General features: G+C 59.8%; 50 protein-coding genes, 1 tRNA gene and 2 pseudogenes (1 of these 53 cut by a window edge). 27 read left to right on the top strand and 26 right to left on the bottom strand.

The window, feature by feature from the left end:
* From AO240_RS16605 to AO240_RS16585, 5 genes and pseudogenes are all read right to left on the bottom strand, one after another.
* Positions 1 to 64 (bottom strand): annotated as a pseudogene (locus AO240_RS16605) (histone-like nucleoid-structuring protein, MvaT/MvaU family) (its annotated part extends 143 nt beyond the left edge of the window); the annotation flags it as partial.
* Between the two features lie 66 nt (positions 65 to 130).
* Positions 131 to 319, bottom strand: coding sequence for a hypothetical protein (locus AO240_RS16600; RefSeq protein WP_099237504.1), 189 nt, complete (start codon positions 317 to 319; stop codon positions 131 to 133).
* Positions 282 to 1,226 (bottom strand): chromosome segregation protein SMC, encoded by a 945-nt coding sequence (locus AO240_RS16595; protein WP_099237502.1) that lies wholly within the window; start codon positions 1,224 to 1,226, stop codon positions 282 to 284. The genes AO240_RS16600 and AO240_RS16595 overlap by 38 nt, the downstream gene beginning before the upstream one ends.
* A 91-nt stretch (positions 1,227 to 1,317) precedes the next feature.
* Positions 1,318 to 2,525, bottom strand: a pseudogene (locus AO240_RS16590) (DUF927 domain-containing protein); the annotation flags it as partial.
* Positions 2,526 to 2,679: 154 nt separating this feature from the next.
* Positions 2,680 to 2,756, bottom strand: a tRNA-Arg gene (locus AO240_RS16585).
* A gap of 371 nt (positions 2,757 to 3,127) precedes the next feature.
* Here AO240_RS16585 and gabD point away from each other — a divergent pair.
* Both gabD and gabT read left to right on the top strand, forming a co-directional pair.
* A complete protein-coding gene (gene gabD, locus AO240_RS16580; protein WP_099237500.1) occupies positions 3,128 to 4,570 on the top strand; it encodes an NADP-dependent succinate-semialdehyde dehydrogenase in 1,443 nt (480 codons plus the stop codon).
* A 182-nt stretch (positions 4,571 to 4,752) separates the two neighbouring features.
* Positions 4,753 to 6,030 (top strand): 4-aminobutyrate--2-oxoglutarate transaminase, encoded by a 1,278-nt coding sequence (gabT, locus tag AO240_RS16575; protein ID WP_099237498.1) that lies wholly within the window; start codon positions 4,753 to 4,755, stop codon positions 6,028 to 6,030.
* 238 nt (positions 6,031 to 6,268) lie between these two features.
* Here gabT and AO240_RS16570 read toward each other — a convergent pair whose 3' ends face one another.
* Entirely contained in the window at positions 6,269 to 7,267 is a 999-nt protein-coding gene (locus AO240_RS16570; protein WP_099237496.1) for a sensor domain-containing diguanylate cyclase, read from the bottom strand.
* Positions 7,268 to 7,593: 326 nt separating this feature from the next.
* Positions 7,594 to 8,778, bottom strand: a complete 1,185-nt coding sequence (desA, locus tag AO240_RS16565) for a delta-9 fatty acid desaturase DesA (protein ID WP_099237494.1) — start codon at positions 8,776 to 8,778, stop codon at positions 7,594 to 7,596.
* A gap of 166 nt (positions 8,779 to 8,944) precedes the next feature.
* Here desA and dibA point away from each other — a divergent pair, with 166 nt between their 5' ends.
* The 6 genes from dibA (at position 8,945) to AO240_RS16535 (ending at position 15,293) form a co-directional block, all read left to right on the top strand.
* Positions 8,945 to 10,855 (top strand): phosphodiesterase DibA, encoded by a 1,911-nt coding sequence (dibA, locus tag AO240_RS16560; RefSeq protein WP_099237492.1) that lies wholly within the window; start codon positions 8,945 to 8,947, stop codon positions 10,853 to 10,855.
* A 236-nt stretch (positions 10,856 to 11,091) separates the two neighbouring features.
* Complete coding sequence (gene oscA, locus AO240_RS16555) at positions 11,092 to 11,274, top strand: sulfur starvation response protein OscA (protein WP_010565387.1); 183 nt, start codon at positions 11,092 to 11,094, stop codon at positions 11,272 to 11,274.
* Between the two features lie 75 nt (positions 11,275 to 11,349).
* Entirely contained in the window at positions 11,350 to 12,360 is a 1,011-nt protein-coding gene (locus tag AO240_RS16550) for a sulfate ABC transporter substrate-binding protein (protein WP_058413034.1), read from the top strand.
* Positions 12,361 to 12,604: 244 nt separating this feature from the next.
* The gene (gene cysT, locus AO240_RS16545; protein ID WP_058413035.1) at positions 12,605 to 13,423 is read left to right on the top strand and encodes a sulfate ABC transporter permease subunit CysT; all 819 of its coding nucleotides are present in this window, start codon (positions 12,605 to 12,607) and stop codon (positions 13,421 to 13,423) included.
* Positions 13,424 to 13,436: 13 nt separating this feature from the next.
* Positions 13,437 to 14,309: a sulfate ABC transporter permease subunit CysW gene (gene cysW, locus AO240_RS16540; RefSeq protein WP_058413036.1), complete on the top strand. Its 873-nt coding sequence runs from the start codon at positions 13,437 to 13,439 to the stop codon at positions 14,307 to 14,309.
* Positions 14,310 to 14,312: 3 nt separating this feature from the next.
* Positions 14,313 to 15,293, top strand: a complete 981-nt coding sequence (locus AO240_RS16535; RefSeq protein WP_058413037.1) for a sulfate/molybdate ABC transporter ATP-binding protein — start codon at positions 14,313 to 14,315, stop codon at positions 15,291 to 15,293.
* A gap of 124 nt (positions 15,294 to 15,417) precedes the next feature.
* Here the strand turns inward: AO240_RS16535 and AO240_RS16530 are convergent, their stop codons facing one another.
* On the bottom strand, positions 15,418 to 15,945 hold the full coding sequence (locus tag AO240_RS16530) for a DUF962 domain-containing protein (protein WP_099237490.1): 528 nt from the start codon (positions 15,943 to 15,945) through the stop codon (positions 15,418 to 15,420).
* Between the two features lie 83 nt (positions 15,946 to 16,028).
* On the opposite strand from AO240_RS16530, the gene AO240_RS16525 reads away from it, so the two are divergent.
* Entirely contained in the window at positions 16,029 to 16,718 is a 690-nt protein-coding gene (locus AO240_RS16525) for a Crp/Fnr family transcriptional regulator (RefSeq protein WP_099237489.1), read from the top strand.
* A 1-nt stretch (position 16,719) separates the two neighbouring features.
* Here the strand turns inward: AO240_RS16525 and uraH are convergent, their stop codons facing one another.
* Together uraH and AO240_RS16515 are read right to left on the bottom strand one after the other, a co-directional pair.
* Positions 16,720 to 17,130, bottom strand: a complete 411-nt coding sequence (gene uraH, locus AO240_RS16520) for a hydroxyisourate hydrolase (RefSeq protein ID WP_058413040.1) — start codon at positions 17,128 to 17,130, stop codon at positions 16,720 to 16,722.
* Between the two features lie 24 nt (positions 17,131 to 17,154).
* Entirely contained in the window at positions 17,155 to 17,628 is a 474-nt protein-coding gene (locus AO240_RS16515) for a heme-binding protein (RefSeq protein ID WP_099237487.1), read from the bottom strand.
* 100 nt (positions 17,629 to 17,728) lie between these two features.
* Between AO240_RS16515 and AO240_RS16510 the strand changes: the two genes are divergently transcribed.
* Entirely contained in the window at positions 17,729 to 18,094 is a 366-nt protein-coding gene (locus tag AO240_RS16510; RefSeq protein WP_099237485.1) for a response regulator, read from the top strand.
* A 114-nt stretch (positions 18,095 to 18,208) separates the two neighbouring features.
* Here AO240_RS16510 and AO240_RS16505 read toward each other — a convergent pair whose 3' ends face one another.
* The gene (locus AO240_RS16505) at positions 18,209 to 19,213 is read right to left on the bottom strand and encodes an AraC family transcriptional regulator (RefSeq protein WP_099237483.1); all 1,005 of its coding nucleotides are present in this window, start codon (positions 19,211 to 19,213) and stop codon (positions 18,209 to 18,211) included.
* 101 nt (positions 19,214 to 19,314) lie between these two features.
* On the opposite strand from AO240_RS16505, the gene AO240_RS16500 reads away from it, so the two are divergent.
* Positions 19,315 to 20,352, top strand: a complete 1,038-nt coding sequence (locus AO240_RS16500; RefSeq protein WP_099237481.1) for a fatty acid desaturase — start codon at positions 19,315 to 19,317, stop codon at positions 20,350 to 20,352.
* A gap of 92 nt (positions 20,353 to 20,444) precedes the next feature.
* On the opposite strand, the gene AO240_RS16495 is transcribed toward AO240_RS16500, so the two are convergent.
* Both AO240_RS16495 and AO240_RS16490 read right to left on the bottom strand, forming a co-directional pair.
* Positions 20,445 to 21,362 (bottom strand): LysR family transcriptional regulator, encoded by a 918-nt coding sequence (locus tag AO240_RS16495; protein ID WP_099237479.1) that lies wholly within the window; start codon positions 21,360 to 21,362, stop codon positions 20,445 to 20,447.
* Between the two features lie 157 nt (positions 21,363 to 21,519).
* Positions 21,520 to 22,431: a hypothetical protein gene (locus tag AO240_RS16490; protein ID WP_099237477.1), complete on the bottom strand. Its 912-nt coding sequence runs from the start codon at positions 22,429 to 22,431 to the stop codon at positions 21,520 to 21,522.
* Between the two features lie 451 nt (positions 22,432 to 22,882).
* Between AO240_RS16490 and AO240_RS16485 the strand changes: the two genes are divergently transcribed.
* The 11 genes from AO240_RS16485 (at position 22,883) to AO240_RS16430 (ending at position 34,058) form a co-directional block, all read left to right on the top strand.
* A complete protein-coding gene (locus AO240_RS16485) occupies positions 22,883 to 23,695 on the top strand; it encodes an energy transducer TonB (RefSeq protein ID WP_099237475.1) in 813 nt (270 codons plus the stop codon).
* 51 nt (positions 23,696 to 23,746) lie between these two features.
* Complete coding sequence (locus AO240_RS16480) at positions 23,747 to 24,469, top strand: MotA/TolQ/ExbB proton channel family protein (RefSeq protein ID WP_099237530.1); 723 nt, start codon at positions 23,747 to 23,749, stop codon at positions 24,467 to 24,469.
* A 1-nt stretch (position 24,470) separates the two neighbouring features.
* Entirely contained in the window at positions 24,471 to 24,872 is a 402-nt protein-coding gene (locus tag AO240_RS16475) for a biopolymer transporter ExbD (protein ID WP_058413049.1), read from the top strand.
* 269 nt (positions 24,873 to 25,141) lie between these two features.
* Positions 25,142 to 28,090 (top strand): glycosyltransferase family 32 protein, encoded by a 2,949-nt coding sequence (locus tag AO240_RS16470; RefSeq protein ID WP_099237473.1) that lies wholly within the window; start codon positions 25,142 to 25,144, stop codon positions 28,088 to 28,090.
* 204 nt (positions 28,091 to 28,294) lie between these two features.
* Positions 28,295 to 28,876, top strand: a complete 582-nt coding sequence (locus tag AO240_RS16465) for an alpha/beta hydrolase (RefSeq protein ID WP_099237471.1) — start codon at positions 28,295 to 28,297, stop codon at positions 28,874 to 28,876.
* 47 nt (positions 28,877 to 28,923) lie between these two features.
* The gene (locus AO240_RS16460) at positions 28,924 to 29,847 is read left to right on the top strand and encodes a sigma 54-interacting transcriptional regulator (protein ID WP_099237469.1); all 924 of its coding nucleotides are present in this window, start codon (positions 28,924 to 28,926) and stop codon (positions 29,845 to 29,847) included.
* 125 nt (positions 29,848 to 29,972) lie between these two features.
* Complete coding sequence (locus tag AO240_RS16455; RefSeq protein ID WP_099237467.1) at positions 29,973 to 30,755, top strand: MetQ/NlpA family ABC transporter substrate-binding protein; 783 nt, start codon at positions 29,973 to 29,975, stop codon at positions 30,753 to 30,755.
* 376 nt (positions 30,756 to 31,131) lie between these two features.
* On the top strand, positions 31,132 to 31,797 hold the full coding sequence (locus tag AO240_RS16445; protein WP_099237465.1) for an amino acid ABC transporter permease: 666 nt from the start codon (positions 31,132 to 31,134) through the stop codon (positions 31,795 to 31,797).
* Entirely contained in the window at positions 31,778 to 32,437 is a 660-nt protein-coding gene (locus AO240_RS16440) for an amino acid ABC transporter permease (RefSeq protein WP_099237463.1), read from the top strand. Before AO240_RS16445 ends, AO240_RS16440 begins: the two co-directional genes overlap by 20 nt.
* The gene (locus AO240_RS16435) at positions 32,434 to 33,210 is read left to right on the top strand and encodes an amino acid ABC transporter ATP-binding protein (RefSeq protein WP_099237461.1); all 777 of its coding nucleotides are present in this window, start codon (positions 32,434 to 32,436) and stop codon (positions 33,208 to 33,210) included. Before AO240_RS16440 ends, AO240_RS16435 begins: the two co-directional genes overlap by 4 nt.
* Positions 33,207 to 34,058, top strand: coding sequence for a transporter substrate-binding domain-containing protein (locus AO240_RS16430; RefSeq protein ID WP_099237459.1), 852 nt, complete (start codon positions 33,207 to 33,209; stop codon positions 34,056 to 34,058). Before AO240_RS16435 ends, AO240_RS16430 begins: the two co-directional genes overlap by 4 nt.
* Positions 34,059 to 34,174: 116 nt before the next feature.
* On the opposite strand, the gene AO240_RS16425 is transcribed toward AO240_RS16430, so the two are convergent.
* Entirely contained in the window at positions 34,175 to 35,335 is a 1,161-nt protein-coding gene (locus AO240_RS16425) for an AAA family ATPase (RefSeq protein ID WP_099237457.1), read from the bottom strand.
* Positions 35,336 to 35,505: 170 nt separating this feature from the next.
* On the opposite strand from AO240_RS16425, the gene AO240_RS16420 reads away from it, so the two are divergent.
* Genes AO240_RS16420 through AO240_RS16410 form a run of 3 tightly spaced genes read left to right on the top strand, consistent with a single transcriptional unit; the run spans position 35,506 to position 40,738 of the window.
* Complete coding sequence (locus AO240_RS16420; RefSeq protein WP_099237455.1) at positions 35,506 to 36,609, top strand: efflux RND transporter periplasmic adaptor subunit; 1,104 nt, start codon at positions 35,506 to 35,508, stop codon at positions 36,607 to 36,609.
* A complete protein-coding gene (locus tag AO240_RS16415) occupies positions 36,606 to 37,676 on the top strand; it encodes an efflux RND transporter periplasmic adaptor subunit (RefSeq protein ID WP_099237453.1) in 1,071 nt (356 codons plus the stop codon). The genes AO240_RS16420 and AO240_RS16415 overlap by 4 nt, the downstream gene beginning before the upstream one ends.
* Positions 37,673 to 40,738, top strand: a complete 3,066-nt coding sequence (locus AO240_RS16410; protein ID WP_099237451.1) for an efflux RND transporter permease subunit — start codon at positions 37,673 to 37,675, stop codon at positions 40,736 to 40,738. Before AO240_RS16415 ends, AO240_RS16410 begins: the two co-directional genes overlap by 4 nt.
* Before the next feature lie 596 nt (positions 40,739 to 41,334).
* Here the strand turns inward: AO240_RS16410 and AO240_RS16400 are convergent.
* The gene (locus AO240_RS16400; protein ID WP_099237447.1) at positions 41,335 to 41,961 is read right to left on the bottom strand and encodes a bifunctional 2-polyprenyl-6-hydroxyphenol methylase/3-demethylubiquinol 3-O-methyltransferase UbiG; all 627 of its coding nucleotides are present in this window, start codon (positions 41,959 to 41,961) and stop codon (positions 41,335 to 41,337) included.
* 177 nt (positions 41,962 to 42,138) lie between these two features.
* Between AO240_RS16400 and AO240_RS16395 the strand changes: the two genes are divergently transcribed.
* Entirely contained in the window at positions 42,139 to 43,260 is a 1,122-nt protein-coding gene (locus AO240_RS16395; protein WP_256585969.1) for a hypothetical protein, read from the top strand.
* A 49-nt stretch (positions 43,261 to 43,309) separates the two neighbouring features.
* Here AO240_RS16395 and AO240_RS16390 read toward each other — a convergent pair whose 3' ends face one another.
* The 11 genes from AO240_RS16390 to AO240_RS16340 form a co-directional block, all read right to left on the bottom strand.
* Positions 43,310 to 43,954, bottom strand: coding sequence for a methionine ABC transporter permease (locus AO240_RS16390; RefSeq protein WP_071482532.1), 645 nt, complete (start codon positions 43,952 to 43,954; stop codon positions 43,310 to 43,312).
* The gene (locus AO240_RS16385) at positions 43,944 to 45,071 is read right to left on the bottom strand and encodes a methionine ABC transporter ATP-binding protein (protein WP_099237445.1); all 1,128 of its coding nucleotides are present in this window, start codon (positions 45,069 to 45,071) and stop codon (positions 43,944 to 43,946) included. The genes AO240_RS16390 and AO240_RS16385 overlap by 11 nt, the downstream gene beginning before the upstream one ends.
* Positions 45,068 to 45,883, bottom strand: coding sequence for a MetQ/NlpA family ABC transporter substrate-binding protein (locus AO240_RS16380; protein WP_099237443.1), 816 nt, complete (start codon positions 45,881 to 45,883; stop codon positions 45,068 to 45,070). Before AO240_RS16380 ends, AO240_RS16385 begins: the two co-directional genes overlap by 4 nt.
* Positions 45,884 to 45,961: 78 nt before the next feature.
* Positions 45,962 to 47,314, bottom strand: coding sequence for an LLM class flavin-dependent oxidoreductase (locus AO240_RS16375; RefSeq protein ID WP_099237441.1), 1,353 nt, complete (start codon positions 47,312 to 47,314; stop codon positions 45,962 to 45,964).
* Positions 47,315 to 48,508, bottom strand: a complete 1,194-nt coding sequence (locus AO240_RS16370) for an SfnB family sulfur acquisition oxidoreductase (protein ID WP_099237439.1) — start codon at positions 48,506 to 48,508, stop codon at positions 47,315 to 47,317. It abuts the gene before it with no gap.
* 24 nt (positions 48,509 to 48,532) lie between these two features.
* Entirely contained in the window at positions 48,533 to 49,774 is a 1,242-nt protein-coding gene (locus tag AO240_RS16365; protein ID WP_099237437.1) for an SfnB family sulfur acquisition oxidoreductase, read from the bottom strand.
* A 187-nt stretch (positions 49,775 to 49,961) separates the two neighbouring features.
* Positions 49,962 to 50,759: a hypothetical protein gene (locus AO240_RS16360; protein ID WP_099237435.1), complete on the bottom strand. Its 798-nt coding sequence runs from the start codon at positions 50,757 to 50,759 to the stop codon at positions 49,962 to 49,964.
* A gap of 430 nt (positions 50,760 to 51,189) precedes the next feature.
* A complete protein-coding gene (tcyN, locus tag AO240_RS16355; protein WP_099237433.1) occupies positions 51,190 to 51,936 on the bottom strand; it encodes an L-cystine ABC transporter ATP-binding protein TcyN in 747 nt (248 codons plus the stop codon).
* A gap of 3 nt (positions 51,937 to 51,939) precedes the next feature.
* On the bottom strand, positions 51,940 to 52,605 hold the full coding sequence (tcyL, locus tag AO240_RS16350) for a cystine ABC transporter permease (protein ID WP_099237431.1): 666 nt from the start codon (positions 52,603 to 52,605) through the stop codon (positions 51,940 to 51,942).
* On the bottom strand, positions 52,605 to 53,399 hold the full coding sequence (gene tcyJ / locus AO240_RS16345; RefSeq protein WP_058413072.1) for a cystine ABC transporter substrate-binding protein: 795 nt from the start codon (positions 53,397 to 53,399) through the stop codon (positions 52,605 to 52,607). The genes tcyL and tcyJ overlap by 1 nt, the downstream gene beginning before the upstream one ends.
* Positions 53,400 to 53,671: 272 nt before the next feature.
* Positions 53,672 to 54,667, bottom strand: a complete 996-nt coding sequence (locus tag AO240_RS16340; RefSeq protein ID WP_099237429.1) for a D-cysteine desulfhydrase — start codon at positions 54,665 to 54,667, stop codon at positions 53,672 to 53,674.
* Between the two features lie 245 nt (positions 54,668 to 54,912).
* On the opposite strand from AO240_RS16340, the gene epsC reads away from it, so the two are divergent.
* Positions 54,913 to 55,839: a serine O-acetyltransferase EpsC gene (gene epsC / locus AO240_RS16335; RefSeq protein WP_099237427.1), complete on the top strand. Its 927-nt coding sequence runs from the start codon at positions 54,913 to 54,915 to the stop codon at positions 55,837 to 55,839.
* The last annotated feature ends 685 nt before the right edge of the window (positions 55,840 to 56,524 follow it).

Genomic DNA, 56,524 nt, shown 5'->3' with positions numbered 1-56,524 from the left:
CTAATGCCTGAATTTGCTCTGCCAGATGTTTTTCTAGCTGACGATATTCTGCGAGTTTTGACATTTTTTTCCTTTGCTGTGCGAGGTCATGCGTGATTTTTAGAATAGTGTGCTGGTTACAAATTCAGCACTATTTTCGACGATTCAGTTGGCTTTCAATATGTGCCATTTCCGCTTTAATCGCTCTGATGGTTAGCGCTTGTATCTGACTGTTTTTGCCGAAGCGCGCACCGATGGTTTTCAGCAGGGCATTCAGGTGGCTTTGACGAGTTTTGAGCGTGTCAGGCCAGCTCGCGTTGTTCTGTACTGGCTTGGTCATTAAGGTCATCCTTGCGTTGGTCGTGGTTGCTCATGTCTTCAGGCTGTTGCAGTATCGGCAGATCGCCGAGCTGCACTAAGTCTCTCGCGCTATATTGATAAGAGCGGTCGATTAGTTCGTGCCATGTCCATTGCCCATGATTTTCGCCTTGCTCTGGTACAGCCAGTTTCATAAGCCCCACGTGGTCAAGCCCCAGCAGGTTGTAGTTTGCCCACAGCTTTCCGCCTACATCGAACAACGTTTTTGCGGCCTCGTTCCATTTCTCCTCCAGTACGGTCTGCGAGAGCCAGAGGGCGGTGCGTTCTATCCCTTTATGCTTTTCTTGGGCTTCGGCGATGTATTTATCTACGGTGACCAGCTCCTGTTGCAGGGCAGTCATCATCAGTGTTTGCCGACGGTTATGCTCGGCGGCCGCTGTAAGATTCTTCGCGGCCTTTTGTGCGTCGGCGTTGGCGGTCTCCTCGCCTTCGGTGTCGCCCCATGCGACGGCCTGCGCGTACGCAGTGGCTGCGTCCGTTTCGGCTTGACGGGCTTTGGCCATGTCCTCAACTGCCTGTTGTTGGATCTGTGCCAGGCGGGTGCTGAGGCTTTGCCGCTTTTCGTTTAGCTCCTGCTCATCAGCGGTCCAGTTATCCATCACCTCGACGTAACCCGCCATCAGGGAATCGCAATTGGCTAAGTTCTCACGGCGACTGATCTTCCGATTTAGAAGGTCGGCATTGTTGTTGCGCGAATCGAAGTTCCTTTTCAGCTCGTTGTACTTGTCCCGTAATTCGCGTTTCCGATCAGGTTCGATGGGTTCTTCACTTTCCAGCGCGGCCTCAGGGGGCAACAGTTCGGCGTGCAGTCGTTTTGCCTCGGCCAGCAGTTGGTCGCGACGGTCTTTCAGGTCTTGAATCTCGTTCATTTTGTTGTCTCTGTTCAATTCGATTGGGGTTGGTTGAGTGGCTGGCGAGACCGGGAAAAAGCCGGCGCTACCTCGATCAGCAGGCTTGCCGTCAGGCGGCCTTGGCCTCGCTTTCATCCGTTCCTGGAACGGTCTTCACCACATAGCAGCGTTGAGGTCCTAATCCGGGCAGGCGGATCAAGCTATACGCCTTGCCGTCACTTCCCGGCTCAAGCACGCCCCGTTGCAGCAACTCCTTGTTCACCGCACTGATATTCATGCCCTTGAAGATCTCGGCCCTCCAGGCTTCAGGCAGAACGTAGTAGGTGTTGGTGGTGTGCAGGGCGTCGCCCATGCCGTGTTCCATCGTCTTACGAAAGCCCAACCGATCAATCGTGCGTGGGCCGTGTTCATCGATCTTGGCGGCGGCAGATTCCTAGCGGGTAAAGCGGCTTTCTCCAAAGCGCTCGATGACCTGACGCAGCCGCGCCAAAATCGCATCACCTTCGAAGTTACCGGCGCCGCCACGTTCGGCCAGCCACGCATGCAGATACACCCGAGCGGCGGTCGTGGCTGTGCCATCCGGCCAGCCGGTAACACCAAAGGCGGTAGCTAACTCTCCGGCCGCTGCTGCGAGGCCAAAGCGAAGAGCGGCGCGCTGGGCCTGCCCGCAGGCCGACACGGGCAGGTTTTGGGTGATGAACTGCTCAACCATGCGGCGAACGATCACCGACCACCTGAGCATTTCTCCAGGCACGCACAGTGCATGCAAGAAGGCGGTGAGGGGTGTGCCGTAATATTTGGCTACTCGGGCCTTGAGCGCATCGGAGAGGGCGGCTGCATCCTCAAAACCGTTCAGCACATCAAACATGCCGAGCTCTTTGCTCGCGTCCGCAGGCACGGCGAGCATGCGTACCTCCACACCGGCTTTCAGCTCCTTGTTGGCATCCGCCATGTGCTGTGCCAACGTCTTCTCGCCCGTCGAGAGAAACAGCAAGCGCCACTCCTGCACCTGTCGGCCCGCTTGTCCTCGATCATTCGCCCGGGCCTTACCGGTGTCGTTACCGAGCATGTAAACCGTCTCGCCAATAATGCGCGGGTCGCACATGCCGATTTCATCCAGTACCAGGAGATCGTCTGAGTGTGCGGCGGCGATGGACTCCAGGGCGTTATCCGTGGAGCGCCACGAACGCACCAGGCGCGGTCGGCTATAAACCGAGGCAGCAATTTGCAGGTGGGTGGTCTTTCCCCGGAACTGTCGCCGTGGCGATGGAAACCGCCGGAATCATGCGCCAGCAGGTTCAGCGGAGGTTCCGCAAAGTCTGTTCGGGCAGAAGCAAAGCGTTGTCGCTTACAACGCGGGAAGTTACCGGGCGATGGGCGAGGAATGAATAGCCAGAAACAACAAAGCCCGCACGGGGCGGGCTTCTTGGGGTGTTTCGTAGACTGTCTGAGACAGGTCTAGACTGCTATATGGTGCACCCGGCGGGATTCGAACCCACGACCCCTGCCTTCGGAGGGCAGTACTCTATCCAGCTGAGCTACGGATGCTTTGCGGGCGCCATCATACCCATGTCGCCCTTGGGCGTCCATGCTGGTTTTTCCGCGTTGGCAGGTAGGAAAAAGCGCCGCGAAGGCCCTGCGCCGGTGACCGCTGATCACTGCGATGCAACCCGACCTCGCAATGCTGATCAAAAAGCAATGGCAAAGTCGGCGCTTTCGTTCTTTTTTTCGAACAGACTATTGCCCTGTACCCCCATTGATCCTAGGATTCGTTTGAGATTTCAAACGCTTTGTCTCCCGCGCGCTGTTCACCTTACCTTCGCGTGCTGGGGCTGATTTTCCTGACGGCAGCCCACAAGGCGCCTTTCTACAACTCTAATTCGCTCCGCGTGCGCGCGGTGCTGTTAAGGAAAGCCGACATGCAGCTCAAAGATACTCAGTTGTTCCGCCAACAAGCCTTTATCGACGGCGCTTGGGTGGATGCGGACAGCGGTCAAACCATCAAGGTTAATAACCCTGCCACCGGCGAGATTCTCGGCACTGTGCCGAAGATGGGCGCTGCTGAAACGCGCCGCGCCATCGAGGCCGCCGACAAGGCGCTGCCGGCGTGGCGTGCGCTGACGGCCAAGGAGCGCGCGAATAAGCTGCGCCGTTGGTTCGAGCTGTTGATCGAAAACCAGGACGATCTCGGTCGCCTGATGACGCTTGAACAAGGCAAGCCGCTGGCCGAGGCCAAGGGTGAAATTGTTTACGCCGCGTCTTTTATCGAGTGGTTCGCTGAAGAGGCCAAGCGCATCTACGGTGATGTGATTCCTGGCCATCAGCCCGATAAGCGTTTGATCGTGATCAAGCAGCCGATTGGCGTGACGGCGGCGATTACGCCGTGGAACTTCCCGGCCGCGATGATCACGCGTAAAGCTGGCCCGGCGTTGGCTGCCGGTTGCACGATGGTTATCAAACCGGCTTCGCAAACCCCGTTCTCGGCCTTGGCGTTGGTAGAGCTGGCGCACCGTGCCGGCATTCCGAAAGGTGTGCTGAGTGTGGTCACCGGCAGCGCCGGCGACATCGGTGGCGAGCTGACCAGCAACCCGATTGTACGTAAGTTGTCGTTCACCGGCTCGACCGAAATCGGTCGTCAGTTGATGGCTGAATGCGCCAAGGACATCAAGAAAGTCTCGCTGGAATTGGGCGGCAACGCGCCGTTTATCGTGTTCGACGACGCGGACCTGGATAAGGCCGTTGAGGGCGCGATCATCTCCAAGTACCGCAACAACGGCCAGACCTGCGTTTGCGCGAACCGTCTGTATATTCAGGATTCGGTGTACGACGCGTTCGCTGAAAAACTCAAGGTGGCGGTGGCCAAACTCAAGATCGGCAACGGCTTGGAAGACGGCACCACCACGGGCCCGCTGATCGACGAAAAAGCCGTGGCCAAGGTGCAGGAACATATCGCTGATGCCCTGAGCAAAGGCGCCAAGTTGTTGGCCGGTGGCAAGGTGATGGAAGGCAATTTCTTCGAGCCGACCATTTTGGTGGACGTGCCGAAAAACGCTGCCGTGGCCAAGGAAGAGACCTTCGGGCCACTGGCGCCATTGTTCCGTTTCAAAGACGAAGCTGATGTGATCGCGATGGCCAACGACACCGAGTTCGGCCTGGCGTCTTACTTCTATGCCCGCGACCTGGGCCGTGTGTTCCGTGTGGCGGAAGCCCTGGAATACGGCATGGTCGGCGTCAACACCGGGTTGATCTCCAACGAAGTGGCGCCGTTCGGCGGCATCAAGGCGTCTGGCCTTGGCCGTGAAGGCTCCAAGTACGGGATCGAGGATTACCTGGAAATCAAATACCTCTGCCTGAGTATCTAAGCTCGGCAAGGCATGGCTGCAAACGCAGAGGGCACGAGAGCGCTGACCCTTTGCGTGTTTCAAAACGTTATTCGTAGTGGCCGGGAAAGCTGTGGCAGTCGATCATCGCATGCTGCCGTAGTTGCCTCCCCGCCACGTATTCCTTGGACCACGCCACCCGATGAGTGGCGAATGAGGACTTTATGAGCAAGACCAACGCATCCCTGATGAAACGCCGCGAAGCCGCTGTACCGCGCGGTGTTGGCCAGATTCACCCGATCTTCGCTGAATCCGCGAAGAACGCCACCGTGACCGACGTTGAAGGTCGCGAGTTCATCGACTTCGCCGGCGGTATCGCCGTTCTGAACACCGGCCACGTGCACCCCAAAATCATCGCCGCCGTGACCGAGCAACTGAACAAGCTGACCCACACCTGCTTCCAGGTATTGGCCTACGAGCCGTACGTAGAAGTGTGCGAAAAGATCAACGCCAAGGTGCCAGGTGATTTCGTCAAGAAAACCCTGCTGGTCACCACCGGTTCCGAAGCGGTTGAAAACGCGGTGAAAATCGCCCGCGCTGCGACTGGCCGTGCCGGCGTGATCGCGTTCACCGGCGCTTACCATGGCCGCACCATGATGACCCTGGGCCTGACCGGTAAAGTGGTGCCTTACTCGGCGGGCATGGGCTTGATGCCAGGCGGCGTGTTCCGCGCGCTGTACCCGAACGAATTGCACGGTGTGAGCGTCGACGACGCGATCGCCAGCATCGAACGCATCTTCAAGAACGACGCCGAGCCGCGTGACATCGCGGCCATTATCATCGAGCCGGTACAGGGCGAGGGCGGTTTTTACGTCGCGCCTAAAGCCTTCATGAAGCGCCTGCGTGAGCTGTGCGACACGCACGGTATTCTGCTGATCGCCGACGAAGTGCAAACCGGCGCTGGCCGTACCGGTACGTTCTTCGCCATGGAACAGATGGGCGTTGCTGCCGACCTGACCACCTTCGCCAAGTCCATCGCTGGCGGCTTCCCGCTGGCCGGTGTGTGCGGCAAGGCTGAATACATGGACGCCATCGCGCCAGGCGGCCTGGGCGGCACTTACGCCGGTAGCCCGATTGCGTGCGCGGCGGCTTTGGCGGTGATGGAAGTGTTTGAAGAAGAGCACTTGTTGGACCGCTGCAAAGCCGTCGGCGAGCGTTTGGTGACCGGCCTGAAAGCTATCCAGGCCAAGTACCCGGTGATCGGCGAAGTGCGTGCCTTGGGCGCGATGATCGCGCTGGAGCTGTTCGAAGATGGCGACAGCCACAAGCCGAACGCTGCTGCCGTGGCGGCCGTGGTCGCCAAGGCGCGCGACAAGGGCCTGATCCTGCTGTCTTGCGGCACTTACGGCAACGTGTTGCGTGTATTGGTGCCGCTGACCTCGCCGGACGAGCAGTTGGACAAAGGTTTGGCGATCATTGAAGAGTGCTTCTCTGAGCTGTAAGCAGAGGCTGACTTGATCGACAGAAAAAACCCGCTTCGGCGGGTTTTTTTGTGCCTGGCGTTGCGCATTCCTGGCTGGTTGGTTGTGCGCAGGCAGCCTGATTGGTGTTTTTTGTGGGAGCGGGCTTGCTCGCGATGCAGGCCCTTGGGACCATCAGGCATCGGGGGTTGAGCCCATCGGGAGCAACCCCGCTCCCACAGTTGACTGCATTTCAACAGTGACTCAACGAGTGAGCGCTTTAACTGGCGATCACGCGGTTTTTGCCTTGGCGCTTGGCCTCGTACATGGCCACATCCGCCCGAGCGAACAGCACGTCCAGCGTTGAGTCATCTTCGCGCAGGTTGGAGAGGCCTTGGCTGACGGTCACGGTAAACGCGCGGCCTTCGTAGTTGAAACTCAGTGCCTGAATCTCCTTGCCCAGCCGCTCGGCCACTTGCAATGCCATCGCCGGCGGGCAACCGGGCAGCACGGCGGCGAACTCTTCGCCGCCAATGCGCCCGAACAGGTCGCCACGGCGCAATACGCCGCGACCGCTCTCGGCGATACGCCGCAACACCTGATCACCCTCCAGGTGGCCGTAGGTGTCGTTGACCTCCTTGAAGTCATCGATGTCCAGCAACAGGAACGCCAGCGGCGCGCCTTGGGCGCAGGCGCTGTCGAACGCCTGGTTGGCGCATTCGAAAAAGTGCCTGCGGTTGCTGCTTTGGGTCAGCACGTCGGTGGTCGCCAGACGGTGCAGTTCCAGTTCCATCTGTTTCTTTTCGGTGATGTCTTCAGCCATGCCGACCACGATCACCGGCTCGCCGGGTTCGACTTGCTGGTTGATATAGCATTTGTCACTCAGCCAGCGAATCTGCCCGTCGGCGGTGATGATGCGGTACTCGCGGTCTTCCACGGCGCCTTGCTCCAGGACCCGGGCGAGGCTTTGTTCGGCGTAGTCGAGGTCTTCGGGATGGATGCTGTTGCGCCATTCGCGATGATCGCCCAGCAACATACCCGATGAACGGCCAAATACCCGCTCATAAGCCGGGCTGACATACAGCACGCGGCGGGTTTCCCAATCAATTGCCCATAGCACGGCATTCACACTGACCAGCAGTGAACTGAGCAGTTGTTCGCGCTCGCTCAGCCGCTCGACTTCGCCCTGGGCGTGCATCAGCGCCAGCAGGGTAGCTGCCGCCGAACGGGGTGTTTCAGCCGTCGGGGTATCGGGCAGGTAGGGCTTTTCGTGAACCATCGGCACAACTCTCTCTGGGCGCGCCGCAGGATGGAGCAGCGGTCACTACAAGGGCCACCATGATGGCGAAGTGTTCATTGAGAGAGGGTAAATGCGGTGAAGTTCCGTGAATGGGGTGACTAAGAACTGACGTCAGAAAGCGGTGACAAAGCGAAATTTGGGGTTCGCGAGGGGGCTGGGGCGGTAGTTTATGCGGGGTTTTTTAATGAACCTGGGTGTTGGGTTTCAGGGGCGCTACGCGCCCCAACGCAGGCAAGCCCGCTCGCCACAGAAAGCCCATTCACCACGGGAAGCCCGAGCCTTCCATTCGGGCTGTGAATACCCGCTTATAACGCCGCGGGGCGCAGCGAGTAGGTCTTCAATTGGTGCGCAAAGTCGCGCAGCGATTGAATGCCGCTCGCCTCGGCCTCATGCACCCACTCCTTGATCGCGGCCAGCATATCGTGGCCGTTGGAGCTGGTTTTGAGCCAGATCTGTTGCAACGCCAGGCGCTTCTCGTAGATCACTTTCAGGGCGTGGCTGTGTTCCAGCAGGCTTTGGATGCGCAGGTGGTGGCGGTCATCCAGCAGGCTGGTTTCACGCGACAGCAGGCGCTTGGCACGGTGGAATTGGTGGCGCACCGAATGATCGACCTTCGCAAGCTCTTGCTTGACCAGCGGGCCGATCACCAACTTGCGGTACTGGGCCATGATCTGGAAGCGGTTGTTGAGGATCGCCATGGCGGTGTCCATGTCCAGGTGGCCCTTGCCCTCTACGCGGTGCGCGATAGGCGCCACGCGCTGCACTTTGGCCAGGCGCAGGAAGCTGAACACTTTGATCCACGCCCAGCCGAGGTCGAACTCCCACTTTTTCACCGACAGCTTGGCCGAGTTGGGGTAGGTGTGGTGATTGTTGTGCAGCTCTTCGCCGCCAACGATGATGCCCCACGGCACCAGGTTGGTCGCCGCGTCGCGGCATTCGAAGTTGCGGTAGCCCACGGCGTGCCCCAGGCCGTTGATGACACCGGCGGCCCAGAAGGGAATCCACATCATTTGGATCGCCCAGATGGTGATGCCGATGGTGCCGAACAGCAACACGTCGATCACGCCCATGATCGCCACGCCCAGCAGCGGGTAAGGCGTGTAGACGTTGCGTTCGATCCAGTCGTCCGGGCAGTTCTTGCCGTAGATGCGCAAGGTCTCGGGGTTCTCCGCCTCGGTGCGATAAAGCTCGGCACCTTTGCGCAGTACCGTGGACAAACCTTTTATGACCGGGCTGTGCGGGTCATCGACGGTTTCGCATTTGGCGTGGTGTTTGCGGTGGATAGCGGTCCACTCGCGGGTGTTCTGCGCCGTGGTCAGCCACAGCCAGAAGCGGAAGAAGTGTTTCAGGCCGGCATTCAGCTCCAACGAGCGATGGGCTGAATATCGGTGCAGATAGACCGTGACCCCAATGATGGTCACGTGGGTCATCAACAACGTGACTGCAACCAGTTGCCAGGCTGACAGGTCAAGAAAACCGTTGTACCACATAGGCTGTATGGCCCTCTGATAAAGTAAAAAACAGCTCACGCATTATCACTAAGCCTACAAAGAAAACCAGCCGCTCTTTCAGATAGGAGTGACCGGATGTTTCTTATTCTATAATCCGCAGTCTTTGTAGGGCGATTTTGTTTTTTGGGTAAGGATTACTGACTATATGCTGTTTTCGTACCGAGGTGCCTTGGGAGTGGGGCTGGCATACCTGCTGGTTTCCATCGTGTGGCTTCAGCTCGGCAACCACTTATTGATCAAGTTTCTCGATGACCCACGAGATCTGGGGCACTGGCGTGAGGTGCTCGGGTATGTGTGGGTGGCGCTCAGCGCGCTGGCCATTTACCTGATATGTGCGCGTTCTGCCCGCACCCATCAGCTGCAGCAGCCTCTTCAGGAAAACCGCGAGCGTTTGCGCCAAGCTGCTGCCGTATTCGATTGCACGCGGGAAGGCGTGCTGGTCACCGACGCGCAGGGGCTGATCGTGCACGTCAACCGGGCCTTTATGGAGATAACCGGCTATAGCCGCGAAGACGTAATGGGCGAGCAACCGAGCCTGTTGAAATCCGGGCACCACCCGTCGAATTTTTATCAGCAAATGTTTCAGGCCCTGGAGCGCACGGGTGAATGGAGCGGTGAAATCTGGAACCGGCGCAAAAGTGGTGAAATTTATCCACAGTGGCAAACCATCCGTGTGATCCCGGATGACCAGGGCGAGGCGAGTCATTACGTCGCGGTGTTTTCCGACATCAGTGCCATCAAGGATTCCCAGCACGAACTGGCGCACCTCGCCCACCACGACCCGCTGACCGACCTGCCCAACCGCCTGTTGTTCACCGACCGCGCCGAGCAGGCGTTGGCCTCGGCGCAAGTGCACAAGCGCGGCTGTGCCTTGCTGCTGCTGGACCTGGACCACTTCAAGATCATCAACGACAGCCTCGGCCATAACGTCGGCGACCAGTTGCTCAAAGCGGTGGGCGAGCGGCTTAAAGGCCTGTTCGGCCCCGGCGTGACCCTGGCGCGCCTCGGTGGGGATGAGTTCGCCGTACTGGCAGAAAGTTGTTCACAGGTGGTGCAGGCCGCCGCGTTGGCGCAACGCATGCTCGATGCCATGCAGCAGCCCTTTATATTTGACGGCCACCAGCTGTTTATCAGTGCCAGCCTCGGCATCAGCCTGTTCCCGAGCGACGCGCTGAGCGCCGAACAGTTGCTGCGCAATGCCGATTCCGCGCTGTTCAAGGCCAAGAGCGCCGGCCGCGAAAGCTACGCCCTGTATACCGAAGAGCTGACCGCGCATGCGCAGAATCGCGTCGAAGTGGCCAGCGAGTTACGCCGTGCCCTTGATCAGCAAGAACTGCGCGTCTACTACCAACCGGTGCACGACCTGCACGGTGGCCGCCTGATCGGCGTCGAAGCCCTGGTGCGCTGGGAGCACCCGGAGCGTGGCATGGTGCCGCCGGGCGACTTCATCCCCATCGCCGAACGTACCGGGCTGATTGCCGACATTGACGCCTGGGTCATGGGCCAGGCCTGCCGCCAGATGTGCGAATGGCTGGCGGGCGGCGCGCCGCTGAGCTTTATCGCGGTTAACGTCTCCAGCCGCTTGTTTGCGCGGCGCGAGCTGTACCAGCAAGTGGCTCAGGTGCTGCACACCACCGGCCTGGACCCTGCGTTCCTTGAGCTGGAAGTGACCGAAAGCGCAGTGATGGACGACCCCGAAGTGGCCCTTGAACAGTTGCACCGTTTGCGCGAACTGGGCCTGCAACTGGCGATCGACGACTTTGGCACCGGTTATTCCTCGCTGCTGCGCCTCAAGCGCTTGCCGGTGCAAAAGCTCAAGATCGACCAGGGTTTTGTCGCCGGGTTGCCGTGGGATGAAGACGACGCGGCGATTGTGCGCGTGGTCATCGCCTTGGCAAAAAGCATGGGCATGCAGGTGCACGCCGAAGGCATCGAGCAAGTCGAGCAGGCGCGGTTTCTGTTGGATCAGGCATGCGATATGGGCCAAGGGTATTGGTTCGGGCGCCCAATGCCGGCGCATCAGATTGACTGGTCACGTGCGCCAGCCATTCGATAGGCAACACCGGGCCACTGTGGGCGAGGGCTTGCTCCCACAGTGGAGCTACTCCAGCGTTACTGTTGGCGCTGCTGGCAAAAATCCCCTCGCAACCCCACAGCCAGCCAGAAAATTCTTTCTGGTTATATAAACATTCTTAAATAGTATTTTTAAGAATATCCGCGCTTATCTACTATCGCCCTACGCCGCAAGCAGTGCCGCCACTGCGAGGCACTATTCATTTCAGGAGCGAGACCATGAGCGCATCTCTACGTAGCGTCGACGGCCAGGACGAAGCAGCCATTTTGCGTGAGATCCAGAGCGCCTTGCGCGACCTGCGGTTTGGCGCGGTGGAAATCACAGTGCACAACGCCCAAGTCGTACAAATCGAACGCAAAGAAAAATTCCGTTTGCAGAACCCCGGCAACAAACCGGCTTAAGCGACACCGGCGATTCGCATGCCAGACCCGCAACTATAAGAAAAAGCCAACACCCCAGAATTTCAGGAGCCTTCTATGTCGTCGATTCGCCGTTACGCCCTGGCCGCACTGGCCAGTGCTGTGTTTGCAGGTTCCGCCGTTGCCAAGGACTACGAGTTGCTCAACGTCTCGTACGACCCTACCCGTGAGCTGTACCAGGACTACAACGCTGAGTTCACCAACTTCTGGAAGCAGTCCCACCCCGGTGACAACGTCAAGATCCAGCAATCTCACGGTGGTTCGGGCAAGCAGGGCCGGGCAGTCATCGACGGCCTGCGCGCCGACGTAGTGACGTTGGCCCTGGCCGGTGACATCGACGAAATCGCCAAGCTGGGCAAAACCCTGCCGGAAAACTGGCAAACCCGCCTGCCGGACGCCAGCACCCCGTACACCTCGACCATCGTGTTCCTGGTGCGCAAGGGCAATCCTAAAGGCATCAAGGACTGGGGCGACCTGATCAAAAAAGACGTGTCGGTGATCACCCCGAACCCGAAAACCTCCGGCGGCGCCCGCTGGAACTTCCTCGCCGCCTGGGCCTACGGCCTGAAAGCCGGTGGCAGCGAAGCGAAGGCGCAGGAATACGTTCAAGCACTGTTCAAGCACGTGCCGATCCTCGACACCGGCGCGCGCGGTTCAACCATCACCTTCGTCAACAACGGTCAGGGCGACGTGTTGCTGGCGTGGGAAAACGAAGCGTTCCTGGCGCTGAAAGAAGACGGCGGCGCCGACAAGTTCGACATCGTGGTGCCTTCGCTGTCGATCCTCGCGGAGCCGCCGGTGGCCGTGGTCGACAAGAACGCCGAGAAAAAGGGCAACACCGAGATCGCGACCGAATACCTCAAGCACCTGTACAGCCCGGCTGGCCAGGAGATTGCGGCGAAAAACTTCTACCGCCCACGCGATGCAGCAGTGGCCGCCAAATACGCTCAACAGTTCCCGAAACTGGACCTGGTGACTATCGACAAAGACTTCGGCGGCTGGAAAACTGCCCAACCGAAATTCTTCAATGACGGTGGCGTGTTCGACCAGATCTACACGGCGCAGTAAGCAACACTGCTGGCAGGAGCAAGTTTTCTGTGTGACGCACTCACTGTGGCGAGGGGGCTTGCTGCCGTTGGCGTGCGAAGCGCTCCCAAACCGGTACCCGGGATGCGCCTGATGCCTCTGGGTCGCCTGGTTTTGGGGCCGCTTCGCAACCCAACGGGAGCAAGCCCCCTCGCCACAGTGAGCTAACCTTTGCAGGTGCGGCGCGCTCTTACAGTGGTCTCTACCCCGTTAACCAAGGACTCTTATGTCGCGTCGTATTTCCCCCGTCATACCCGGCTTCGGGCTGACGCTGGGCTACACCGTCGTGTACCTCAGCCTGATTGTGCTCATCCCGCTGGCGGCGATGTTTGTACACGCCGCCCAACTCACTTGGGATCAGTTCTGGAACATCATCTCGGCACCGCGCGTGCTGGCGGCGTTGAAACTGAGTTTCAGCACCGCGCTTTACGCGGCGCTGATCAACGGCGTTATCGGTACGCTGCTGGCGTGGGTGCTGGTGCGCTACACCTTCCCCGGCCGCAAGATCATCGATGCGATGATTGACCTGCCGTTCGCCCTGCCCACCGCTGTCGCCGGTATCGCACTGACGGCGCTGTACACGCCCAACGGCCTGGTTGGCCAATTCGCCGCAGACCTCGGCTTCAAGATCGCCTACACGCCGCTGGGCATCACCCTGGCACTGACCTTCGTCACGCTGCCGTTCGTGGTGCGCACGGTGCAGCCGGTACTCGCTGACATCCCCCGCGAAATCGAAGAAGCCGCCGCCTGCCTGGGCGCCAAGCCGTTGCAGGTGTTCCGCTACATCCTCGTGCCCGCGTTGTTGCCGGCTTGGTTGACCGGTTTCGCGCTGGCGTTTGCGCGTGGCGTCGGTGAGTACGGCTCGGTGATTTTCATCGCCGGCAACATGCCGATGAAAACCGAGATTTTGCCGCTGCTGATCATGGTCAAGCTCGACCAATACGACTACCGCGGTGCCACGTCGATTGGCGTGCTGATGCTGGTGGTTTCCTTTGTTTTGCTGCTGCTGATCAACTTGTTGCAGCGGCGTATCGAACGTCCATAAGGAGGCGCGGAACATGTCCCAATCGTCTATTTCCGCCGCGTCCTCGGCCAACGCTGCCCGCCGTGGCAGTGCAGTGTCGCGCCGCATCCTGATTGGCCTTGGCTGGCTGGTGTTTTTCCTGTTTTTGCTGCTGCCGTTGTTTATCGTGGTGTCCCAAGGTTTGAAGAATGGCCTCGGCGCGTTCTTCACCGCGATCCTGGAGCCCGACGCGCTGTCAGCCCTCAAGCTCACGGTGATCGCCGTGGCGATTTCGGTGCCGCTCAACGTGGTGTTCGGCGTCAGCGCCGCCTGGTGCGTCAGCAAGTACTCGTTCCGTGGCAAGAGCATTTTGGTGACGCTGATCGACCTGCCGTTCTCGGTGTCGCCGGTGATCGCGGGCCTGGTCTACGTGCTGATGTTCGGTGCGCAGGGCTTCTTTGGCCCGTGGCTGCAAGAGCATGACATTCAGATCGTGTTTGCGTTGCCGGGCATCGTGCTGGCGACCATCTTCGTCACCGTGCCGTTCGTGGCGCGTGAACTGATCCCGCTGATGCAAGAGCAGGGCACCCAGGAAGAAGAGGCCGCGCGGCTGCTGGGCGCGAATGGCTGGCAGATGTTCTGGTACGTGACCGTGCCGAACATCAAGTGGGGTTTGATCTATGGCGTGGTGCTGTGTACGGCACGCGCCATGGGCGAGTTCGGCGCGGTGTCGGTGGTTTCCGGGCACATTCGCGGCGTGACCAACACGCTGCCGCTGCATGTCGAGATCCTCTACAACGAATACAACCATGTCGCCGCGTTTGCTGTCGCGAGCCTGTTGCTGATCCTGGCGCTCTTCATCCTGCTGCTCAAGCAGTGGAGCGAGAACCGTATCAACCGCCTGCGCAAAAGCGCCGGTGAGGAATAAGTCATGTCGATCGAAGTCCGTAATGTCAGCAAGAATTTCAACGCCTTCAAGGCCCTGAACAGCATCAATCTGGACATCCAGAGTGGCGAGCTGGTGGCGTTGCTCGGCCCGTCCGGCTGCGGCAAAACCACCTTGCTGCGCATCATCGCTGGCCTGGAAACCCCGGATGACGGCAGCATTGTGTTCCATGGCGAAGACGTGTCCGGCCATGACGTGCGTGATCGCAACGTCGGTTTCGTGTTCCAGCACTACGCGCTGTTCCGCCACATGACCGTGTTCGACAACGTGGCTTTCGGCTTGCGCATGAAGCCGAAAAACCAGCGCCCGAGCGAAAGCCAGATCGCGGTAAAAGTCCACGAACTGCTGAACATGGTGCAGCTCGACTGGTTGTCTGATCGCTACCCGGAGCAACTGTCCGGTGGTCAACGCCAGCGTATCGCCCTGGCCCGCGCGCTGGCGGTAGAGCCCAAAGTGCTGCTGCTGGATGAGCCGTTCGGCGCGCTGGATGCCAAGGTGCGTAAAGAGCTGCGCCGCTGGCTGGCGCGCCTGCACGAAGACATCAACTTGACCTCGGTATTCGTGACCCACGACCAGGAAGAGGCCATGGAGGTTGCCGACCGTATCGTGGTGATGAACAAGGGCGTGATCGAGCAAATCGGCTCACCGGGCGACGTCTACGAAAACCCGGCCAGCGACTTTGTGTACCACTTCCTCGGTGACTCCAACCGCCTGCATTTGGGCGAAGACCAGCACCTATTGTTCCGCCCTCACGAAGTGTCGCTGTCGCGCCATGAGCTGGAGGACCACCACGCGGCTGAAGTGCGCGACATTCGCCCGCTGGGCGCCACGACCCGCGTGACCCTGAAGGTCGAAGGCCAGAGTGAGCTGATTGAAGCCGAAGTGGTGAAAGACCACGACAGCCTGACCGGCCTGGCGCGCGGTGAAACGCTCTTCTTCAAACCCAAGGTGTGGCAAAAAGCCTGAACCCACTGCACAACCTGCGTGGGAATGGGCTTTTGTAGCAGGGGGCTTGCTCCCGATAGCGGTGTATCAGTTGATACAACGGGTACTGATTTACCGCCATCGGGAGCAAGCCCCCTCCCACATTTCAGACCGGTTTAGCCCTTGGATCATGGCGCGTTACCGGCCCGCAACGGGCTTCTATCTGCTGCTTCAGGCCCTGCCGCAATCCCAGCAAAAACGCCAATTCCGCCACCACAAACAACGGCCCGACGATCAGCCCCGACACGTCATCTATAAAGGCAGGCTTCTTGCCCTCGTAATAGTGGCCGACAAACTGAATCACCCAGCCCACCACAAACAGGCCGATGCCGCTGCTGAGCCACACCAGCGTGCTTTGCGCTGCCAGCACATGCCCGACCCACACCGACAACCCCATCAACAGCGTCATCAGCACGCCGAGCGCTCGTTCCAGGCGCAGGTAAAACCATGCCGAACACAGCGCCACAATCACCGCCGGCGACAGCCATAACCCGCCCAGCGCCCATTCGGGGCGTGACAGCAGCACTGCTACGGCGACCACAATCAGCGGGATGCCGATAAAGTGGCTGGCGATATTGCGTGGGTCGCGGTGGTACGCGGCGTATTGACTGAGGTGGTCGACGAGGCTTTTCATTGTTGTTCCTCCTGTAGGATGCTTGATCATGCCCTGCCAGCCTGCGCCTGACTGTCAGGTGGGCGACAATCTTCGGAGTGCTCATGATTGCGGCTAAATGGTACGCCCAACTGGCCAGCGGGCATTGGTTCAGCCACTTGTCTGCCGAGCTTCAGGATAGCCTGTTGGCCGCGGCGCGCCTGCAGGTGCTGACGGCGGGGCAGGCGCTGTTCAAGCGTGGCGATTGCCCGTGCGGGGTGTACGCGGTATTGCAGGGCACCGTGCGTATCAGCGCGGTCAGCGCACAGGGCAAGGAAGCGGTGTTGAGCCTGGTTGAGCCGCCTCACTGGTTCGGTGAAATCTGCCTGTTCGACGGTTTGCCGCGTACCCACGACGCAATGGCCGTCGGCGCTTGCACGCTGTTGCAAGTGCCGCAGTCGGCGCTGCTCAAAATACTCGACAACCGCCCGGTCTATTGGCGGGACATGGCCTTGCTGATGAGCCACAAGTTGCGCCTGTCGTTGATCAACATCGAGCAGATGAGCCTGATGCCTGCAGCCCAGCGGCTTGCCCACCGTTTGTTGATGATCGCCGAAGGCTACGGCGAAACAACCCCGGCGCGGCGCGTGTTGCAACTGCCCCAGGAGGACCTGGCCGCGATGCTCGGCGTGTCGCGCCAAACCACCAATGCCTTGCTCAAAGCGTTGCAGCAGCAGGGCATTGTCGACTTGAGTTATGGCGCAATTGAAGTGCTCGATTTACCGCGCCTGCGTGCTGCCGCAGGCGCCGCTTGAACTAGGAGCCGCGATAGGTCGAGAAGCCGTAAGGGCTCAGCAGCAGCGGGATGTGGTAATGCTGGTCGGCCTGTTTGACCTGAAAAATCACCGGCACTTCTGGAAAGAACGTTTCGCGGTTGGCCTTCTTGTAGTAATCGCCGGTCTTGAACACCACGCGATACTCACCGGGGCTCATGCTGCGGTCGGCCGGGAACAGTTCGGCGATGCGCCCCTGTTGGTTGGTCACACCTTGGGACAGCGGCTGCCATTGGTCGCCCACCTGTTGTTCCAGGGTGACGCTGACACCGGCAGACGGCAGGCCATTCTCCAGGTTCAACACGTGCACGCTCAGCGGGTTGCCGGCGGCCATGGCCAGGTTGCACAGGCCGCTCAGGCTGAGGGCGGCGAGGGTCATGCTTAGCGTTTTCATCGAAGTCTCCATTAAACAAAGGGATCAGAGGGTGATTTTCAGGCCGATTTGCTCGGCGGCCTGCACCGCGCACGCCTCGTCCTGCGCCGCGCCGCCGGCACCGGCGATGCCCAGGGCACCGACCAGTTCTGCGCCTTCAAATAACGGCACGCCACCACCGAGCAACAGCAATTGGGGCAAGCTGTTAAGGTTGGTTGCCTCGGGGTTATTGCGGGCGCGCTCGGCGAACAAGCGGGTTGCGGTTTTTGTCGACAGCGCCGTGTACGCCTTGCGCTGGCTGGCGTCGCTGTTGTGAGGGCCGACGCCATCGGCCCGCAGGCTCAGCAACAGGTTGCCGCCACGGTCGAGTACGGTCAGCGCCGCGCTGCAATGGGCCAGCCCGGCGTCGGCGAGTTGTTGCGCGGTGTGCAAATTCAAGTCGGCGTGGCGCGGCAATTGCGGCGCTGCCAGGGCGACGTTGCTGAGGCCAAGGCTCAGGCATAAAGCAATGCGAAACATGGTGAAACCTCCAAACGGCAGGCGGCCACGTTAGCCAGTGAACGGCGTCAAAAGCCGAACAATTCAATGACAGGTTTGTAATCAAACCAAGAGGTAGGGCATGCAGGTGTTGTTAGTGGAAGACCAGCCGCAACTGGCGCGGCGCATGGCTCAGGGTTTGAGCGAGGCCGGCTTTGCGGTAGAAGTGGCGGCCAATGGCATGGCGGCGCTGCGGTTTGTTGAAAGCAACGAGTACGACCTGGTGATTCTGGATGTGATGTTGCCGGGCCTGAATGCCTGGAAGTTGCAGCAGGCGATTCGATTGAAGGGCGACACGCCGCTGTTGTTTTTGACCACGCCGGACGGGATTGAAGACCGGTTGCGTGGGCTGGAATTGCACGAAGACGATTATTTGCTCAAGCCATTTGAGGACAAGGTATTGGTGGCGCGCGTGAGGAAGCTTTTACGCCGCGATCGTGGGCGCTGATCACGGTTGTAGTGCCTGAGCCACCGCTATCGGGAGCAAGCCCCCTCCCACATGTTTGACCTGTGAATATATTTCAAATGTCGGAAGGGCTTGCTCCCGATGAGGCCCTCACAGCTACCGTAACCCATCCCGAAACTGCCCCGGCGTCATCCCCGTCCAGCGCTTGAACGCGCGGTTAAAGCTGCTGGTATCGGCGAACCCGAGCAAATGGCTGATTTCAGCCAATGAACACTGCGGGTCGCGCAGGTGCAACAGCGCCAGGTTTTCCCGGCACTCATTGAGCAACGCATCAAACCGGCAACCCTCATCCGCCAGATGCCGCTGCAAACTGCGCAGGCTCAAATGCAACGCCTGGGCGATCCGCTCGGCACTCGGTTCACCGTCCGGCAATTGCGCTTCAATGGCTGCGCGCACCTTGCGCTCCCAGGTCAGCGGTTGCAGTTGAGCGAGGGTGCGCTTGAGCACGGTCTCGTTGTGTTCAGCCAACTCCGGGTTGGCGTCATCCAAATGGCTGTCGAAGTCGTGTGCGGCAAACTCCAGGCGGTCTTCTTCAGCGCCAAAGAATACCGGCGCGCGAAATACCGTGTGCCACGGCGTCGGATCATCAGGCTCTGGCCGCCGCAAATACACCGCCAGCGGTGCGTAGGCCCGGCCCAAACGGTTGCGGCAGGTACGCACATAGATCGCCGCAAACGCATCAATCGCTTCCAGCGCCGGTGCCGGGTTGCCCGGCGGTTGCAGTAAGCGAAAGTGGTAACGCTCGCCCTCCCGGCTCAGCTCCAGCGTCAGCGCATCGCTGACCACCTGGTGATAACGCACGATGCGCTCGAACACCTCGCGCAAACTGCCGCTGGCCACCAGCGCATAACCCAACGCATGAAAGGTGGTGGGGCTGACAAACCGCGACACCCGCAGGCCGATCGCCGGGTCGCCGCTGGCCTGCACCGCCAGTTCCCACAGGCGCGTGGTCGCCGACAGCGGGTAGCGCGCGTTGGGGTCGTCCATCTGCTGCGGGTCGAGCCCGGCCTGTGCGCACAGCGCGGCGCTGTCGAGGCCCAAGGCATCAAGCTGCTTGCGCAGGGCGCGGGTCCAACTGGCGAGTGAGGTGGGTTCGGTCATGGCGATTGGCGCTTGCGGTCAACAGGTTGGCGTGTGGGGCTGGTGCCCTGGCGCACCGCTTGGGCCAGGATGCATCTATCACTGCACAAGAGGATGGGAGCATGGACGGTACTTCTGCAAGTCCCCAACAGATGAACGCACACCAGCGCTCGGCGCGCATTCGCGAAGTGGTGCTCGCCGAAGGCGTTAGATTGCGCCAGCAACACCCGTGGTTGCAGCATCAGGACGCGCTGGGCGTGGGCATCCTCGCTTTTGCGCTGCTCGGCATGCTCGGCTCGGCGGCGCTCTACATCACCGGTTATATGGCCTGGTGGGTGTGCCTGCTGCTGAACGCTTTTCTTGCCTCACTGACGCACGAACTGGAACACGACCTGATCCACAGTATGTATTTTCGCAAACAGCGCCTGCCGCACAACCTGATGATGGGCCTGGTGTGGCTGGCGCGGCCGAGCACGATCAACCCGTGGGTACGCAGGCACCTGCACCTTAACCACCACAAATTTTCCGGCACCGAAGCCGATATGGAAGAGCGCGCCATCACCAACGGTGAACCCTGGGGTTTTGCGCGGTTGCTGATGGTCGGCGATAACGTGATGTCGGCGCTCATCCGCGTGCTGCGCGCCAAAACGTGGGGCCACAAATTCAAGATTCTCAAGCGCGCGTTGCTGGTGTACGCACCGCTGGCGTTGCTGCATTGGGGCGCGTGGTATGTGTTCCTGGGCTTTCACGCGGCGAATGGTGTCTCGATGCTTATGGGCACATCCATCGACTGGTCGGCCAGCACCTTACAGGTCATGCAGGTGATCGATATCGCCGCCGTGGTGATCATCGGCCCCAACGTGCTGCGCACCTTTTGCCTGCACTTTGTCAGCTCCAACATGCACTACTACGGTGATGTGGAGCTGGGCAATGTGATCCAGCAAACCCAAGTATTGAACCCCTGGTGGATGTGGCCGTTGCAAGCGTTCTGCTTCAACTTCGGCAGCACCCACGGCATCCATCACTTTGTGGTCAAAGAGCCGTTTTACATCCGCCAGATGACCGCCAGGGTGGCGCATAAAGTCATGGCCGAGATGGGCGTGCGCTTCAATGATTTCGGCACCTTTGCACGCGCCAATCGGCTGCAGCCGCAGGTATAGGTGCAGCTTGTGTGGCGAGCGCGGCTATTGTGGCCAGCGGGTTTGCTCGCGTTGGGCTGCGTAGCAGCCCCTGTCATCAACAATGCATGGCTTCAGGCACTCCTCAGCGCCTGGTTTTCCACCGCCAGCAGGCTCTCGATCAACGCCTTCGCCGCAGCCGACAGGCGATCCCCCGCCCGGCTGATCACCCCGCAGCGGTTGTTCAAACTGTCCAGTGCAGGCGGCAGATTGCGCCAATGCAACACGCGCAACTCGCCGCCGCCGAACGCCTGGGCAAAGGCCTCTTCGGACCCCAGCCCGATAGCGTTCGACTGCTGCACCACGCTAGCCAGCGCAGCAAACAGCTCAAGCTCGATAGCCGGCGCAAAGTCGATGCGCCCGCTGAGGTTGGCGAGTATTTTTCGAATGCCGGGTGCGATCAACGGGGTTGCCAGCGGGTAGTCGAACAAGTCGTTGGTGGACAGGCTGTCCTTGGCCAGCAGCGGGTGCCCGTCGCGGCAGAAAAACACCGTGCGGCGGGGCGTCAAGGCTTGGGTCTGGAAATTGGGGTCAGCTTCGAAGTGACGCACATCGGCGATAAAAAACTCGATCTCTTCACGGTTCAGGCTGCGGCCGAGTCTTTCCCAGTTATCGACCTGCAAGCGGCTGCGTACCTTGGGGTAGGCGGTCACAAATCGCGCGATTGCCTGCGGCACCAAGTGCACTGCCGCCACCGCATCGCTGCCAAAACGCACCTCGCCAGCGTCAAGTTTGGTCATGCGCGTAACTTCATGGCTCAACAATGCCGCACCTTGCACAAGGCTCAACGCGTGCTGCAACACCACCTGGCCTTCCGGTGTCGGGCGCAGGTCTTTATTGGCGCGGTCAACCAGCACGCACCCCAGCTCCTGCTCCAGCCCCTGAATGCTGCGGCTGAAGGCCGGCTGAGTGATGCCCATGGCATCCGCGGCGCGCACAAAACTGCGATGCTCGTTGAGCGCGATGAGATAGCGCAGTTGGCGAAGGTCCATGGTGTGCCCGGCGTCCTTTAAAGAACCGGGAGTTTAAAGTGAGGTCTTATTCCGTCAACAATGCTTTGTTGTTTTTTATAGATCTTAAATGCATATATATAGAGCGACCGAACCGAAAGTCCGGCCCTGCCTGCCATCAACCCGCTTCGCCGCGTGCTTACTTCAACTTATAGGCTTCTGCCCCGCTGCTGGGTCGGCCTCCCAAGCTACCGTAATTTTCTACTCTGCCATTCAGCACGGTGAAAACATGGTCGTTTTGAGCCATGACGCCAGGTGTGCCATTGGCCAGTTCCTTTGCGCTGCTGCGCTGCACATGGTTTCTCAGGCCCAGGCGCTGTAGCCCTTCCTGAGTGTGTTCCCAGGTGTCCAGGGTCTTCACGGCTGCGGCAAAACTGCGCGAGGCAGTGCCATCGTTGTTTTCCATCTGTGCCCGTTTGGCACTGATCGCGTACATGAAGTTGGCATCGTTAAGCATCTTCTGGTTGCTGCCTTTGAACCCTGAGTGTGCAGCTGCGTATTTAAGCTCAGCATTGGTCACATGGTAGGTTTTGTTGGGCGCATCTCGCATCTTGACGTCCACACCGTCTTTAGTTTGTTCCACGGACGCGTAGACCTCTTTCGGGCCGCCGAATCGTTGCATTGCCGCTTTGATGCCCGCGACGGTCACGCAATTCATGCTGCCTCGCTTCTGCGAGAACCCATTTATCAGCGCATCTGGCGTATAGGGTTTTCCGGGTTTTGGCGCATTGTCCGGTAGGTCTTTGGCTGTGGGTTTCGCGTCTGGCGGCGTCTTCTTTTCATCTAGCCCAGCCAACAGCGTTTCGATGGCGGTCACCATCGAGCGCAGTAAGCCCAGCATCTCCTGCAGGGGCTGCTTGCCGTCGGTGGTGTCAGCTTTGGGCGTTGTTGAACTGGAGGCGCGGCTCTTTGGATCAGGTGGGCCAAAGCTAATCGACTGAGGCCCTTTGGTAGGGCGTGATTCGCGGCGCGCGGGCGGTTGCGTGGCGGCCGGTGCGCTACTGGGCGGGTGGACGTTGAAGGTGTTTATGATCAGCGAGTAGATATTCATGGGCTCTCCAGTCCAGTGCGCTCCGCCAATGCAGGAGCAGTCAGGCGCGTTAGCGACTATGTGCCGACGTGCAAGGTGCCGACGTGCAAGCAGGCCCGCCGTATCAACCCTTGGTGGTTCATGACGGGTTGGGGTTCCAGTAATGAGAGTGGGAAACGCGGACCTGGGCGGGCTGCAGGTTTTGACGTTTGAGCCGCCAATCGGCCGCAAAACCATGCTTTCCATGAATATTTTGTATGCCTCAAAAGCATCGACATTCAGCGTTTGCTCGCCAAGCCACGTATGGCGTGGCTTGGGAGTTTCAGAATAGTTCGCTTATTCGATAGGGGCATATATATAACTTTAAAGGTTACTTTAAGAGATAAGCGTCTAGCCCCGATGATTCAGCCCTCGACGGCCTCCCATGCGGGCCTGTCGGTTTTTTTGTTTCAAAACCGTAGGGAGTGAATCAATGGGCAATGTCCAGACCGCCGCCAGTGCACCCGAGGCGCAGTGGCGCCAGGCACCGGGTGGTGAGTTGGTCGACCTTGGCCGGCAGCACCGCACGCCATTGGGGCAACTGCGTTTGCAGAAAACCCCGAAGCGCTTCTCGAGTCGCCGTGAAGGGATTCTGTTGGGGGTGCTGGTGTTGGCCCTGCACGGTGCGGTGATTTATTGGGTGAGCCAGAAACCGACGCCGGTGCTGCCGATTGTGCCGCCGGAAATTCCGCCGATGACTATCGAGTTTTCCCGGCCGGCGCCGCCGGTGGTTGAACCGCCACCGCCTGTACCGCCGCCACCGCCTGTGGTCGAGCCACCGCCGCCGGTGGTGGATGAATTGGCCGCCAAACCGGCGCCGCCAAAACCGATTCCAAAACCGAAACCCAAGCCGGTACCGAAGCCCGAGCCCAAGCCCGTACCGAAACCGGTTGAGCAACCGCCCGCGCCTCCCACCCCGGCACCGCCTGCGCCTGCGCCCGTTGCGCCGCCCGCGCCGGCGCCGGTGACACCCGCTTCGGCCAACGCCGCGTACTTGAAGAACCCGGCGCCCGAATACCCTTCGCTGGCTCAGCGGCGCGGTTGGGAAGGCACGGTGTTGCTGCGTGTACACGTACTGGCCAGCGGCAAGCCGGGTGAGATCCAGGTCCAGAAGAGCAGCGGTCGCCAGCAACTCGACGACGCCGCACTGACCGCCGTGAAGCGGTGGAGCTTTGTGCCGGCCAAGCAGGGCGATGTGGCTCAGGACGGCTGGGTCAGCGTACCGATCGACTTCAAGATTCACTAACTATTCGGCAGCGGTGTGTTGTGCACGCCGCGACCTGCACAGAGGGAAAACATCATGGCATTAGCATCTCCACTTGAATCCATCGAAAGCGCGGTGATCTGGCTGCTGGTGGTCTTTTCGGTCGCGACCTGGGGCTTTGCCCTGCTCAAAGGCCTGCAGTTCGGTCGCCTCAAGGCGCAGGATCGCAAGTTCCATAAACAGTTCTGGGCGGCGTCCAGCCTCGACGCGGCCGCCGAACTCGCCGAAACCCGGCCCGGCGCCGCCGCGCGAGTTGCACAGGCCGGTTATGCCGCGATTCAGGTCGGCGATGCGCCGCACGCGGCAGACCTGAGCCAGGCGATTAACCATCAGGACCGCCTCGAACGCGCCTTGCGCCAACAGATCGTGCGTGAACGCCGCTCCCTCGAAACCGGCCTGGCCGTGGTCGCGAGTATCGGCAGCACCTCGCCGTTTATCGGCCTGTTCGGCACCGTGTGGGGCATTATGGAAGCGCTCAAGGGCATCAGCGCCGCCGGTTCCGCCAGCCTCGAAACCGTGGCCGGGCCGATTGGCGCAGCGCTGGTTGCCACCGGCGTGGGTATCGCCGTCGCGGTGCCGGCGGTGCTGGTCTACAACTACTTTTTACGCCGCCTGAAGCTGACCGCCGCCGACCTGGATGACTTTGCCCACGACTTCTACAGCCTGGCGCAGAAAAATGCGTTCCGCGTACTGCTGCATCCGGCGTTGACCAAAACAGCGGCGGCCAGCCCGCAAAAAGTCAAGGAGGCGTCTTGAGATGGCCTTCTCCACGCAAGACAGTGATGAGGTACTGAGCGAGATCAACGTAACGCCGCTGGTGGACGTGATGCTGGTGCTGCTGGTGGTGTTTATCGTCACCGCGCCGCTGTTGACCAACTCCATTCCGATCAACCTGCCCAAGACCGAGGCCGTGGCCCCGGTCGAGCAGAAAGACCCGCTGGTGGTGAGTATCGACGGCGCGGGCAAACTGTTCATCAACAAGGATGAAATTCAGCCGGGTTTGCTGGAGTTCAACCTGCAAGCCGCCAAGGCCAAAGACCCCGAAGTGCGGGTGCAACTGCAGGCCGATGATGGCGTGAATTACGGCGAAGTGGCGCGAGCCATGGCGTCTATTGAGCGCGCGGGCATCACCAAGCTGTCGGTGATTACTGCACGTTAGGTAGGGGCGAGCGTTAAGCTGCAAGCTTCAAGCTGCAAGTCAGAGCGGATCTGCTTTAACTTGAAGCTTGCCGCTTGCCGCTCAAAACTGTTTTAGGCCGTCTCCTTGGCAGGGTGCGGCCTTTTTTTTGTGTGTATTTTAATGCATGTATCCAGATGTTGTGATTGTAAGATGTTTATATATTTTTGGATGTTTCGTTGCGTGCAATTCGCGGCGATATGATTATTCTGGTCGGCACACGGAGAAGTTCTATTAAAGGATAAATGGATATGGCTATACGCTTTCCTGTTCAAGTAATACGCGAATTTGTTAACCAACCGGCACACCTGCCGACTGTTGAAGAAACAAAAATCGTCGCCCCTTTGCCGCCCGGCAGATCAGGCCCCGCGCACCCACTCGCTCATGCGCGGTCAAGTTATACCGAAAACGCCAATCCACACAGTCCTTCATCAAACACTGACTCAGCTGATGGCACCAGAGGCCAAGGCGCAGGACGTTTCGCACTCAAGCAAAATCCCACTATCGATAACTATATAAGCCAGCACTTGGCCGATTTTGCTTCTCCAGAAAAAGCCATTTCAAACATGCTTGCGCAGAAAATAAAACAGCGCTGGGGGCTGGAGGTTGACCCGGATAAAACATATCTGGTTACGTTCAAAGATAATGGCGAGACCGAGAAGGACGTTGTAGAAAAAATCACGCTGACGCAGGCAGCGTTGAAAAACAGACAGGATGTGCCCATTGAAGAGGATGAAGGGTGGTTTCGAAAAATCGCTCAGTATGTTTCACCCTTGATGTATGGCTATAACCAAATAGACCATTGGGTGAAGGCCGCGAACACTCGACAAGCCATTTATCAAGCGCCGAAGCCGTCCGCGTCATCACCTTATACGTCAGCTACTAAAGTCGCTATACCGGTCGATGCGTTCAAAACACTGGTATGGGATACGGACCGGACCCAGCTTTATAAAAACAGGCTTGACGGATTTTGGGAAAAACACACGGCTACCTATGATTCACTGAGCAAGATTTCCTTTGTTAAAGCTATCAATCTACAGCGTCTGGAAGGGACGCTTGGGCCTGTCGAGGCGAAACTCGCCCAGCGAGCCTTGGGCGCTGCTGGACGGAAGCAATGGTCCGAGCTGACGGTTCAGGACTTTACCAACCCCGCCGTCAAAGACCCGGATCTGGACATCGGTTTACTGAGCATCTACGGCTCGCAGTCTGCGGACTTGATGTGCGTGACGGATAAGAAAACCCAACTGACATTGCTCTATATTCCAGGTAACTCCTCGCCGATACATCGTTTCGATAATCCAGAGCAAATGAAGACGTGGTTGGCCAGGCAGGCATCTGATCCGGTAAAGCGCGAATCGCTGTTGACGCACTTCTCCCTGAAGGATCAGGCGCACAAAACATTTTTCGAAGGTGTACGTCAAACCCTCGAAGGGCTGGGCGCATGGTCTGATGCGCAGGCGCCAGGCAGCTCCTTTTTTGACAGGATCAATGACTGGTCGCCGGACCGCTACATCACCATTGATGCGGTGAGTGGTGATCCTTTTCGAGAGGTGTTGGTTCGACAAAAAGCGCGCTCTTACTCTGATGCTGAAAATGCGATCGTCAGCGACAGTGACTACACCAAAGACAAAATAGCTCAGGGCGTGGAAGAAGCGTTAAAAGTCGCAATGTTCATGACGCCTTTGGCAATTGTCATGCCGGAGGCCGCGATAGCGCTGGACGTGTTCTACCTGGCAGCGGGGGCTACTCAGGTGGGTATCGGTATCGATGATGTCGCCAAGGGGAAAGCGGCCGGCACTGACCGCATCGTTTTTGGCGTATTGAACGCTGTGCCGCCCTTGGTCAGTCATGTAGGGGCGCCGCTTGCAAAGGCGCTGACAGCGTCAAGGCTATTGAACCAAGTGTCGAGTGAGGGGGCGGCAGCCGGGGTTGAAGTGGGAGCCCAAGTGAGCACTCGAACCGGCGTACAGGAGCGTCCATTTTTCAACCCGCCTCAACGCGTTAACGGCAGTATTGGCTACCCGATGAGCCCTGTTTCGCCGCCTGTGATCGTTGAAGAATTCACTGTTCCCATGGACGATGTTCATAAGTTTGCCATGAATAAAAATAATATTTTTGTTAATGGCTACTCATGCCAAGTCAAGTACGACGTGGCGGCAGGCCTGTGGCGTGGACTTAACGAAGAAGGTCAGGTGAATGATATTTTTTATTGGCGTGAAGCAGCCGATCAGTGGGCGTCCGGTACTAAAGCCGAAGCAGTTGTGGGTAAGCGAAATGGACCTGTCTCCATGACTCATAAAACGCTGAAGTTGCCGATGTTGCCGTCGATACCGTCAAACGCTACGCAGGTACCCAAGGTCATCCATTATTTTTGGGCAGGCAATGAGATGCCTGAACATTTGATCGAAAACATCATTGAAAACTCAAGAAAAAGTCCAGGGTATAAATCTATTGTTCACGTCGATGCCAACAATGAACGTGTTTTTCAGAAAATAAAGTCCGAATTGGACCACAAGGTGGGCGGACTTGAAGTGCACGACCTGCAAAAAGACCAAGCGTTTCAAGAGCTGAGTGCCAGTAAATATGCTGAGGTGTATCAGTATTTTCGCGCAGGGCAGGGGCAAAACCTCTCGGCTTCGTCGGACGTCATGCGCGTTGCACTGATCAAGAAATACGGTGGGATATACCTGGATACCGACGACACGCTCACCGTTAACGTGGGAAATGTCGCGCTGAACGCCGCGCCGAATGACATTTTACTGAACGGGCACGTGAAGTATGAGCCTGCGGATTTCAGCGGGTTTAATACCAGTAATTTTGCCAGCCACGCAGACAACCCGCTTCTCGCTGAGATTCTGGAAACGTCCTATCAGCGATATAAAGCTAACAAGGAATGGTTGCAGGCCAATCGGCCTTTACTCAGCAGTCATCCGACCGCCGCGGAAGAGCAGATATTTAAAATTTATCAGAAGAAAATTTTCGAGATAACGGGGCCGAGCATGGTGAACGACGTCTTGCACGCATCAGAGTATGGCCTGTTACCGGTAAGTGAGGACTTGGTCGAACTGATGAATGCTGAGGTTAAACTCCCCGATGACTATCACCAACGACTGGGGCAGGCGTTGGCTTATTATGAATCGATGAGAAGCAAGTTTGGGGTGACCATTGGCGCAGAAGGGTCGATGAATCATTCTCGCTGACCCTCGGTCAGTCCCGCCTCCGACCGCTGGCTGTCGGGGGCGCACTGCTTATGAGAGTTGGAGCGAAGTAGCCGGGCAAGGCATTGCGCGGTTTAAAGCTTGAATTCATTTTGGTTATTAATAAATTCTTTTTTATTCCTTATTGGGTGAGTGACTCCCCCCTATACTGGCCAGCAACGCTAAACGTTGCAGGAGGGCACACCCATGCACAGCGAGTCGATTCGTTATCTGATCGTGCCGGGCTGGCAAGGATCGCCAGAAGAACATTGGCAAAGCCATTGGCAGAACAGCCTGCCTAACAGTGCGCGCGTGGAGCAGGCCGATTGGCTGACGCCGCGTCGCGAAGACTGGGTGGCTGCGCTGGCCGAGGCGATTGCTGCCGACAGCACGCCTGTCATCCTCATTGCCCATAGCCTGGGTTGCATCACCGTCGCGCATTGGGCCGCCACCGCGCCTGTGCAGTCTTTACGTCAGGTACGCGGCGCTTTACTGGTGGCTCCGGCGGACGTCGAACGGCCTGCCTGTTCGCCTGCTCTGCGCAATTTCGCGCCGATTCCGATTCACCTATTGCCGTTTCCCAGCCAAGTGGTCAGCTCCGACAATGACAGTGCCGTCAGCGCCCCACGCGCGTTGGAACTGGCACGTCACTGGGGCGCCGAAGCGGGCATTTTGTCTGGCGCCGGCCATATCAATGTGAAGTCCGGCCACCAGCGCTGGGAGCAGGGTTTCGCTTACCTTTATCGCCTGCAAAACCGCCTTGAGCACCACGCCCGGCGTAGTGCCTGAATTTTTTCAACGCCCCGTCCCTAGTGGATTCGGGGCGGGAGCCTGCCATGAGTCATGACACATTCGGCCAGCCGCTGCTGACCTTCCCCGATGCCGAAAAAAGCCCGCTGAGTATTCGCGCCAAGGCCTTGGTGTTTGTCGACCCGCGCTCGCGCAAGCTGCGCGAAGACCTGGAAAGCCTCGCGCCGCGTGCCTTGCCCGTGCTGATTCGCGGCGAGACCGGTAGCGGTAAAGAATTGCTGGCGCGGCATATCCACCGTGGCAGCGACCGCACCGGGCTGTTTGTCTCGGTCAATTGCGGCGCGATCAGCCCCACGTATGCCGACGCTGAACTGTTCGGCTACGCCGCCGGTAGCCACAGTGGCGCGGCCAGCAGCCGCGCCGGGTGGTTTGGCTCGGCCAACGGCGGCACCTTGTACCTGGATGAGATCGGCGACTTGCCGTTGCCCATCCAGGTCAAATTGCTCGCCGCCCTGGAAAACCACGAGGTCACTCGCGTGGGGGCTCATCAGCCCAGCCCGGTGGATGTGCGCCTGGTCGCTGCTACCAGCATCGACTTGGCGCAGGCCGTGGCGGCCGGCAAGTTTCATCAGCGGCTGTTCCATTACTTGAGCGAAGGCCGACTCGACCTGCCGGCGCTGCGCGAGCGCACCGGCGATATCTTGTCGCTGGCTGAATACTTCCTTGGCATTTACAGCCAGCGCCTGGATTTACCGGTGCCGCTGATCAGCGACGCCGCCCAACGCGTGTTGGAACACCACAGTTGGCCGGGCAATACGCGTGAGCTGGAAAACGTCATTCACTTTGCGTTGCTGGTCAGCAGTGGCGATGAGATTTTGCCTGAACATTTGAATTTGCCGACGGCGGGCTCAGCGCTGGAGCAGGTGCAGCGGATTTTCGCGAGTGCCAGCCCTGCTGAGCAGCAAACACTGCTTAAATTCCTGTATGAGCAAAATGGAATATCAACGTGAATAAAAGATATTGTTCGGGAATAAAAAATCTAGGTATTGTCCACCGCATGCCGCGATAGCACTTCGCTGGCACACCACAAAAAACGGTCGTCAGAGACGCCCCGGAATTTCGATAAGGACACTGCATGAAAAAGGTTCTGTTGTTTACCGCACTGGCGGCTGCCCTGACTGCCAGCTTCGCCCAGGCCAATGAGAAACTGGTCGTGGCCGCGACCCCGGTCCCGCACGCCGAGATCCTTGAGCTGGTCAAACCGACCCTGGCCAAAGAAGGCGTGGACCTTGAGATCAAAGTATTCACCGACTACGTGCAGCCTAACGTGCAAGTGGCCGAGAAGCGCCTGGACGCCAACTACTTCCAGACCCTGCCGTACCTGAAAAACTTCAACGAAGGCAAAGGCACCAACCTGGTCACCGTGATCGGCGTGCACGTTGAACCCTTCGGCGGTTACTCGAAGAAAATCAAGAAAATCGAAGATTTGAAAGATGGCGCCACCGTCGCCATCCCGAACGAAGGCTCCAACAGTGGCCGCGCGCTGTTGCTGCTGCAAAAGAACGGTCTGATTACCCTGAAAGACCCGACCAATGCCTTGGCCACGCCAAAAGACATCGCCAGCAACCCGAAGAACCTGAAGTTCAAAGAGCTGGAATCGGCCCTGCTGCCGCGCGTACTCGACCAGGTTGACCTGGACCTGATCAACACTAACTACGCGCTGGAAGCTGGCTTGAACCCAGCGAAAGACGCACTGATCATCGAAGACGCCAAGTCGCCGTACGTCAACTTCCTGGTGGCTCGCCCGGACAACAAAGACAGCGACGCAATCCAGAAGCTGGCCAAGGCGCTGACCAGCCCGGAAGTCAAAGCCTTCATCGATGCGAAGTACAAAGGCGCGGTAGTGCCTGCGTTCTGATGTAACTCAAAACCCCCTCAAGGTTTGAACGCCGACGGCTACCACAGCGTCGGCGTTTTTTTATGCCAGCATCAAAAACACTTTTTGTGTGGGAGCGGGCTTGCTCGCGATGGCATCAACTCGGTGTACCTGAGGGTCCGAGGTGCCGGCATCGCGAGCAAGACCGCTCCCACAGTTGACTGCATGCTGCTTGGGAGATCGGGTCGGCTGTCACCAAACGGGTGGCGCAAGAGCGTTATCTGTTTGGGTGATATGAATATGCTATTTGGGTATTTAAATTTTACTTTTTATACCTTTAAAGTTCGCGCTACCCGGCGTTACCCACGCCGGTTCGTATTGCGCTCGCTGCATACCCTTGCGGCGTCATGGACCCCAGATGACCTTCGATTTCGCATTTATCCTCAGCACCTTGCCGGCGTTTCTAAAAGCCGTTGGGGTGACGCTGCAAGTCGGCCTGATCGCCATCGCCACCTCCTTGCTGGTGGCGCTGATCAACGCGGCGCTGCTGGTGTTTCGCACGCCGTATCTGTCGCGCCTGGTGGCGGTGTACGTGGAGCTGGCGCGGAACACGCCGTTGCTGATCCAACTGTTCTTCGTGTATTTCGCCTTGCCGGCGCTGGGTTTCAATATTTCCGGGTTCTGGGCGGCGATCATCACCCTGACGTTTCTCGGCGGTGCTTACCTCACCGAAGTGCTGCGCGCAGGTGTGGAGGCGGTGCCGCTGGCGCAGATCGAGTCGGGCAAGTCCATTGGCTTGTCTGACTGGCAACTGCTGCGCCATGTGATTCTGCCCCAGGCCGGCATCCTCAGCCTGCCGGCACTGTTTGCCAATTTCATCTTTCTGCTCAAGGAGACCACCGTGGTTTCCGCCGTGGCGGTGCCGGAGATTCTCTACACCACCAAGAGCTACATCGCGCTCTACTACAAAACCTACGAAATGCTCGCCGTACTGACGCTGATTTGCGTGCTGTTGTTCTTGCCGCTGTCGCTGCTGCTCAGCCGCCTGGAAAGGAGGCTCCAGCATGGCCAGTTCGGGTCTTGAATTGTTATGGGTGTCGTTGCCGCAACTGGGCAAAGGCGCTGCGCAAACCCTGTCTATTTCGTTTCTGAGCATCGCCTTCAGCACGCTCGGTGGCGTGCTGTACGGCGTGCTACGCACCTTGAATAACCGGCTGATCAACGCGGTATTGCGTGTCTACCTGGAGCTGTTTCGGGCGATTCCGGTGCTGGTGTGGTTGTACTTGCTGTTTTTTGGATTGCCGATTTTCTTTGGCCTGAGCATTCCGAGTTTCTGGTGCGCAGTGCTGGTGTTGTCGTTGTGGGGCGCCAGCGAGGTGGGCGAAGTGGTGCGCGGCGCCTTGCATTCGCTGCCACGTGGTCAGCGTGAAGCCGGGTTGTCGATCGGCTTGTCTGGCCCGCAGTTGTACGGCTACGTGTTGCTGCCCCAAGCCCTGAAACGCATGACGCCGCCGACTATCAACGTCTACACACGCATCATCAAGACCAGCTCGCTGGCGGTGCTGATCGGCGTGGTGGACGTGATCAAGGTCGGCCAGCAAATCATCGAGCGCACCTACGAATCAGTGTTGATCTACGGCGCGCTGTTCCTGTTTTTCTTCTTTATTTGCTACCCGTTGTCGGCCGCCTCCAAGGTGCTGGAACGGCGCTGGGCGCAGGCATGAGTGCATTGATCGAGTTTCAGGGTTTCAACAAATTCTTCGGCGACCAGCAGGTGCTCAAGGGCATCGACCTGAGCGTGCAAAGCGGCGAAGTGGTGGTGATCCTCGGCCCCAGCGGTTGCGGCAAAAGCACGTTGCTGCGTTGCCTGAACGGGCTGGAAGTCGCGCACAGCGGGCACCTGCGCTTTGCCGGCAAGGCGCTGTTGGATAACAACACCGACTGGCGCCAAGTGCGCCAGGACGTGGGCATGGTGTTCCAGAGCTACCACCTGTTCCCGCACATGAGCGTGCTCGAGAACATTTTACTCGGCCCGCTGAAAGTGCAAAAACGCGAGCCTCGCGAAGCCCGCGCCCAGGCAGAAAAACTCTTGCAGCGCGTCGGCCTCGCCGACAAACGTGACGCCTTCCCGCGTCAGTTGTCCGGCGGGCAACAGCAACGCATCGCCATTGTCCGCTCGTTGTGCATGAACCCGCAGGTCATGCTGTTTGACGAAGTCACCGCAGCCCTTGACCCGGAGATGGTCAAGGAAGTGCTGGAAGTGATTCAGGGCCTGGCCCGCGATGGCATGACCTTGCTGATCGTCACGCATGAAATGGCCTTCGCCCGCGCGGTCGCCGACCGCGTGGTGTTTATGGAGGCCGGTCGCATCCTCGAACAAACCACCCCCGAAGAATTCTTTACGAACCCGCAAACCGCACGCGCGCAGCAGTTTCTGGAGAAGTTCTCCTTCGTTTCAACACTGCCCAAGAAAACCAAGGAACTGGAGCTGCCATGAAAAAGTTACTGCTGCCACTGTTTGCCGTCGCCTTACTGGCCGGCTGCGACAAGAAGGCCGAAGAGCCCGCGAAACCTGCCGCCGCTGTGAGCTACATCGACAAAATCAAGGCGCGCGACAAGCTGATCGTCGGCGTATTCACCGATAAGCCACCGTTCGGCTTTGTAGACGAAGCCGGCCGTTACGTTGGTTTTGATACCGACATCGGCCGCCAATTCGCCAAAGACCTGCTCGGCGATGAAAACAAAGTCGAGTTCGTCGCCGTGGAACCGGCCAGCCGTATTCCGTTCCTGCAAAGCGATAAAGTCGACCTGATCCTTGCCAACATGACCGTGACCCCTGAGCGCAAGGAAGCGGTGGACTTCACCAACCCCAACCTGAAAGTCGCCGTGCAGGCGCTGGTGCCACAAAACAGCTCAGTGAAAAGCCTGGATGACCTGGCCACCCGCACCACCATCGTCACCACCGGCACGACCGCCGACATCTGGCTGACCAAGAACCACCCGGACTGGAAACTGCTCAAGTTCGAGAAGAACTCCGAGTCGCTGCAAGCACTGTCCGCCGGGCGGGGGGATGCGTATGCGCAAGACAACCTGGTGCTGTTCAGCTGGGCCAAGCAGAACCCGGGCTACCGCGTGCTGGAAGAGAAACTCGGTGATGAAGCACCGATTGCGCCAGCGGTGAAGAAGGGCAATATCGAACTGCGCGACTGGGTGAATGCCGAGTTGGCGAAACTCGGTGAGGAGAAGTTCCTGCTTAAGCTTTACGACCAATACGTGCGCAAAGAACTGAGCGACGAGACCAAGCCCGAGAGTGTGATCGTTGAAGGCGGCAAGTGGCAGGGCTGATTTTACGCTGACTGTTCTACCGCTATCGCAAGCACGCCCGTTCCCGCCTTTGAGTGTGTTCACAAATCAAAATGTGGAAGCGGGCTTGCTCGCGATGCGGCCCTTACAAGCGCCACCTACTCAGGCCAATGCCAGGCCGGCGCATCCAAAAGCCCCTGGCCCACAATCCGCGTCTCGCCCATCACCTTCTCCAACACAATCGAATTGCACGCCTCATCCTGCTGCAGCGCCGCAATCAAGCGGCTGGCATGCGACACCACCCACACTTGGCATTGCCGGGAGGCCTGGATGATCAAGCGCGCCAACGCCGGCAGCAAATCCGGGTGCAGGCTGGTTTCCGGCTCGTTCAGCACCATCATTGTCGGCGGCCGCGGCGTCAGCAGCGCTGCGATCAGCAGCAGGTAACGCAGGGTCCCGTCTGACAGTTCCGCTGCGGATAACGGGCGCAGCAAACCTTCCTGATAAAACTCAATCGCAAAACGCCCGCCCTGCAGCGGTTGGATGTTCAGTTGCGCCCCCGGAAATGCATCGCTCACCGCCTGCTGTAATGCCGCCGGGTCGCCGATTTCGCGGATGGTTTGCATGGCCGCCGCCAAATCGCGCCCGTCGTGATGCAATACCGGCGTGCGCGTGCCTAATTGTGGTTGGCGGACGGGGGCATCCACATCGCTGCGAAAGTGGTCATAAAAGCGCCAGCCACGAATGCTTTCACGCAGCAGCAATACCTCGGGTGAGCCACGCAGGCTGCCGACCTGATCGAACAGGCTATGGTAGTTCGGTGTGTGCTGGGCCAATACATCCCAGGTACGGCCTTCGCGCGCTCGAACCATCGGCCCGGAGCGCTGCACCAGCAGGCTGGCCGGGCGGTAAATGGGACCGGCCCAGATGCATTCCTTTTTCACTTCCGGGTCCAGCGAGAAACACGACTGGCTGGGTTCGGGCATTCCCAGGGAAATGGCGTAGCTGAAATCTTCCCCCGCAAACCCCAGGCGCAGGCGTTTGACACCATTGCGCACGATGGGCTCCACCGGCACGTCGCGGTTGTGCATGCGGCGGCTGATGGTTTCCGGTCCGGCCCAGAAGGTCGAGTCCAGCCCGCCTTCACGCGCCAGGGCATTGATCACCCCGCCCTGAGCGGTTTCGGCCAGCAGGCGCAAGGCGCGGTACAAGTTGGACTTGCCGCTGCCATTGGGCCCGGTGACCAGATTCAACCGGTCCAGCGGTACCACCAACTTATTGATCGAGCGGTAATTGGCCACCGCGAGGGTTTTCAGCATGGGAGAGTTCGCGATTAGAGGGAGGTTGCATGTTAACCGCGTTGACACAGCGGGTGGATGTCGCAAATATCCTGAGTCTCTTGGCGTAGAACAGCTATAACGTGGAACCCTGATCCACGCTCACAGTCGCATACACACTGGCAAGTCGGCATCACGCAAAAGGAGCCTGCATGGGCGGTCGCACTTCGATATTTTTACTCAGCCTTGGCCTGTTGGCGCTGCTCAGCGGCTGCGGCGAGGAAAAGGCCGAACCCAAGGCGCATTCACGGGTGTTCGTGCAGACCGTGCAGCCGGTGGATTTCGCCGCAGCCGTGACCTTGACCGGCGATATTCAGGCCCGCGTGCAAACCGACTTGTCGTTCCGTGTGAGCGGCAAGATTATCCAGCGCATGGTGGATGTGGGCGACCGCGTCACCGCCAGGCAAGTGCTGGCCAGGCTCGACCCCAAAGACTTGCAGACCCGCGTCGATTCCGCCCAGGCTCAGGTGGTGGCCGAGCAGGCGCGCGTCAAACAAACCGCCGCCGCGTTTGTGCGTCAGGAAAAGCTCCTGCCCAAGGGTTACACCAGCCGTAGCGAATACGACACTGCCCAAGCCACGCTGCGCAGCAGCCAAAGTGCCTTGGCCGCCGCGCAAGCGCAATTGGCCGATGCCCGCGAACAACTCGGTTATACCGCGCTGATTGCCGATGCTCCCGGCGTGATTACTGCGCGCCAGGCCGAAGTCGGTCAGGTGGTGCAGGCCACCGTGCCGATTTTCAGCCTGGCCCGCGATGGCGAGCGCGACGCGGTGTTTAACGTGTATGAGTCGCTGTTGATGCAGCCGCCGCCGAACGCGCCGATCACCGTCAGCCTGTTGGATAACCCGAGCATCAAGACGCAGGGCAAAGTTCGCGAAGTCACGCCCGCTGTGGCCGCGAATACCGGCACCGTGCAAGTCAAGATTGCCTTGGCGGCGTTGCCCGACGGCATGCATTTGGGTTCGGTGGTGAGCGCTACCGGCAACGGCCCGGCCAAGTCGAGTATCGAGCTGCCCTGGTCGGCCCTGACCAAAGACCTCAGCGAACCCGCCGTGTGGTTGGTGGACGCCGACGGCAAAGCGCAACTGCATAAAGTCAGCGTGGCGCGTTACCTCACCGGCAAAGTGATTATTGGCGACGGCCTCAAAGGCGGCGAAAAAGTCGTGGTTGCCGGTGGGCAATTGCTGCACCCCGGCATGCTCGTCGAGATCGCGCAGCCGCCGGATCAGGCTCAGGCCCAAGGAGTGCAGCCATGAAGCACCTGACGGCTGTAATCGCCGCCAGCCTGTTGCTGGTCGCCTGCTCCAAGCAAGAGGCGCCGCCAGAGCCGGTGCGCCCGGTGCTGTCGATGGAAGTCAAAGCCGAAGACCAGGAAAACCTCGGGCGTTTTGCTGGCACCCTCCAGGCCCGCTACGAGAGCAACCTGGGTTTCCGCGTGCCTGGCCGTATCGCCCGCCGCGCGGTGGATGTGGGCGCGCAAGTGGAGAAGGGCGCCTTGCTCGCGGTGCTTGACCCAACCGACCAACAAAACCAACTGCGTTCGGCGCAAGGCGACCTTGCCCGCGTGCAGGCGCAGTTTATCAATGCCCAGGCCAACGCCCGGCGCCAGCAGGAATTGTTCAACCGCGGCGTTGGCGCCCAAGCCCAGTTGGACGTGGCCCAGACCGACTTGAAAACCACCCAGGCCACCCTCGACCAAGCCAAAGCCTCGGTCAACCAGGCCAAGGACCAGCTCAACTACGCCGAACTGCGCACCGACCACGCCGGCATCGTCACCGCCTGGAACGCCGAGGCTGGCCAGGTGGTCAGCGCCGGCCAGCAAGTGGTGACCGTGGCGCGCCCGGACATCAAGGAAGCGGTGATCGACCTGCCCGCCGGCCTCGCCGAGCGCCTGCCCACCGATGTGGTGTTCAAGGTCGCGGCGCAACTCGACCCGAGCGTCAACACCACTGCCATCGTGCGCGAAATTGAACCCCAGGCCCAAAGCGCTACGCGCACTCGCCGCGCACGCCTGACCTTGACCGAGACGCCAGCGGCGTTTCGTTTGGGCACGGCGATCAGCGTGACGTTGAGTTCGGCCATCGCGCCACGCATCGAGCTGCCCCTCAGCGCCTTGCAGGAAGTCGACGGCAAAACGCGTATCTGGCTGCTCGACACGCAAAGCCAGACCGTGCAGCCGCGTGACATCAGCGTGATCAGCCGCGACGCCGACAGTGCCGTGCTCAACGGCGGCGTCAAGGCCGGCGAACGCATCGTCACCGCCGGTGTGAACAGCCTGAAACCCGGGCAAAAAGTCAAAATCGACGAGGGCAGCCCGCGATGAAAGGGAGCTTCAACTTATCCGACTGGGCACTTAAGCATCAGTCCTTCGTCTGGTACCTGATGTTCGTCGCGCTGCTGATGGGCGTGTTCTCGTACATGAACCTGGGCCGTGAGGAAGACCCCTCGTTCACCATCAAGACCATGGTGATCCAGACCCGTTGGCCTGGCGCCACCCAGGAAGAAACGCTCAAGCAGGTCACCGACCGCATCGAGAAAAAACTCGAAGAGCTCGACGCCCTCGACTACGTGAAAAGCTACACCCGGCCGGGCGAGTCCACGGTGTTCGTGTTCCTCAAGGACACCACCAGCGCCAAGGCCATCCCCGAGATCTGGTACCAGGTGCGCAAGAAGATCGACGACATTCGCGGCACCTTCCCGCAGGGTTTGCAGGGGCCGTCGTTCAATGACGAGTTCGGTGACGTATTCGGCTCGGTGTATGCCTTTACCGGCGACGGCCTGTCGATGCGCCAGTTGCGCGACTATGTTGAACAGGTGCGCGCCGAGATCCGTTCGGTGCCGGGGCTGGGCAAGGTCGAGATGATCGGCCAGCAGGACGAAGTGATTTACCTGAATTTTTCCACGCGCAAACTGGCGGCCCTGGGGGTTGATCAGCGCCAGGTCGTGCAAAGCCTGCAGTCGCAAAATGCGGTGACGCCCGCCGGTGTGATCGAGGCCGGGCCGGAGCGCATTTCCGTACGCACGTCGGGGCAGTTCGCCTCGGAAAAAGACCTGGCCAACGTCAACCTGCGGCTGAATGACCGGTTCTATCGTCTGGCCGACATTGCTGATATCACCCGTGGCTACGTCGACCCGGCGCGGCCGATGTTCCGCTTCAACGGCAAGCCGGCGATTGGTTTGGCCATCGCCATGCAGAAGGGCGGCAACATCCAGTCATTCGGCAAAGCCTTGCACACGCGCATGGACGAGCTGACCGCCGACCTGCCGGTGGGCGTCGGCGTACACAAGGTCTCCGACCAGGCGGAAGTGGTCGAAGAGGCCGTCGGCGGCTTTACCAGCGCGCTGTTTGAAGCGGTGATTATTGTGCTGGTGGTGAGCTTTATCAGCCTCGGCATGCGTGCCGGGCTGGTGGTGGCGTGCTCGATTCCGTTGGTGCTGGCGCTGGTGTTCGTGTTCATGGAATACAGCGGCATCACCATGCAGCGGGTGTCGTTGGGTGCCCTGATTATCGCCCTCGGCCTGTTGGTGGACGACGCGATGATCACCGTCGAGATGATGATCACGCGCCTGGAAAAAGGCGAAACCAAAGAACAGGCCGCGACCTACGCGTACACCTCCACGGCCTTCCCGATGCTCACCGGTACGCTGGTCACCGTTGCGGGTTTTGTGCCGATCGGCCTCAACGCCAGTTCCGCGGGCGAATACACCTTCACGCTGTTCGCGGTGATTGCCGTGGCGATGCTGGTGTCGTGGGTGGTGGCGGTACTGTTTGCGCCGGTGATCGGCGTGCACATCCTCAGCACCAACGTGAAACCGCATAACAACGAACCGGGGCGTATCGGGCGTGCGTTCAATGGCGGCATGCTCTGGGCCATGCGCAACCGCTGGTGGGCGATCGGCATCACCGTGGGGCTGTTTGTGGCGTCGGTGTTCTCGATGCAGTTTGTGCAGAACCAGTTCTTCCCGTCGTCGGATCGCCCGGAAGTTCTGGTGGACCTGAACCTGCCGCAAAACGTCTCGATCAACGAGACGCGCAAGGCCGTCGACCGCCTTGAAGCGATCATCAAGGACGACCCGGACATTGCGCGTTGGAGCACCTACATCGGCCAGGGCGCGATTCGTTTTTACCTGCCCCTCGACCAGCAATTGGAAAACCCTTACTACGCGCAGTTGGTCATCGTCAGCAAAGGCCTGGAAGAGCGCAGCGCGTTGATTGCGCGCCTGCAAAAACGCCTGCGTGATGACTTCGTCGGCGTCGGCAGCTATGTGCAGCCACTGGAAATGGGCCCGCCGGTGGGGCGCCCGATCCAGTACCGCGTGTCTGGCAAAGACACCGACCAGGTGCGTAAACACGCCATCGAGCTGGCGACATTGCTCGATCAAAACACCCACTTGGGCGAGATCATCTACGACTGGAACGAGCCGGGCAAAGTGCTGCGGGTCGACATCGCCCAAGACAAGGCGCGGCAACTGGGGCTGTCGTCGGAAGACGTGGCGCAGTTGATGAACAGCGTGGTCAGCGGCGCCTCGGTGACTCAAGTGCACGACGATATTTACTTGATCAACGTGGTCGGCCGCGCCGAGGACGCTGAGCGCGGTACGCCGGAAACCTTGCAGAACCTGCAAATCGTCACGCCCAACGGCACCTCGATTCCACTGCTGGCCTTCGCCACCGTGCGCTATGAGCTGGAGCAGCCGCTGGTGTGGCGTCGCGACCGCAAGCCGACCATTACCGTCAAGGCCTCGGTGCGCGATGAAATGCAGCCCACTGACCTTGTGAAACAGCTGGCGCCGACCATCGAAAAATTCAGCGCGGGTTTGCCGGTGGGTTACAAGGTGGCCACCGGCGGCACCGTCGAAGAAAGCGGCAAGGCCCAAGGCCCGATCGCCAAAGTGGTGCCGCTGATGCTGTTCCTGATGGCGACGTTCCTGATGATCCAACTGCACAGCGTGCAGAAGATGTTCCTGGTGGCGAGTGTCGCGCCGCTGGGCCTGATCGGCGTGGTGCTGGCGCTGATCCCGACGGGAACACCGATGGGCTTTGTGGCGATCCTGGGCATCCTCGCGCTGATCGGCATCATCATCCGCAACTCGGTGATTCTGGTGACGCAGATCGATGCGTATGAGAAAGACGGCTACACGCCATGGGATGCGGTGGTGGAAGCCACCGAGCACCGGCGTAGGCCGATCCTGCTCACCGCAGCGGCGGCCAGCCTGGGCATGATCCCGATTGCGCGCGAAGTGTTTTGGGGGCCGATGGCTTACGCGATGATCGGCGGGATCATCATTGCGACCTTGCTGACGTTGCTGTTCCTGCCGGCGCTCTACGTGGCCTGGTATAAAATCCGCGAGCCGAAGAAAGACCAGCAGGAACAACACAGTTAAAAATGTGGGTGGTTCAGTCAGGCTATTTGGTGACTGGTGGACCGCTTTCGCGAGCAAGCCCGCTCCCACATGGGGAGTGTGTGGCAGTTAAACATGTGGGAGGGGGCTTGCTCCCGATAGCGGTGTATCAGTCGCCGGGTGTGGTGGCTGAACTGCGGCTTTCGCGAGCAAGCCCGCTCCCACAGTTGGAGTGTGTTGCAGTTAAACATGTGGGTGGTTCAGCCAGCCTATTTGGGGACGGGTGCAGCGCTTTCGCGAGCAAGCCCGCTCCCACAGTTGGAGTGTGTGGTAGTTAAACATGTGGGTGGTTCAGTCAGCCTATTTGGTGACTGGTGGACGGCTTTCGCGAGCAAGCCCGCTGCCACATGGGGAGTGTGTGGCAGTTAAACATGTGGGTGGTTCAGCCAGCCTATCTGGTGACGGGTGGACCGCTTTCGCGAGCAAGCTCGCTCCCACATGGGGAGTGTGTTGCAGTTAAAAATGTGGGAGGGGGCTTGCTCCCGATAGCGGTGTATCAGTCGCCGGGTGTGGTGGCTGAACTGCCGCATTCGCGAGCAAGCCCGCTCCCACAGTTGGAGTGTGTTGCCAGGTTGGATCTACGCTTTGCGCCACACGCTGGCCAGCCACGGTTGTTGCTCACGCGGCAACCCGGCTGGCCGGTAGTAATGCTCCAACTCTTCAAATCCAGCATCGGTCAGCAGCGCCTGCCACGCCTCAAGATCGTGATAAGACCCATACCGCGGTCCATTCCAGCCTTCCTGGTTTTCACCGCGAGGGTTTGAACTGAACAGCACGCCGCCGGGCTTCAACGCCCCATGCAGTTGCTTGAGAATGCGCGGCAATTCCTGCTTGGGAATATGAAACAACACCGCATTGGCAAACACCCCGTCAAAGCGCTCGGCAGGCAGGTCCAGCTTCAAGAAATCTTGCCACAACACCTCACAGCCACTGTCTTCGCGCGCCATCTGCGCAAAGCGCTCCGAGCCATCAAGCCCCACGGCCACATGCCCCATGCGCGTAAACGTCTGCAAATCCCGCCCCGGCCCACAGCCGAAATCCAGCACAGTAAACGGCGCCGAGCCCTGGATATGCCGCAGCAGGGCGTCGATGTTCTGGCTCACATCGTGATCGCGGGTGCCTTCACGGAAATCCTCGGCCACCTCGTTGTAGTGGCCGAGGGTGGTGGAGGTGATCTGGTTAAGGTCGTCGGGCTTGAGGGTCATAACGGGTAATACCGGGCGTTGGAATCGCCCGACTATACCTCACGCCGCCCTGCAATCAGTTGAAAGCCGTTTAGCCGGTGTAGGGCGATTCGCTGCATTTGACGGGGCGGCGTCTGACATCGGCAGTTGCAAAATTTGAGTAACATCTGGCCCTCACGTTAAGAGGGGCTTACAGCCATGGAGCAGATGCCATTCCCACCGCAAGACACCACTGATGCGTCAGCCGCCGAGCCCAAAAAAATTGACCGATACGCTACCCAACTAAGCAGTGGGCTGTTGTGGCTCAATGAGCGCGCCTGGCCTCTGGCTGTAGGGATTTTGTCGGTGGCAGGCCTGTATTTGTACCAGTACATCCAGGTGGAAAAAGTACCGTTGAGTATTTTTTCGCCGGCCGCGTTCACTGCATTACCGGCGATGTTCGCCATGTTGGTATTTGTGATCGGCATGATGGGCGCATCGATCCTGCTACCCACGTTCATCTTGTTTCATCGCCTGAACGACCAGGGCGCGCGCCTCAGCGATCAACTCAACCTCAGACCGGAAACACCGGAACTGAGGGCCCGGCACCGCCGGTTGTTACTGCGCTGGGCGGCGGGTGTGGGAGTACTCGGGGGGTTCTGGATGTTTGCGGTGTATATGTCAGAGAACATCGACAGTGGGGTTTTGCTGACGGTGGGTTGGACAGTAGCGACCGCTGGAGCGGTAATGGCCTATGTCGGGATCATTATCAGTGCCCTGCCGGCCCAGGTTGCAGTGCGTGACGTATCGGCTGGGTTCTGGGTGGCGAGTGTCAGTGCCGGCTTCATTCAGATGCTGGTTATTCTTATGGTGACGGTGCCGGTGTCGCGGGCTTTCGGTGAGTATTCCAATAGCGCCTTACTCTTTGCGCCTTTCATGGCGGCAGAACTGGCGGTTCTGTTTGTGATTCAGGGCGGTGGCGCGTGTTTGATGGTACGCATGAGCGATCACAAGAACCCGGTCGCGGCGGCGTCACTGGCCGCGATGGCGCTTCTTGTCTTTCTCGGCTTGATCCCTGAAACGGGCGCCAAGTTTGGAGGGCTGGCTCTGCAAGCCTCCGCATCCGGCGGGCGGATGTGTACGCTCATGACCTGGACGGCCGAAGCCAACGTCCCCAGCCTGCTAGTGGACGCGCAGAGCCGCACGCGCAGCATAAAACTGCGCGTATTGGCAGATGCGGACGGCAGCTACATTGTGCGTCCATGGCAGGCCAAAGAAAAAACCGTGACTTTCGTGCCCCATTCCAGTGTCACGCAATTGGATGACTGCCCGCCACGCTGAGTGGGTTTGGTGGACAGTTGGTAGTCAGGGGGCAATCCCCTGGCACCCCTCAGCGCTTGTTCAGCACCCGCGCCAGACGATCGCCGCCCAGCTGAATCACCGCCACCAGAATCACCAGCAGCACAATCACCGTCAGCATGATCTGCGTATCAAACCGCTGATAGCCATAGCGGTAGGCGATGTCGCCCAAGCCGCCGGCGCCAATCGCCCCGGCCATGGCCGATGAGTTGATCATCGTCACCAAGGTAATCGTGAACCCGCCGACGATGCCCGGCAGTGCTTCCGGCAACAGCACATGCCAGATGATGTGCCAGCGGCGGCAGCCCATGGCTTGTGCGGCTTCGATCAAACCGTGGTCGACTTCGCGCAAACTCACTTCGGCAATTCGCGCAAAAAACGGCGTGGCGGCGATGGTCAGTGGCACCACGGCGGCCCACACGCCGTAGGTGGTGCCGACGATCAGCCGGGTAAACGGGATCAGCGCAACCATCAAAATCAGGAAGGGTATGGAGCGGAACAGATTGACGAACGCCCCCAGCACGCGGTTCAGCGCCGGCGCTTGGTAGATGCCGCCCTTGTCGCTGGTGACCAGGAACACCGCCAGCGGAATCCCCACCAGCAGCGCGATCAGTGATGACACACCGACCATCAACAAGGTGTCGATGGCGCCCTGTAATAAACGATCAAACCACATAGCCCAGCACCTCCACCTGTTGTGCCCAGCGCCCGGCAAGGCTGCGCAGTTGTTCGGCATTCTGCGGCGAGCCATTTACCGCCAGCAGCAATTGCCCCAAGGCGTGCCCTTGAATCCGTTCCACACCGCCTTGCAGCAACCGCACGCGCCCGCCGAGGGCGCTGAACAGTGCGGCCAGGTCTGGCTCGTCGGTAGCGCTGCCGGTGAACTGCAAGCGCAGCACCACGGCGGCCTTGGTCGACGCCGCGGTGGCCTGCAAACGGTTTTGCAGCTCTGGCGGCAACGCCTGTTGCAGCGGCGCCAGCAGGGTTTTACTGACCGCGTGCTGCGGGTTGCCGAACACTTGCCACACCGGGCCTTGCTCGACGATGCGCCCGTGTTCGAGCACCACCACGCGGTCGCAGATGTCTCGAATCACCGCCATCTCATGGGTGATCAACACGATGGTCAGGCCCAGGCGTTGGTTGATCTCGCGCAGCAAGCCGAGTATCGACTGGGTGGTCTCCGGGTCGAGGGCCGACGTGGCCTCGTCGCAGAGCAAAATCTGTGGGTCGTGCACCAGCGAGCGGGCGATGCCGACGCGCTGTTTTTGCCCGCCGGACAGCTGCGCCGGGTAGGCCTTGTGTTTGTCTTGCAAGCCGACCAGTTCGAGCAGCTCACGCACCTTTTGCTCGCGTTGCGGCTTGGGCACGCCGGCCACTTTCAGCGGCAATTCGACGTTCTGCCAGACGGTCTTGGCCGACATCAGATTGAAGTGCTGGAAGATCATGCCGATGCGCCGACGCAGCGCCACCAGGCGGTCTTCGTCGAAGTCGCCGATGTCCACCTGATCGATCAACACCCGCCCGCTGCTCGGTTGTTCGAGGCGGTTGATGGTACGGATCAACGAGGATTTACCGGCGCCGCTGCGGCCGATGATGCCGAATACTTCGCCGTGCTGAACCGCCAGGTCGATGCCTTGCAAGGCCTGCACACGGCCGTCGTAAGTCTTGCCCACATTGATAAAACGCAGGTGGGCGTGGTTCAAATCCGCGTGCAGTTCTGCCTGCTCAGCGGTTCTGGGCGGTAAGCCCAGGTCGCGTAGCTGGTCACGTAGTTGAGAGTCGGCGGCGGTCATTTTTTATCTTCCCAGCCGACTTGGTAGAGCGTGCCGAGGGATTTATCCAACGCGGCGCGCACCACCGGCGAGTGCTGGTAGATGTCGACGAACTTGATCACGCGCGGGTCGGTTTTGCTTTTCGGCTGGATCACGAACTGGATCACGTATTCCGGGTGGTCGAGGCCGTCAAACAGCAGCGCCGACTCGGCATCAAAGGTCTTCGACAGGCGGATATACGCCGGGTAGCCCTGCACCAGGTCTGCATCGTCGTAGGCGCGCACCAGTTGCACCGCTTCCACTTGCAGGATCTTGAGCTTCTTCGGGTTGGCCACGATGTCTTCTTCGGTGGCCTTGTAGCCCACGCCCGGCTTGAGCGTGATCAAACCGGCCTTGGCCAGCAGTTGCAAGCCGCGACCGCTGTTGATCGGGTCGTTGGCAATCGCCACGCTGGCGCCTTGTGGCAGGTCGTTGAGGTTTTTGTACTGCTTGGAATACAGCCCGACGTTGTTGATGATGCCGGGCGCGTAGGGCACCAGGTCAAAGCCGGCAGCGGCCTTGGCATTTTCAAGGAACGGGATGTGCTGGAAGTAGTTCACATCGATGTCGCCAGCGGCCAGGCTGACGTTGGGCGCGATCCAGTCGGTGAATTCCACCAGCTCGACTTTCAGGCCTTGTTTGCCGGCCTCTTCAACGGCGGCTTCCAGCGGGATCGCGAAGGCGGCGGTGGTACCGACTTTCAGCGGTGCGTCGGCGGCGAACAGCGCCGAGCTGAATAAACCGAGGGCCAGGGCCAGTGCTTTGACTGGGTGGGTGAGCAGGGTCTTTTTCATAATCGAGTTCCAGTCATAAGGTGTTGGAGCACACAGTGAGGATCTAATGTGGGAGCAAGCCCCCTCGCACATTTTTGATCAGTGCCGGTAGGTGGAGCCGGTGTGTTGTTCGGGCAGGCGGGCGCTGCCATGGAAGACTTTTTCGCGCAAGGTGCCTGCCTCATAGGCGGTTTTGTACGACCCGCGCCGCTGCAACTCCGGTACCACCAGATCAATGAAATCCACGTAGCTTTCCGGCGTGACAATGCGCGTGAGGTTGAAGCCGTCCAGGCCGGTTTCGTTGATCCACGATTCCAGCTCATCGGCGACCTGTTCGGGTGAGCCCACCAAGGTGATATAGCGCCCGCCCAGCGCGTGCTGTTCGAGCAACTTGCGGCGGGTCCAGTCGTTGTTCTGCAAGTTCTGGGTCGCCGACTGGATAGCATTGCTCTTCACGTACTGGATCGGTTCGTCCAGTGCGTACTGCGCAAAATCAATCGCCGTGGATGCCGAAAAGTGCGCCACACCGGCTTCCGCGCTGGCGTAGCTGAGGTACTCGGCGTGCTTGGCCCAGGCCAACGCTTCGGTGGCGCCAACGATGACGTTGAGGCCCATGAACACCTTGATGTCATCCGCGTTGCGCCCGGCCTCGACTGCGCTGGCGCGCACCTTGTCCACCTGCGCCTTGGTCGACGCCTTGTTCTGGCCGCTGATGAATACGCACTCGGCATGCTGCCCGGCGAACAGCAAGCCACGCTCCGAACTGCCGGCCTGGAACAGCACCGGCGTACGCTGCGGCGACGGCTCGCAGAGGTGATAACCCTCCACCTGGTAAAACTCGCCGTGGTGTTCGACCTTGTGCACCTTGCCCGGCTGGGCGTAAACCCGCGCCTGTGGGTCGTTGAGCACCGCGTCGTCTTCCCAGCTGCCTTCCCAGAGTTTGTACAGCACCTGCAGGTATTCATCGGCCTGGTCATAGCGCCGGTCATGCTCGACCTGTTCTGTGAGGCCCATGGCCTTGGCGGCGCTGTCGAGGTAGCCGGTGACGATGTTCCAGCCGACCCGGCCACGGCTCAGGTGGTCAAGCGTGGACATGCGCCGCGCGAACAGATACGGCGGCTCATAGGTGAGGTTGGCGGTCAGGCCGAAGCCGAGGTTTTTGGTCACCGCGGCCATTGCCGACACCAGCAACAGCGGGTCGTTGACCGGCAGTTGGATCGACTCTTTGAGCGGCACATCAATGGCGTTCTGGTACACGTCATACACGCCGACGATGTCGGCGATGAACAAACCGTCGAACAGCCCGCGCTCCAGGGTTTGCGCCAGTTCGGTCCAGTACTCGACGGTTTTGTACTGCGTCGAAGTGTCCCGTGGGTGGGTCCACAAGCCGTGGTTGATATGCCCGATGCAGTTCATGTTGAAGGCATTCAGCAGGATTTTTTTCTTGGCCATTCAGAGAGTCCCCCGCAGCGGCGGGTTTTCATCATTCAGGTAGTAATTGCCCACCGCGTGGTACTTCCAGCGCACCGGGTCGTGCAGGGTGTGCACGCGGGCGTTGCGCCAGTGGCGGTCGAGGCCGTGTTCGGCCAAGGTCGCCTGGCTGCCGGCCAACTCGAACAAGGTGCTGCCGGCGGCCAGGGAAATTTCGGTGCTCAAGGCGCGCACTTCGGCGACGGCGATGGACGCCGCCGCGACCGTTTGGGCGTTACTCTCGGCCTGGGCGCGGTCGAGGAACTCGCCTGCGCGCTCAAGCAAGGCTTCGGCGGCGTGCAGGCGGATGCTCAGGTGGCCGACGCTTTTCAGGGTCAGTGGGTCTTCGGTTGCCTTGTCGTTGCCGGAGTCGATCCACGGGCGAGTCTTGGTGCGCACAAAGTGCAGCGCATCTTCAAAGGCGGCGCGGGCGATGCCGGTGTCGATGGCGGCGTGCAGAATCTGCGCGAGTGGGCCGACGGTGGTCGGGCGTTCGAAGGCGCTCTGGAACGGAATCACATCTTGGGCGGCCACCCACACGTTATCGAACACCACCGAGCCGCTGCCGGTGGTGCGCTGGCCGAAGCCGCTCCAGTCGTCGATCACACTCAGGCCTGCGCTTTCGCGAGGCACAAAGGCCAGTTGCTGCACGCCGTGTTCATCCACCACGGAGGTGGGGATGCGCTGCGCGTAAATCGCGCCCGTAGCGTAGAACTTGCGGCCGTTGATGCGAAAACCATCGCCGTCGCGGGTGAGTGAGGTCACGCGGTCGTGGGCGGTCTTGGTGCCCAGTTCCGCCAAGGCGTTGCCGAACCGCTGACCGGCCAGCACCTCGGCGTACAGGCGCTGTTGCTGAGCCGGGCTGCCGTTTACGCGCAGCACTTCCAGGGCATAAAAATGGTTTTGCGGGATCTGGCCCAGCGACGCATCCGCCTGCGCAATCAGCGCAATCACTTTGGCCAGGGTGACGTTGGACACACCGGCGCCGCCGTGTTCTTTGGGCACGCTGATGCCCCACAGGCCGGAGCGGGAGAACACGTCCAGCTCAGGCAAGGGCAGGCGGCGTTCGCGGTCACGCTGGGCGCTGTCGCGGCGAAAATCTTCGGCCAGGTCACTGGCGACAATAAGGGCGTGTTCATCGCTGGTAATAACCGCGACGTTCGGGGAAAAAGTCATGCGTTTCTCCAGAAGACTGGTCGGTTAAATCCAGGAGTGGCGAGCGGGTAACGTGCCGTTCAGGCGGTAGGCGCCGACTGCGTGATACTTCCAGCGCACCGGGTCGTGCAGCGTGTGCACGCGCGCATTACGCCAATGGCGGTCGAGGTTGAATTCGGCGAGGGTCGCGCGGCTGCCGGCCAGTTCGAAGAGTTTTTCGCTGACCAGCAACGACACTTCGGTGGTCAGCACTTTCGCTTCTGCCACGGCAATCGATGCGCGCGCGGCGGATTGCGCGGTGATCGGCGCAGCACTGACTTCGTCGAGCACTTTACCGGCCTTGCGCAACAGGGCTTCGGCGGCATGCAGTTCGATTTTCAACTTGCCAATATCGGCGATCACATACAGGTCATCACTCGCGCGCTCGACCTTGGCGTCGATCCACGGGCGTGAGCGTTCACGCACGAAGGCGATGGTGTCATCAAGGGCGCCACGCGCGATGCCCGCGTCGATGGCGGCCTGAATCAACTGCGAGACGGCGCCCTGGATATTCGGGCTTTCGCCGATGCGCCAGTTTTCGACCAGCAGCTCGCCGTCCACCGCCACCTGGTCCAACAGCACCGTGCCGCTGGCCGTGGTGCGTTGGCCAAAGCCCGACCAGTCATCCACGATGCGCAGGCCTTCGCTGCCACGGCGTACAAACGCCATGACTTGTTTGCCGTCAGCGTTGAGTGCCTTGATTGCAACCCAGTGCGCGAACAGTGCGCCGGTTGAGTAAAATTTCTGGCCGCTGACCACATAACCGTCACCGTCTGCGCTGATACGCGCCTTCAGCTCCAGGGTGTTCTTGGTGCCGCGTTCCGGGCCACCGTTACCAATGCGCCAACCGTCGAGCACGCTTTGGAACAGCTGCTTTTTCTGGCGCTCGGTGGCGCAGCCTTGCAACAGGTACAGGATGCCGAAATGGTTCTGCGGGATTTGGCCAAGGGCCGGGTCGGCTGCGCTGATAATCGCGAACACGTCAGCCAGGGTCACGAAAGACACTTGCGGGCCGCCGTATTCACGGGGAATGGAAATACTGCCGAGCCCGCTGCGGGTGAACTGCTCGATCTGCGCCCAGGGCAGTTTGCGCTGCTGGTCGCGCTTGGCCGCTTGCAGGCGTGCAGCCTGTGCCAACTCCACGGCTGCGCTCAACGCTTGGGCGTCGTCGCGCAGCACGCTGGCCGGCAATAAAAGTGGGGCTACATCCAAGTCACTTTGGGGGAGTGTTACAGCCACGTTAGACATCAGCGCCGCTCCTTGGCTGCACGTAATGCCCTGGCGTTACGCACCGGGGTAATTTTGATCATACCGACCTCGCATTCAATGAAATAAAAACAGAAAAATCAGAGATGTCCGGTGGTCCGGTGCATATACCCTAGGCGTGTTAAATCTTTAAATAAACTAACTTTTAGGAATATGCATAGACCGGCGATCACCCGGGCTCGCAAGGCGAACCGGGGTGACGCGGTTGGTAGGTAGCCGCGGCCCCGGCCGTGCGGGCTGGCGTCTGTGGCGAGCAGGCGGCGATGTTCAGGGCGCGCATCGGTGCCCAGCGTGAATTATTGCCGACGCGGTCGAGAATGCAGTAGGTCACCTCCAGGCGCGTGTCGTCGCCTGCTTCGACAATCAACGCCGAGGGCACCCACACCTGCACCGGCAGGCCGACGCCACTGGCCTGGATTATCGGCAGGTCCATGCGCACATCACCCCAGCGCAGGGTAATGGCGTCGCCTGTTGCCATGCCCCAATAGGGCTCGATGGTCAGCGGAATACCTCGTCGTACCTGGCGACTGTTGACGCCGTAACGCCCGATGGTTTCGGGCAGGCTCACACGGTTGAGGTTCTGGTTTTCGTCGCAGTTTTCAGTGTTGAGCGGCGCCGCAAGCTGGCCGCCTGGGCAGTCGGTTTTCACCTGCACGCAGGCTACCGCCGAACGTGCCGGCGCGTAGCCTACTTGCAGGACGTGGTAGTGCACGCGTGCCGAGCCATCCTGCACAAAACTTTGCGGGACGCGCAGGCGTGTCGGCGTGCCCACTTTGCACGCGGTAATCCGACGCGAGTCGGCAAAGCAGTTGTTCCAGAACAGCTCGATCAGGTCGCCTTCCTCCATGCCGGGGTAGGGGCCTATGTCCACCTGCAGTTGGGCGGCGGCGAGCGCATTGATGCCGTGTCGATTAGCCTGGGGCAAGGTCGGTGCGGTGAGCATGGCCGGGGTTGCAGTGCGCGTCATCAGTAATCTCCTTTATGCAGCCAGCAGCAATCGTTCCGGCGCCCGAGGCGCAGTGGTGCGCGGGGTGCCGAAAGGAACGATTCAGTGAGTAGCCGGGATGGGATCCAATCCTCTGGACGCTAGATAAGAGGGTTGGCCGCGGGGCGTCAATGGCGGCAAAGGGCTAAACGGCGGGTTGAAGCAAATTCAGAAGGGTCTGACTGGCGGGGGGATTTTTGCGGGGTTGGGGCAGGGTGATTTACCGGTGGCTAATGAGCACGCCCTGTAGGAACGCAGCTCACTGTGCGTGGTTAGCTCAAAAGCGCTTTTTGGCGTGCGCGGGCTTGCTCGCGATGCAGGCATCTCGGACCATCAGGCACGCTCGGTTGATGCCATCGCGAGCAAGCCCGCTCCCACAGTTGACCAGTCCCGGCCATAAAGCTGTTGCGCGCTAATGCGCTAAAAACTTGCTCAAGAACTGCCGGGTGCGCTCTTCCTTGGGGTTGGCAAACAGCGCCTTGGCGTCGCCCTGTTCGACGATCACGCCCTTGTCGAAGAAGACCACCCGGTTGGCTACATCACGCGCAAAACTCATCTCGTGGGTGACGATGACCATGGTGCGGTTTTCTTCGGCGAGGCTACGGATGGTCGCCAGTACTTCGCCAACCAGTTCCGGGTCGAGGGCCGAGGTCGGCTCGTCAAAAAGAATCACCTCCGGCTCCATGGCCAACGCACGGGCAATCGCCACACGCTGTTGCTGGCCACCGGACAAACGCCGCGGGTACGACGCCTCCTTGCCCGCCAGGCCAACCCTGGCCAGCAGTTTGCGGCCCAGCGCATCTGCCGCTTCGCGCGGCATCTTCTTGACCACGATCGGGCCTTCGATGACGTTTTCCAGCGCGGTGCGGTGCGGGAACAGGTTGAAGTTCTGGAACACAAAACCCACGTGCTGGCGCAAGCGCCGTACCAGGCCTTGTTGCTGGTTGAGCGGCTTGCTGCTGTCGATCTCGATGTCACCGACCTTGATGCGGCCGCTGGTGGGCTCTTCAAGAAAATTCAGGCAGCGCAGAAAGGTGGTTTTGCCGGAACCACTGGGGCCAATGATGGCGACAACTTCGCCCGCCTTGACCTCAAGGTCGATGCCGTTGAGTACCACCTGACCGTTGAATTGTTTGGTCAGTTTTTCAACCACGATCATGCTTCAAGACTCCAGGTCATGCCGGTTGACCCGGTCTTCCAGGCGATTTTGAAAATGCGCCAGGATGCTCGCCAAGACCCAGTAGATCAGGGCGGCGGAGAGGTACATGGTGAAAATTTCGAAGGTCCGTGCAGACACCAACTGAGCTTGGCGAAACAGCTCGGGCACCTGGATGGTGGCGGCCAGCGCCGTGTCCTTGACCAGCGAAATAAAGCTGTTGCCCAACGGCGGCAACGCGGTGCGCATGGCCTGCGGCAGGATGGCCCGGCGCAGGGTCTGCGCACGGGTCATGCCGATACTGGCGGCGGCTTCCCACTGGCCGCGCTCGATGGAGCTGATCGCGGCCCGCAGGATTTCACAGGCATACGCCGCCATGTTCAGCGAAAAACCGATCATGGCGGCTGGAATCGGGTCCAGCTCGATGCCCACTTGCGGTAAGCCGTAGTAGATCAGGAACAGCTGCACCAGCAAGGGCGTGCCGCGAAAGAACGACACGTAGACGCGCGCGATCCAGGTGAACGGCTTGAAGCGCGACAAGCGCATCAAGGCCAGGCCGAAGCCCAGCAGCGAGCCAAACAGCATGCCGCCGAGGCTGAGAATCACCGTGTAGTACGCGCCCTTGAGCAGAAAGGGCGCGGAGTCCAGCGCGAGTTGAAAACCTGCTTCCATTATTGAGTGACGTCAGCGTTGAAGTATTTCTCGGAGAGCTTCTTCAAGGTGCCATCGGCACGCAGTTCGTCGATAGCTTTGTTCACCGCGGCGAGCAACTCAGGGTCGCCTTTGCGCAGCGCAACACCGGCTTCCTGACGCGAGAAGGCGTCGCCTGCAGCGGCGGTGTCCGGGGCTTTTTTGGCGTATTCCAGCGCGGCCAGGCGGTCGATCAGAATGGCGTCGATGCGGCCGATACGCAGGTCCTGGAACTTGGTTGGGTCATCGTTATAGGTCTTGATAATGGCTTTAGGCTGGTTTTCCTTGAGCCATTGTTCGTAGTTGGTGCCCAGGCCTACACCGATCTTTTTGCCCGCCAGGTCGTTGGCGCTCTTGATCGAATCGACGTTCTTTTTCAGAACCAGCGCCTGAATACCGGAGACGGTGTAGGGCTGGGAGAAGTCGTACTTTTTCTTGCGCTCCTCGGAGATCGTCACCTGGTTGATCACAGCGTCCAGGCGCTTGGATTCCAGGGCGGCGAGGATGCCGTCCCACGGGGTGGCGCTGAGCTTGACCTTGACGCCGAGCTTCTTGGCCAGCGCTTCGGACAACTCGACTTCGAAACCGGTGAGCTTGCCGTCTTCACCGACGAAGCTGAACGGTGGGTAAGTGCCTTCCAGGCCAACCTTGAGCTCGCCGGCCTTTTTGATCGAGTCCAACTGCTCGCCGGCAACCGCCTGGCCCATCCAACCCGCACCCAGCGCCAGGCCCAATGTTCCCACCAGCAACGTGCGACGCAATACTGAAATAGTCATGAACAGCCTCTGTGTTTTTTAGGTTGAGCGGATGCGGTACTCGTATCCTGCCTTAAAGCGCGGTCGGCGTCTTCGCCTGCGGCGCGACTATAAAGCCAGTTCCTAAGACTTGAAAATAATATAAATATAATTTGATATTCCATTTTAGAATATCTCACCGATCCATTGTGGGAGCGGGCTTGCTCGCGATAGCGCTGTGTCAGTTGAAAAATAGCTACCTGACACCGCGCAATCGCGAGCAACCCTGCTTCCACATTTTGATCTGCGTTTATTCAATTGAACGCCGAATCATACGCAAACAGCGCCGGCGCCCCGCCGGTGTGCAGAAAAAGGATCGGGCCGTTCTCAAACCGCTGACGCCCGATGCCATCCAGCAAACCCGCCATGGCCTTGCCAGTGTAGACCGGGTCTAACAGCAGGCCCTCCTGACTGGCCAGCAGTTTGACAGCCGCCAAGGTGCCGGCGTTCGGCTCGCCGTAGCGCGGGCCGAAGTATTCGTCCCACAAAATCACTTTGAACGCCTCGGGCACGTCCACGCCCAGCAACTCGGCGGTGCGTTCGGCCAGGCCCTGCACTTTCGGGCGCTGGGCCTCGTCGGTGCGCGACACGGTCACGCCGATTACCGGCAAATTCGGCAGCACCTCACTCAGCGCCAATGCCAGCCCGCTGTGAGTGCCCGCACTGCCGGAGGCCAGCACCACGGCGGCGAATTGAATGCCGCTGTCTTCGATCTGCCCGGCCAGTTCCAGCCCGGCGCGCACATAACCCAGCGCACCGAGTGCGTTCGAGCCGCCAATCGGCACCAGGTACGGTTTTTTACCGTTGCTGCGCAGGCGGTCGGCGACGGCGTTGAGTTGCTCGTCGACGTTGTCGAGGTTTTCGACCCGTTCAACCTTGGCGTCGAACAGCTCCAGCAGCAGGCGGTTGCCGTTGCCCAAGTAGCTGGGGTCTTCGGTGCCGGTGGGGTTTTCCAGCAGCGCAACGCAGCCCATGCCGAGCCTGGCCGCGAGGGCGGCGGTCTGGCGTACGTGGTTGGACTGGATGGCGCCGGCGGTCACCAGGGTGTCGGCACCTTGGGCGATGGCATCGGCGGCCAGGTATTCGAGTTTGCGCAGCTTGTTGCCGCCCATGGCCAAGGGCGTCGTATCGTCGCGTTTGACGTAAATGTCCCTGCCCAACCAGGCCGACAGCCGCTCGAGCTTTTCCAGGGCAGTGGCGCCGCCGAGCAGTTCCAGGCGGTTAAAACGGTCGAGCTGTTGTTTGATCATGGCTACGCACGGTGGCTAAGTGATGGGGCGACTATAGGCAGGCACTTTTCATCGGGCAACCGCCAATCCACTATGCGATTTGGTTATTTGCTCGGCATGATTGGTTATTAAGGCTGATGCATTGGCATGTCGTAAAGTAAGCGGCAATTTCATCTACAAGCTGCAAGTGACCCGCTCAAGTAAAAGCCAAGCTGCTTTTGCTTGCCGCTTTAAGCTTGCCGCTTACCACTACCGAAGGCCTCCCCTTGAGTGAGCGTTCCAGTCATTGGCAATTACACACCATCGTCAACGAACTGCGCGACGCCCGGGACCAGTGGCGAGCGCGCAATGGCCGTTTGAGTGGCGAGCACGGCGGGCGCGAATTACCCGCGCGTGAAGCGATGGCGCACATTCTTGAAGCGCTGTGCGGGGCGTTGTTTCCGATGCGCCTGGGGCCGGTGGACCTGCGTGAAGAAAGTGAAGACTTTTACGTCGGGCATACCCTCGACGTCGCCTTGAATGCCTTGCTCGGCCAGGCCCGCCTGGAGCTGCGTTACGCCGCACGCCAGGGCGGTAAAGATGACGTCGAAGTCGACGCGCTGGCCATCCGCTTGATTCAGGATTTCGCCCTGGCGCTGCCTTCACTGCGCAGCCTGCTCGACACCGACGTGTTGGCCGCCTATCACGGCGACCCGGCCGCGCGCAGTGTGGATGAGGTATTGCTGTGCTACCCGGGGATTCTGGCGGTGATTCACCATCGCCTCGCGCACCATCTGTACCGCGCCGGGTTGCCGCTGTTGGCGCGCATCAGCGCGGAGATTGCGCACTCGGCCACCGGTATTGATATTCACCCAGGCGCGCAAATCGGCCCGAGTTTCTTTATCGACCACGGCACGGGCGTGGTGATTGGCGAGACCGCGATCATTGGCGAGCGCGTGCGTATTTACCAGGCCGTGACGTTGGGCGCCAAGCGCTTCCCGGCGGATGAGGACGGGCAGTTGCAAAAGGGCCATCCCCGGCATCCGATTGTTGAGGATGACGTGGTGATCTACGCCGGGGCGACGATTTTGGGGCGCATTACCATAGGCAAGGGTTCGACGGTGGGCGGCAATGTGTGGCTTACCCGCAGTGTGCCAGCTGGGGCGAACATCACGCAGGCGAACCTGCAGCATGATGATGGGGCGCAAAAGTAGCGACTCAACACACATCCAATGTGGGAGGGAGCAAGCTCCCTCCTATTAAACTAAAAATAACCTATTGTTTTTGCTATTAAAATTTATTTGGGCTGGTGACTTTGGTCTTGGGTGCATATCCGTTACTGAGTTTATGGCTTATATCGGTTCCGCTCTTACAGCGGGTCACTTTTGAAAATCCGGAAGCCGGCCCAGTCAAAAGTAACCAAAGCGCTCTTGCCTCACCACTCGGCACCTCGCTCCGACATTACGCAGCGGGCCGCCGCGACGGGGCGTCCCTGCCCCGTCGCGTTCGGCCATCGTGGTTTAACGGGGCGCTTCTCAGATCAAGATCAAAATCACAAGCAGGCGGCCCGAAAGCCGACCCAATCCCCCAAGCAGAACTTGGTCAAACTGTGGGAGGGGGCTTGCTCCCGATGGCGGTGGGTCAGTCAACTCATGTATCAACTGTAAAACTGCTATCGGGAGCAAGCCCCCTCCCACAAAAAGCAAAAAAAGCAGATCTGCTGTGTATGCAAAACTGTCTTTTGATCTGCTTCAACCACTCAGGCCGGCTTCCGGGCCTTTCAAAAGCGACTCGCTGTAAGAGCCAGCCCTTTCAAGGTCTTTTGAGCTTAGCTGCCTTGAGTACCCGATCCGTCGACACGTGAGCATTCGCGGCTTTGCCTTCCAGCCACTCTTTGGG

The organism is Pseudomonas sp. ICMP 460, from assembly GCF_002723595.1.
In the GTDB taxonomy this organism is placed as follows: Bacteria; Pseudomonadota; Gammaproteobacteria; order Pseudomonadales; family Pseudomonadaceae; genus Aquipseudomonas; species Aquipseudomonas kitaguniensis.
The sequence above is the reverse complement of the archived record's forward strand: the minus strand, read 5'-3'. Positions and strand labels throughout refer to the sequence as shown.

Bases quoted from the DNA above. Each gene is read 5' to 3' on its own strand.
- AO240_RS16600 (WP_099237504.1), bottom strand. From the start codon at position 319: ATGACCAAGCCAGTACAGAACAACGCGAGCTGGCCTGACACGCTCAAA.
- AO240_RS16595 (WP_099237502.1), bottom strand. From the start codon at position 1,226: ATGAACGAGATTCAAGACCTGAAAGACCGTCGCGACCAACTGCTGGCC.
- gabD (WP_099237500.1), top strand. From the start codon at position 3,128: ATGCAGCTCAAAGATACTCAGTTGTTCCGCCAACAAGCCTTTATCGAC.
- gabT (WP_099237498.1), top strand. From the start codon at position 4,753: ATGAGCAAGACCAACGCATCCCTGATGAAACGCCGCGAAGCCGCTGTA.
- AO240_RS16570 (WP_099237496.1), bottom strand. From the start codon at position 7,267: ATGGTTCACGAAAAGCCCTACCTGCCCGATACCCCGACGGCTGAAACA.
- desA (WP_099237494.1), bottom strand. From the start codon at position 8,778: ATGTGGTACAACGGTTTTCTTGACCTGTCAGCCTGGCAACTGGTTGCA.
- dibA (WP_099237492.1), top strand. From the start codon at position 8,945: ATGCTGTTTTCGTACCGAGGTGCCTTGGGAGTGGGGCTGGCATACCTG.
- oscA (WP_010565387.1), top strand. From the start codon at position 11,092: ATGAGCGCATCTCTACGTAGCGTCGACGGCCAGGACGAAGCAGCCATT.
- AO240_RS16550 (WP_058413034.1), top strand. From the start codon at position 11,350: ATGTCGTCGATTCGCCGTTACGCCCTGGCCGCACTGGCCAGTGCTGTG.
- cysT (WP_058413035.1), top strand. From the start codon at position 12,605: ATGTCGCGTCGTATTTCCCCCGTCATACCCGGCTTCGGGCTGACGCTG.
- cysW (WP_058413036.1), top strand. From the start codon at position 13,437: ATGTCCCAATCGTCTATTTCCGCCGCGTCCTCGGCCAACGCTGCCCGC.
- AO240_RS16535 (WP_058413037.1), top strand. From the start codon at position 14,313: ATGTCGATCGAAGTCCGTAATGTCAGCAAGAATTTCAACGCCTTCAAG.
- AO240_RS16530 (WP_099237490.1), bottom strand. From the start codon at position 15,945: ATGAAAAGCCTCGTCGACCACCTCAGTCAATACGCCGCGTACCACCGC.
- AO240_RS16525 (WP_099237489.1), top strand. From the start codon at position 16,029: ATGATTGCGGCTAAATGGTACGCCCAACTGGCCAGCGGGCATTGGTTC.
- uraH (WP_058413040.1), bottom strand. From the start codon at position 17,130: ATGAAAACGCTAAGCATGACCCTCGCCGCCCTCAGCCTGAGCGGCCTG.
- AO240_RS16515 (WP_099237487.1), bottom strand. From the start codon at position 17,628: ATGTTTCGCATTGCTTTATGCCTGAGCCTTGGCCTCAGCAACGTCGCC.
- AO240_RS16510 (WP_099237485.1), top strand. From the start codon at position 17,729: ATGCAGGTGTTGTTAGTGGAAGACCAGCCGCAACTGGCGCGGCGCATG.
- AO240_RS16505 (WP_099237483.1), bottom strand. From the start codon at position 19,213: ATGACCGAACCCACCTCACTCGCCAGTTGGACCCGCGCCCTGCGCAAG.
- AO240_RS16500 (WP_099237481.1), top strand. From the start codon at position 19,315: ATGGACGGTACTTCTGCAAGTCCCCAACAGATGAACGCACACCAGCGC.
- AO240_RS16495 (WP_099237479.1), bottom strand. From the start codon at position 21,362: ATGGACCTTCGCCAACTGCGCTATCTCATCGCGCTCAACGAGCATCGC.
- AO240_RS16490 (WP_099237477.1), bottom strand. From the start codon at position 22,431: ATGAATATCTACTCGCTGATCATAAACACCTTCAACGTCCACCCGCCC.
- AO240_RS16485 (WP_099237475.1), top strand. From the start codon at position 22,883: ATGGGCAATGTCCAGACCGCCGCCAGTGCACCCGAGGCGCAGTGGCGC.
- AO240_RS16475 (WP_058413049.1), top strand. From the start codon at position 24,471: ATGGCCTTCTCCACGCAAGACAGTGATGAGGTACTGAGCGAGATCAAC.
- AO240_RS16470 (WP_099237473.1), top strand. From the start codon at position 25,142: ATGGCTATACGCTTTCCTGTTCAAGTAATACGCGAATTTGTTAACCAA.
- AO240_RS16465 (WP_099237471.1), top strand. From the start codon at position 28,295: ATGCACAGCGAGTCGATTCGTTATCTGATCGTGCCGGGCTGGCAAGGA.
- AO240_RS16460 (WP_099237469.1), top strand. From the start codon at position 28,924: ATGAGTCATGACACATTCGGCCAGCCGCTGCTGACCTTCCCCGATGCC.
- AO240_RS16455 (WP_099237467.1), top strand. From the start codon at position 29,973: ATGAAAAAGGTTCTGTTGTTTACCGCACTGGCGGCTGCCCTGACTGCC.
- AO240_RS16445 (WP_099237465.1), top strand. From the start codon at position 31,132: ATGACCTTCGATTTCGCATTTATCCTCAGCACCTTGCCGGCGTTTCTA.
- AO240_RS16440 (WP_099237463.1), top strand. From the start codon at position 31,778: ATGGCCAGTTCGGGTCTTGAATTGTTATGGGTGTCGTTGCCGCAACTG.
- AO240_RS16435 (WP_099237461.1), top strand. From the start codon at position 32,434: ATGAGTGCATTGATCGAGTTTCAGGGTTTCAACAAATTCTTCGGCGAC.
- AO240_RS16430 (WP_099237459.1), top strand. From the start codon at position 33,207: ATGAAAAAGTTACTGCTGCCACTGTTTGCCGTCGCCTTACTGGCCGGC.
- AO240_RS16425 (WP_099237457.1), bottom strand. From the start codon at position 35,335: ATGCTGAAAACCCTCGCGGTGGCCAATTACCGCTCGATCAATAAGTTG.
- AO240_RS16420 (WP_099237455.1), top strand. From the start codon at position 35,506: ATGGGCGGTCGCACTTCGATATTTTTACTCAGCCTTGGCCTGTTGGCG.
- AO240_RS16415 (WP_099237453.1), top strand. From the start codon at position 36,606: ATGAAGCACCTGACGGCTGTAATCGCCGCCAGCCTGTTGCTGGTCGCC.
- AO240_RS16410 (WP_099237451.1), top strand. From the start codon at position 37,673: ATGAAAGGGAGCTTCAACTTATCCGACTGGGCACTTAAGCATCAGTCC.
- AO240_RS16400 (WP_099237447.1), bottom strand. From the start codon at position 41,961: ATGACCCTCAAGCCCGACGACCTTAACCAGATCACCTCCACCACCCTC.
- AO240_RS16395 (WP_256585969.1), top strand. From the start codon at position 42,139: ATGGAGCAGATGCCATTCCCACCGCAAGACACCACTGATGCGTCAGCC.
- AO240_RS16390 (WP_071482532.1), bottom strand. From the start codon at position 43,954: ATGTGGTTTGATCGTTTATTACAGGGCGCCATCGACACCTTGTTGATG.
- AO240_RS16385 (WP_099237445.1), bottom strand. From the start codon at position 45,071: ATGACCGCCGCCGACTCTCAACTACGTGACCAGCTACGCGACCTGGGC.
- AO240_RS16380 (WP_099237443.1), bottom strand. From the start codon at position 45,883: ATGAAAAAGACCCTGCTCACCCACCCAGTCAAAGCACTGGCCCTGGCC.
- AO240_RS16375 (WP_099237441.1), bottom strand. From the start codon at position 47,314: ATGGCCAAGAAAAAAATCCTGCTGAATGCCTTCAACATGAACTGCATC.
- AO240_RS16370 (WP_099237439.1), bottom strand. From the start codon at position 48,508: ATGACTTTTTCCCCGAACGTCGCGGTTATTACCAGCGATGAACACGCC.
- AO240_RS16365 (WP_099237437.1), bottom strand. From the start codon at position 49,774: ATGTCTAACGTGGCTGTAACACTCCCCCAAAGTGACTTGGATGTAGCC.
- AO240_RS16360 (WP_099237435.1), bottom strand. From the start codon at position 50,759: ATGACGCGCACTGCAACCCCGGCCATGCTCACCGCACCGACCTTGCCC.
- tcyN (WP_099237433.1), bottom strand. From the start codon at position 51,936: ATGATCGTGGTTGAAAAACTGACCAAACAATTCAACGGTCAGGTGGTA.
- tcyL (WP_099237431.1), bottom strand. From the start codon at position 52,605: ATGGAAGCAGGTTTTCAACTCGCGCTGGACTCCGCGCCCTTTCTGCTC.
- tcyJ (WP_058413072.1), bottom strand. From the start codon at position 53,399: ATGACTATTTCAGTATTGCGTCGCACGTTGCTGGTGGGAACATTGGGC.
- AO240_RS16340 (WP_099237429.1), bottom strand. From the start codon at position 54,667: ATGATCAAACAACAGCTCGACCGTTTTAACCGCCTGGAACTGCTCGGC.